Origin of the sequence: Rhizobium sp. WYJ-E13, assembly GCF_018987265.1 — a bacterium.
Taxonomy (GTDB): domain Bacteria; phylum Pseudomonadota; class Alphaproteobacteria; order Rhizobiales; family Rhizobiaceae; genus Rhizobium.
Window position 1 is genome coordinate 1 of record NZ_CP076853.1, and the last position, 56805, is coordinate 56805.

At 60.2% G+C, this 56805-nt stretch carries 53 protein-coding genes and 1 pseudogene (1 of these 54 only partly in view); 17 read left to right on the forward strand and 37 right to left on the reverse strand.

The window, feature by feature from the left end:
- Window positions 1–15 precede the first annotated feature (15 nt).
- Together dnaA and KQ933_RS00010 are read left to right on the forward strand one after the other, a co-directional pair.
- Window positions 16–1569, forward strand: a complete 1554-nt coding sequence (gene dnaA, locus KQ933_RS00005; RefSeq protein WP_216756807.1) for a chromosomal replication initiator protein DnaA — start codon at window positions 16–18, stop codon at window positions 1567–1569.
- A 133-nt stretch (window positions 1570–1702) separates the two neighbouring features.
- Window positions 1703–2785, forward strand: coding sequence for a saccharopine dehydrogenase family protein (locus tag KQ933_RS00010; protein WP_216756808.1), 1083 nt, complete (start codon window positions 1703–1705; stop codon window positions 2783–2785).
- Window positions 2786–2880: 95 nt separating this feature from the next.
- On the opposite strand, the gene gcvA is transcribed toward KQ933_RS00010, so the two are convergent.
- Window positions 2881–3765 (reverse strand): transcriptional regulator GcvA, encoded by an 885-nt coding sequence (gene gcvA, locus KQ933_RS00015; protein WP_216756809.1) that lies wholly within the window; start codon window positions 3763–3765, stop codon window positions 2881–2883.
- A 142-nt stretch (window positions 3766–3907) separates the two neighbouring features.
- On the opposite strand from gcvA, the gene KQ933_RS00020 reads away from it, so the two are divergent.
- On the forward strand, window positions 3908–4828 hold the full coding sequence (locus KQ933_RS00020; RefSeq protein ID WP_216756810.1) for a DMT family transporter: 921 nt from the start codon (window positions 3908–3910) through the stop codon (window positions 4826–4828).
- 4 nt (window positions 4829–4832) lie between these two features.
- On the opposite strand, the gene hemW is transcribed toward KQ933_RS00020, so the two are convergent.
- From hemW to rph, 4 genes are all read right to left on the reverse strand, one after another.
- Complete coding sequence (gene hemW, locus KQ933_RS00025) at window positions 4833–6035, reverse strand: radical SAM family heme chaperone HemW (protein WP_216756811.1); 1203 nt, start codon at window positions 6033–6035, stop codon at window positions 4833–4835.
- Window positions 6036–6044: 9 nt separating this feature from the next.
- A complete protein-coding gene (gene rdgB / locus KQ933_RS00030) occupies window positions 6045–6689 on the reverse strand; it encodes an RdgB/HAM1 family non-canonical purine NTP pyrophosphatase (protein ID WP_216756812.1) in 645 nt (214 codons plus the stop codon).
- A 9-nt stretch (window positions 6690–6698) separates the two neighbouring features.
- Window positions 6699–7115: a VOC family protein gene (locus tag KQ933_RS00035; protein WP_216756813.1), complete on the reverse strand. Its 417-nt coding sequence runs from the start codon at window positions 7113–7115 to the stop codon at window positions 6699–6701.
- 73 nt (window positions 7116–7188) lie between these two features.
- A complete protein-coding gene (rph, locus tag KQ933_RS00040) occupies window positions 7189–7905 on the reverse strand; it encodes a ribonuclease PH (protein WP_216756814.1) in 717 nt (238 codons plus the stop codon).
- 177 nt (window positions 7906–8082) lie between these two features.
- On the opposite strand from rph, the gene hrcA reads away from it, so the two are divergent.
- Together hrcA and grpE are read left to right on the forward strand one after the other, a co-directional pair.
- Window positions 8083–9171, forward strand: coding sequence for a heat-inducible transcriptional repressor HrcA (gene hrcA / locus KQ933_RS00045; RefSeq protein WP_216756815.1), 1089 nt, complete (start codon window positions 8083–8085; stop codon window positions 9169–9171).
- A 111-nt stretch (window positions 9172–9282) separates the two neighbouring features.
- Complete coding sequence (gene grpE, locus KQ933_RS00050; RefSeq protein ID WP_216756816.1) at window positions 9283–9918, forward strand: nucleotide exchange factor GrpE; 636 nt, start codon at window positions 9283–9285, stop codon at window positions 9916–9918.
- A 73-nt stretch (window positions 9919–9991) separates the two neighbouring features.
- Here grpE and KQ933_RS00055 read toward each other — a convergent pair whose 3' ends face one another.
- Window positions 9992–10936, reverse strand: coding sequence for a nucleoside hydrolase (locus tag KQ933_RS00055; RefSeq protein WP_216756817.1), 945 nt, complete (start codon window positions 10934–10936; stop codon window positions 9992–9994).
- A gap of 282 nt (window positions 10937–11218) precedes the next feature.
- Here KQ933_RS00055 and KQ933_RS00060 point away from each other — a divergent pair, with 282 nt between their 5' ends.
- Together KQ933_RS00060 and KQ933_RS00065 are read left to right on the forward strand one after the other, a co-directional pair.
- Window positions 11219–11644 carry an Hsp20 family protein gene (locus KQ933_RS00060; RefSeq protein WP_216756818.1) on the forward strand — a complete coding sequence of 142 codons (426 nt, stop codon included), beginning with the start codon at window positions 11219–11221 and terminating at the stop codon, window positions 11642–11644.
- A 47-nt stretch (window positions 11645–11691) separates the two neighbouring features.
- Window positions 11692–11949 (forward strand): DUF1150 family protein, encoded by a 258-nt coding sequence (locus tag KQ933_RS00065; protein ID WP_007814896.1) that lies wholly within the window; start codon window positions 11692–11694, stop codon window positions 11947–11949.
- Window positions 11950–12100: 151 nt separating this feature from the next.
- Here the strand turns inward: KQ933_RS00065 and KQ933_RS00070 are convergent, their stop codons facing one another.
- From KQ933_RS00070 to KQ933_RS00150, 17 genes and pseudogenes are all read right to left on the reverse strand, one after another.
- Window positions 12101–12802, reverse strand: coding sequence for a tRNA (guanosine(46)-N(7))-methyltransferase TrmB (locus KQ933_RS00070; protein WP_216756819.1), 702 nt, complete (start codon window positions 12800–12802; stop codon window positions 12101–12103).
- A complete protein-coding gene (metK, locus tag KQ933_RS00075; protein ID WP_216756820.1) occupies window positions 12799–14052 on the reverse strand; it encodes a methionine adenosyltransferase in 1254 nt (417 codons plus the stop codon). Before metK ends, KQ933_RS00070 begins: the two co-directional genes overlap by 4 nt.
- Before the next feature lie 265 nt (window positions 14053–14317).
- Window positions 14318–15688: an IS1182 family transposase gene (locus tag KQ933_RS00080; RefSeq protein WP_216755122.1), complete on the reverse strand. Its 1371-nt coding sequence runs from the start codon at window positions 15686–15688 to the stop codon at window positions 14318–14320.
- A 100-nt stretch (window positions 15689–15788) separates the two neighbouring features.
- The gene (locus tag KQ933_RS00085) at window positions 15789–16208 is read right to left on the reverse strand and encodes a helix-turn-helix domain-containing protein (protein ID WP_183727916.1); all 420 of its coding nucleotides are present in this window, start codon (window positions 16206–16208) and stop codon (window positions 15789–15791) included.
- A 153-nt stretch (window positions 16209–16361) separates the two neighbouring features.
- On the reverse strand, window positions 16362–17966 hold the full coding sequence (gene lnt, locus KQ933_RS00090; protein WP_216756821.1) for an apolipoprotein N-acyltransferase: 1605 nt from the start codon (window positions 17964–17966) through the stop codon (window positions 16362–16364).
- 78 nt (window positions 17967–18044) lie between these two features.
- Complete coding sequence (locus KQ933_RS00095) at window positions 18045–19181, reverse strand: hemolysin family protein (protein WP_216756822.1); 1137 nt, start codon at window positions 19179–19181, stop codon at window positions 18045–18047.
- Window positions 19178–19693 carry an rRNA maturation RNase YbeY gene (ybeY, locus tag KQ933_RS00100; RefSeq protein WP_216756823.1) on the reverse strand — a complete coding sequence of 172 codons (516 nt, stop codon included), beginning with the start codon at window positions 19691–19693 and terminating at the stop codon, window positions 19178–19180. The genes KQ933_RS00095 and ybeY overlap by 4 nt, the downstream gene beginning before the upstream one ends.
- Window positions 19693–20745, reverse strand: coding sequence for a PhoH family protein (locus KQ933_RS00105; protein WP_183801502.1), 1053 nt, complete (start codon window positions 20743–20745; stop codon window positions 19693–19695). Before KQ933_RS00105 ends, ybeY begins: the two co-directional genes overlap by 1 nt.
- A gap of 18 nt (window positions 20746–20763) precedes the next feature.
- Window positions 20764–22173, reverse strand: a complete 1410-nt coding sequence (gene miaB, locus KQ933_RS00110) for a tRNA (N6-isopentenyl adenosine(37)-C2)-methylthiotransferase MiaB (RefSeq protein ID WP_216756824.1) — start codon at window positions 22171–22173, stop codon at window positions 20764–20766.
- Window positions 22174–22511: 338 nt separating this feature from the next.
- Complete coding sequence (locus KQ933_RS00115) at window positions 22512–23309, reverse strand: 1-acyl-sn-glycerol-3-phosphate acyltransferase (protein WP_216756825.1); 798 nt, start codon at window positions 23307–23309, stop codon at window positions 22512–22514.
- 27 nt (window positions 23310–23336) lie between these two features.
- Entirely contained in the window at window positions 23337–23765 is a 429-nt protein-coding gene (locus KQ933_RS00120) for a Fur family transcriptional regulator (RefSeq protein WP_183727935.1), read from the reverse strand.
- Between the two features lie 34 nt (window positions 23766–23799).
- Window positions 23800–24300 (reverse strand): N-acetyltransferase, encoded by a 501-nt coding sequence (locus KQ933_RS00125; protein WP_216756826.1) that lies wholly within the window; start codon window positions 24298–24300, stop codon window positions 23800–23802.
- Window positions 24297–24956 (reverse strand): tRNA (adenosine(37)-N6)-threonylcarbamoyltransferase complex dimerization subunit type 1 TsaB, encoded by a 660-nt coding sequence (gene tsaB, locus KQ933_RS00130; RefSeq protein WP_216756827.1) that lies wholly within the window; start codon window positions 24954–24956, stop codon window positions 24297–24299. The genes KQ933_RS00125 and tsaB overlap by 4 nt, the downstream gene beginning before the upstream one ends.
- An 88-nt stretch (window positions 24957–25044) precedes the next feature.
- Window positions 25045–25611 carry a NifU family protein gene (locus KQ933_RS00135; RefSeq protein ID WP_216756828.1) on the reverse strand — a complete coding sequence of 189 codons (567 nt, stop codon included), beginning with the start codon at window positions 25609–25611 and terminating at the stop codon, window positions 25045–25047.
- Window positions 25612–25718: 107 nt separating this feature from the next.
- Entirely contained in the window at window positions 25719–26210 is a 492-nt protein-coding gene (locus KQ933_RS00140; protein WP_007814929.1) for a universal stress protein, read from the reverse strand.
- 368 nt (window positions 26211–26578) lie between these two features.
- Entirely contained in the window at window positions 26579–27643 is a 1065-nt protein-coding gene (gene trpS / locus KQ933_RS00145) for a tryptophan--tRNA ligase (RefSeq protein ID WP_216756829.1), read from the reverse strand.
- Between the two features lie 91 nt (window positions 27644–27734).
- Window positions 27735–28138: pseudogene (locus tag KQ933_RS00150) on the reverse strand (VOC family protein).
- Window positions 28139–28325: 187 nt separating this feature from the next.
- Between KQ933_RS00150 and KQ933_RS00155 the strand changes: the two are divergent.
- Window positions 28326–28754 (forward strand): D-Ala-D-Ala carboxypeptidase family metallohydrolase, encoded by a 429-nt coding sequence (locus KQ933_RS00155; protein WP_216756830.1) that lies wholly within the window; start codon window positions 28326–28328, stop codon window positions 28752–28754.
- A gap of 57 nt (window positions 28755–28811) precedes the next feature.
- Here KQ933_RS00155 and murJ read toward each other — a convergent pair whose 3' ends face one another.
- From murJ to mutS, 4 genes are all read right to left on the reverse strand, one after another.
- Window positions 28812–30392 carry a murein biosynthesis integral membrane protein MurJ gene (murJ, locus tag KQ933_RS00160; protein ID WP_216756831.1) on the reverse strand — a complete coding sequence of 527 codons (1581 nt, stop codon included), beginning with the start codon at window positions 30390–30392 and terminating at the stop codon, window positions 28812–28814.
- Complete coding sequence (locus KQ933_RS00165) at window positions 30389–33280, reverse strand: [protein-PII] uridylyltransferase (RefSeq protein WP_216756832.1); 2892 nt, start codon at window positions 33278–33280, stop codon at window positions 30389–30391. Before KQ933_RS00165 ends, murJ begins: the two co-directional genes overlap by 4 nt.
- Window positions 33281–33394: 114 nt before the next feature.
- The gene (locus KQ933_RS00170; protein ID WP_183727955.1) at window positions 33395–33670 is read right to left on the reverse strand and encodes a hypothetical protein; all 276 of its coding nucleotides are present in this window, start codon (window positions 33668–33670) and stop codon (window positions 33395–33397) included.
- An 11-nt stretch (window positions 33671–33681) separates the two neighbouring features.
- Window positions 33682–36408, reverse strand: a complete 2727-nt coding sequence (mutS, locus tag KQ933_RS00175; RefSeq protein WP_216756833.1) for a DNA mismatch repair protein MutS — start codon at window positions 36406–36408, stop codon at window positions 33682–33684.
- 113 nt (window positions 36409–36521) lie between these two features.
- Here mutS and KQ933_RS00180 point away from each other — a divergent pair, with 113 nt between their 5' ends.
- Window positions 36522–38807, forward strand: a complete 2286-nt coding sequence (locus KQ933_RS00180) for an NADP-dependent malic enzyme (RefSeq protein WP_216756834.1) — start codon at window positions 36522–36524, stop codon at window positions 38805–38807.
- Window positions 38808–39209: 402 nt separating this feature from the next.
- On the opposite strand, the gene KQ933_RS00185 is transcribed toward KQ933_RS00180, so the two are convergent.
- The 5 genes from KQ933_RS00185 to KQ933_RS00205 all read right to left on the reverse strand — a co-directional run bounded on the left by KQ933_RS00185 (window position 39210) and on the right by KQ933_RS00205 (window position 44936).
- The gene (locus KQ933_RS00185; RefSeq protein ID WP_216756835.1) at window positions 39210–40085 is read right to left on the reverse strand and encodes a GNAT family N-acetyltransferase; all 876 of its coding nucleotides are present in this window, start codon (window positions 40083–40085) and stop codon (window positions 39210–39212) included.
- Window positions 40086–40194: 109 nt separating this feature from the next.
- Window positions 40195–42426, reverse strand: a complete 2232-nt coding sequence (locus KQ933_RS00190; RefSeq protein ID WP_216756836.1) for a hybrid sensor histidine kinase/response regulator — start codon at window positions 42424–42426, stop codon at window positions 40195–40197.
- Window positions 42427–42481: 55 nt separating this feature from the next.
- On the reverse strand, window positions 42482–42988 hold the full coding sequence (gene lspA / locus KQ933_RS00195; protein WP_216756837.1) for a signal peptidase II: 507 nt from the start codon (window positions 42986–42988) through the stop codon (window positions 42482–42484).
- Entirely contained in the window at window positions 42985–43842 is an 858-nt protein-coding gene (locus KQ933_RS00200; RefSeq protein WP_216756838.1) for an RNA methyltransferase, read from the reverse strand. Before KQ933_RS00200 ends, lspA begins: the two co-directional genes overlap by 4 nt.
- Window positions 43839–44936, reverse strand: a complete 1098-nt coding sequence (locus KQ933_RS00205; protein WP_216756839.1) for a class I SAM-dependent methyltransferase — start codon at window positions 44934–44936, stop codon at window positions 43839–43841. The genes KQ933_RS00200 and KQ933_RS00205 overlap by 4 nt, the downstream gene beginning before the upstream one ends.
- Window positions 44937–45051: 115 nt before the next feature.
- On the opposite strand from KQ933_RS00205, the gene KQ933_RS00210 reads away from it, so the two are divergent.
- Together KQ933_RS00210 and KQ933_RS00215 are read left to right on the forward strand one after the other, a co-directional pair.
- A complete protein-coding gene (locus KQ933_RS00210) occupies window positions 45052–45504 on the forward strand; it encodes a CoxG family protein (protein ID WP_216756840.1) in 453 nt (150 codons plus the stop codon).
- A 147-nt stretch (window positions 45505–45651) separates the two neighbouring features.
- Window positions 45652–46095: a GNAT family N-acetyltransferase gene (locus KQ933_RS00215; protein WP_216756841.1), complete on the forward strand. Its 444-nt coding sequence runs from the start codon at window positions 45652–45654 to the stop codon at window positions 46093–46095.
- A 6-nt stretch (window positions 46096–46101) separates the two neighbouring features.
- Here KQ933_RS00215 and KQ933_RS00220 read toward each other — a convergent pair whose 3' ends face one another.
- The 3 genes from KQ933_RS00220 to sppA form a co-directional block, all read right to left on the reverse strand.
- Window positions 46102–46434 carry a LapA family protein gene (locus tag KQ933_RS00220; RefSeq protein ID WP_216756842.1) on the reverse strand — a complete coding sequence of 111 codons (333 nt, stop codon included), beginning with the start codon at window positions 46432–46434 and terminating at the stop codon, window positions 46102–46104.
- Window positions 46435–46534: 100 nt separating this feature from the next.
- Window positions 46535–46834: an integration host factor subunit beta gene (locus KQ933_RS00225; protein ID WP_003544934.1), complete on the reverse strand. Its 300-nt coding sequence runs from the start codon at window positions 46832–46834 to the stop codon at window positions 46535–46537.
- A gap of 30 nt (window positions 46835–46864) precedes the next feature.
- Window positions 46865–47815, reverse strand: a complete 951-nt coding sequence (sppA, locus tag KQ933_RS00230) for a signal peptide peptidase SppA (protein WP_216756843.1) — start codon at window positions 47813–47815, stop codon at window positions 46865–46867.
- Window positions 47816–48037: 222 nt separating this feature from the next.
- Between sppA and lptC the strand changes: the two genes are divergently transcribed.
- From lptC to ptsN, 6 genes are all read left to right on the forward strand, one after another.
- Window positions 48038–48703, forward strand: coding sequence for an LPS export ABC transporter periplasmic protein LptC (gene lptC / locus KQ933_RS00235; RefSeq protein WP_216756844.1), 666 nt, complete (start codon window positions 48038–48040; stop codon window positions 48701–48703).
- 13 nt (window positions 48704–48716) lie between these two features.
- The gene (locus KQ933_RS00240) at window positions 48717–49367 is read left to right on the forward strand and encodes an LptA/OstA family protein (protein WP_216756845.1); all 651 of its coding nucleotides are present in this window, start codon (window positions 48717–48719) and stop codon (window positions 49365–49367) included.
- A gap of 16 nt (window positions 49368–49383) precedes the next feature.
- A complete protein-coding gene (lptB, locus tag KQ933_RS00245; RefSeq protein WP_183801544.1) occupies window positions 49384–50187 on the forward strand; it encodes an LPS export ABC transporter ATP-binding protein in 804 nt (267 codons plus the stop codon).
- Between the two features lie 156 nt (window positions 50188–50343).
- Window positions 50344–51891, forward strand: coding sequence for an RNA polymerase factor sigma-54 (gene rpoN, locus KQ933_RS00250; RefSeq protein ID WP_216756846.1), 1548 nt, complete (start codon window positions 50344–50346; stop codon window positions 51889–51891).
- A gap of 323 nt (window positions 51892–52214) precedes the next feature.
- On the forward strand, window positions 52215–52796 hold the full coding sequence (gene raiA, locus KQ933_RS00255) for a ribosome-associated translation inhibitor RaiA (protein WP_183729185.1): 582 nt from the start codon (window positions 52215–52217) through the stop codon (window positions 52794–52796).
- A 72-nt stretch (window positions 52797–52868) separates the two neighbouring features.
- Entirely contained in the window at window positions 52869–53333 is a 465-nt protein-coding gene (ptsN, locus tag KQ933_RS00260; RefSeq protein ID WP_216756847.1) for a PTS IIA-like nitrogen regulatory protein PtsN, read from the forward strand.
- Between the two features lie 73 nt (window positions 53334–53406).
- On the opposite strand, the gene KQ933_RS00265 is transcribed toward ptsN, so the two are convergent.
- Both KQ933_RS00265 and KQ933_RS00270 read right to left on the reverse strand, forming a co-directional pair.
- Complete coding sequence (locus KQ933_RS00265) at window positions 53407–55746, reverse strand: methyl-accepting chemotaxis protein (RefSeq protein ID WP_216756848.1); 2340 nt, start codon at window positions 55744–55746, stop codon at window positions 53407–53409.
- A gap of 241 nt (window positions 55747–55987) precedes the next feature.
- On the reverse strand, window positions 55988–56805 hold the 3' portion of the coding sequence (locus tag KQ933_RS00270) for a ribokinase (protein ID WP_216756849.1). The gene runs 82 nt beyond the window's last position; only the last 818 of its 900 coding nucleotides appear in the window; its start codon lies off the right edge, out of view — the gene reads right to left on this strand; the stop codon is at window positions 55988–55990.

The window sequence follows — 56805 nt, forward strand, 5'->3', positions numbered from 1 at the left end:
ATGAAAGGCGGCATTATGCAGATGAATTCGATGACGACGGGTGCACTGGATAACGGGGAAGCTGCACAGCAGTCTTTCGGTTCTATTCACCTGAGCGCAACGGAAGAAAAGGGCGAGATGAAGCATGGCGTTCTCTTTGAACGCGTCAGCGCGCGTCTGAAGGCACAAGTCGGTCCTGACGTCTATGCAAGTTGGTTTGCACGGCTCAAGCTTCATTCAGTTTCCAAGAGTGTCGTCCGTCTCACCGTTCCCACGACCTTTCTGAAGTCGTGGATCAACAACCGGTATCTCGATCTCATTGTCGGCCTGTTCCAGGCTGAAGATCCCGAAATCCTGAAAGTCGAGATCCTTGTGCGCACGGCAACGCGCGCCGGCACTAAGGCGCTGGACGATGCAGTCTCGGCCGAGCCGGTGGCGCAGCCGACCCAGCTTCGCCGTCCGGTTTCTGCTCAGCCGGCGGGGCAGATCGTCCAGCAGGCCGTTTCGGCGGCTGCCGCGGCCCGTCCGGCGAGCGCCGGTTCGCCACTCTTCGGCTCCCCACTGGATTCCCGCTTCACTTTCGACACCTTCGTCGAGGGCAGCTCCAACCGCGTGGCGCTCGCCGCCGCAAAGACCATTGCGGAAGCAGGTCAGGGCGCCGTGCGCTTCAACCCGCTCTTCGTACATGCGACCGTCGGCCTCGGCAAAACCCATCTGCTGCAGGCGATCGCCAATGCCGCCGTGCAGAACCCGCGTGGCCTGCGCGTCGTCTATCTGACGGCGGAATACTTCATGTGGCGTTTTGCGACCGCAATCCGCGACAATGACGCGCTGACGCTGAAGGACTCGCTGCGCAACATCGACCTTCTGATCATCGACGACATGCAGTTCCTGCAGGGCAAGATGATCCAGCATGAGTTCTGCCATCTGCTGAACATGCTGCTCGACAGCGCCAAGCAGGTCGTCGTCGCCGGCGATCGAGCGCCTTGGGAGCTGGAATCGCTCGACCCGCGCGTCCGTTCGCGTCTGCAGGGCGGTGTGGCGATTGAGCTCGACGCCCCGGATTACGAGATGCGTCTCGAAATCCTGAAGCGTCGTCTGATGGTGGCCCGTTTGGAAGATCCGTCACTGGAAATCCCGGCCGAGCTGCTGCAGCATGTCGCCCGCAACATCACTGCGAGCGGCCGCGAACTGGAAGGCGCCTTCAACCAGTTGATCTTCCGCCGCTCCTTCGAGCCGAACCTGTCGATCGAACGTGTGGATGAGCTTCTCGCCCATCTCGTCGGTTCCGGCGAGCCGCGCCGTGTGCGTATCGAGGATATTCAGCGTATCGTCGCGCGTCACTACAACGTCTCGCGCCAGGAACTGGTTTCGAACCGCCGCACGCGCGTCATTGTCAAGCCGCGCCAGATCGCAATGTATCTGGCGAAGACACTGACGCCGCGCTCCTTCCCGGAGATCGGCCGCCGCTTCGGTGGACGCGACCATACGACGGTTCTGCACGCCGTGCGCAAGATCGAGGAACTGATCTCGGGAGACACGAAGCTTTCGCATGAGATCGAGCTCTTGAAGCGCCTCATCAACGAATAATCGGTGCATTGCCACCGTGAACCGGCAGCCGGGAGTGATCCCGGCTGTTTTCTTTTATAAGCGTTTTATTCTATACAGCCTCCACGTGAGAAAATTGCGTCGGTGACGAATGTCGGCGCTCGGGAGGACATCAATGAGTTTTGAACGGATTGCCGTGATCGGCCTGGGCAAGGTCGGGCGGCTGGCGGCAACGCTTTTGCATGAGGGCGGCTTCGAGGTTATCGGCGTTGATGCGCAACCGCCCGTGGGCGACCCGCCCTTCAAATGCCGGGCCGGCGATATCACCGACGTCTCCGTCATCGGTGAGCTGCTGTCGAGCGTCGAGGCGGTCCTGTCCTGCCTGCCCTATCATCTGAATATCGAGCTGGCGCGCGCCGCTCATCTTGCCGGCATCCATTATTTCGATCTGACCGAGGATGTGCCGACCACCAATTTCATTATCGAGCTTTCCAAGACCGCTCGCGGGCTGATGGCGCCGCAATGCGGCCTGGCGCCGGGCTTCGTCGGCATCGTCGGCGCAAGTCTTGCCGATGGCTTCGACCGCTGCCGCTCGATCCGCATGCGCGTCGGCGCTCTGCCACAGAACCCGACCGGACTTCTGGGTTATGCCTTCAACTGGTCGCCGGAAGGCGTGGTCAATGAATATCTGAATGACTGTGAGGTCATCGAGGGCGGCGTGCGCAAGCTCGTCTCGCCGATGGAATGGCATGAGACGATTTATGTCGGTGGCGTCAAGCTGGAGGCTTTCACGACCTCTGGCGGTCTCGGCACCATGTGTGACACCATGCTCGGCAAGGTCGATAACCTAGATTACAAGACGATGCGTTATCCGGGCCATATGGAGCTGATGAATTTCTTCTTCCATGAGCTTCTGATGCGCGACAGGCGACAGCTCGCCGGCGAAATCCTGACCAATGCAAAGCCACCGGTCGATGACGACGTCGTCTATGTGCATGTCGCGGCCGAAGGCACGATCAATGGCACCCTGCGCCGCAAGGAGTTCGTGCGCGCCTATTATCCGATCGAGATTGCCGGCGCGCGGCGCACCGCGATCGCCTGGACGACATCGGCGTCGGTGGTTGCCGTCATCGAGATGGTCCGCGACGGCTTGCTGCCGACCAGCGGTTTCCTGCATCAGGAGCATATTCCACTGGAGATGTTCCTGAAGACGCCGACGGGTAGTCTCTTCAAGGCAGGGGCGACGAGCAGGGACTAAAGCAATTCCCGCAAACGTGCGCAGCGGTCTTGCGTCCGGAATTGCTTAAAGACAAAAGCAGAGCATTTCCGTGTTTCGAAGTAAACGGGACTGCTCTAAGCCGTCGCTTCCGAAAGTAGCCAGCGTCGAAACGCAGCGACCGCCGGGCGCTCCAGCGCTGTGCCCGGATAGACCAGATGGTAGGCGAGCTTGCTTGTGAGCCCTAACGGAAACGGCGCCACAAGCCGGCTTTCGGCAAGCTCCTTCTCGATGAAGGAGCGGCGCATCAGCGCCACGCCGAAGCCTGACTTCATCGCTTCGAAAGCGCCATTGCCGTCGCTGAAGATAGGACCGCGGGAGGCATCGACTTTCGTTGCGCCCGCGGCCGCCAGCCAGAGCTGCCAGTCGCGGCGGTAGACGTCGTGGATGAGCTGATATCCGGCGAGATCGTCGGGCGAAGGATCTGCGCCAAGCGCTGCGGCAATCGTCGGTATACAGACCGGTACCAACTCGTCATCGACCAGCCGTTCGCTGATCAGCCCTTCGTAGCCGCCAAGTCCATGGCGGATGGCGAGATCGATCCCGTCGCGTTCGAAATCGAACATGCGGTGGGAGGCGCTGATGCGCACATCGATATCAGGATGCATGTCCTCGAACCGCTGAAGCCGCGGCAGCAGCCAGTGCGTCGCAAAACCCGCCGTACAGGTGAGCGCCAGCGCATTGCCGCGCCGTCGTGCGGTCAGCGATGCCGTTGCCTCGCGCACGAGCTGGAAGGCGGTGCGCAGCGTCGCGAAATAGTCCCGGCCTTCCGCCGTCAGCAGAATTTGCCGGGTCCGCCGCTCGAAAAGCGAGACGCCGAGCGAAGCCTCGAGATCACGGATCTGCAGGCTGACAGCGCCGGGCGTGACATGCAGCTCATGCGCCGCCTGTGTCATGCTCAGGTGACGCGCTGCCGCCTCAAATGCGCGTAGGGCCGATAGCGGGGGCAATGTATCATTCATGCTTTAGCTCAGCTCAATCATAAAGGAAGAAATGCTCGTTTGTCAGACGATAAGGAATACTAATAAAAATGGATATTTCTGGCAAATCTTCGTGGATGCGCCGCGAAGGACGATTTAGCAGAACTCGATAAAGGAGATTGTCATGGCACTGCAGAAATCCATGGGCGCCGTAGAATGGGCTATGCTGATCGTCTTGTCGCTTCTCTGGGGCGGCTCCTTCTTCTTCAACGGCATTCTCGTGAAAACACTGCCGCCCTTCACCATCGTGACCGGACGCGTGCTGCTTGCCGCTATCGCGCTCAATCTGATCGTGCATGCCATGGGCCACGCCATGCCGCGCGACAGGCAGAGCTGGATCGCTTTCTTCGGCATGGGGCTCTTGAATAACATGATCCCCTTCTGCCTGATCGTCTGGGGCCAGACACATATTGCAAGCGGCCTTGCCTCGATCCTCAATGCCACGACGCCGCTCTTCGCCGTGATCGTTGCTCATGTGCTGACGGCAGACGAAAAGTTGACGATAAACCGTCTTTTCGGCGTGATCGTCGGATTTGCCGGCGTTGCCTACATGATCGGCTTCGACGCTTTGAAGGATCTCGGCTCGAACGTGCTTGCCCAACTTGCGGTCCTCGGTGCGGCCTTCTCCTATTCGCTGGCTGGCATATGGGGACGGCGATTCCGCCGGATGGGCCTTGCGCCGCTTATTCCAGCCGCCGGACAGGTGACGGCTTCGACGGTACTGATGCTGCCGATCGCCCTGGTCGTCGACCAGCCTTGGACGCTCGCCATGCCCTCCACCGAGACTTGGCTGGCGCTATCAGGCCTTGCGATCCTCTCGACTGCCGTAGCATATGTGCTCTTCTTCCGAATCCTGGCCACGGCAGGTGCCACTAACCTGATGCTGGTGACCTTCTTGATCCCCGTGAGCGCGATTCTGCTCGGCGCGGCGGCTCTCGGCGAGCAGTTGCAGCTCAAGCATCTGCTCGGCATGGCCCTGATCGCGGTCGGCCTTGCGGCGATCGATGGAAGGCTCGTCAATCTGGGGAGGAGACGCGTCGCCTGACGCTTCAGCAGGCGAGGTCTGCGACGACGGAATCAAGGATGAGCATGCCTGCCGGCGTACAGCGCAGGCGGGAATTGCCGATCCGCTCGATGAAGCCGTGCTCCAGTAAAAACTCTTCGCGTTTCGGATCGGGATCGCGGCCAGAAAGCTGCTGCCAGCGGGCAAGGTCGACGCCTTCCTTCAGACGCAGCCCCATCAGCAGCAATTCATCGGCCTGCTCATCGAAACCGAGACGCTCTTGCTCGATGATACCGTGCCCGTCGCGTTCGACGAGCTCCAGCCAGGCTTCCGGCTTGCGTTCCGTAGCAGTCGCGATCTTTTCTGCGCCGCGCGTCAGGCGCCCATGCGCGCCGGGGCCGATGCCGGCATAGTCACCATAGCGCCAGTAGGTGAGGTTGTGGCGGCTCTCCGCGCCGGGCCGGGCGTGGTTGGACACTTCATAAGCCGGCATACCTTCGCGCTCGGTAATCTCTTGCGTGGCTTCGTAGAGCGCGGCCGACTGATCTCCGTCAGGTACGACCAGTTTTCCGGCCTTGTGCAGGCCATAGAACGGCGTGCCTTCCTCGATGGTGAGCTGATAGAGCGAGAGATGGTCGACAGCGTAGGAAATGGCTTCTTTGAGTTCCCGCTCCCATTCTTCCACCGTCTGGTTTGGGCGGGCATAGATCAGGTCGAAAGACATGCGCGGGAAGATGTCGCGCGCGAGCTTGATCGCCTTCAGCGCATCGGCGACATCATGCAGCCGACCGAGGAATCTAAGATCGCGATCGTTCAGCGCCTGCACGCCGAGCGAGACACGATTGACACCGGCGGCGCGATAGCCGCGGAAGCGTTCCGCTTCGACGCTGGAAGGATTGGCCTCCATCGTGATCTCGATACCGTCAGGAACGTGCCAGTGCCGCGAGATGCCATCAAGGATCGCGTCGACCGTTTCCGGCTTCATCAGCGACGGCGTGCCGCCGCCGAGAAAGATGCTGGTCACCGTCTTCGGCCCGCTCATCTGACGAGCCGTTGCGATCTCCTTCAGGAAGGCCGCGACGTAGCGTTCCTGATCGACCGGCTGATGCCGGACATGGCTGTTGAAATCGCAATAGGGACACTTCGCCGCGCAGAAAGGCCAATGCACATAGATCCCGAAACCGGGCTCACCGGTATCGGGCAGAAGTTTTGCATCGCGCATCAGTGCAGGCGACTCGATCATGTTCAAAGCTTGGCCTTATGCTTCCAGGCAGGTTTCGACAAAGAGCTTGAAGGCGCGAGCGCGGTGCGACAGGGCCTGCGGCTTGCCGATGCTCCATCCGTGCTTTTCTTCCGCGCTCATCTCGCCGAAGGTCACATCATAGCCTTCCGGCTGGAAAACCGGATCATAGCCGAAACCCTGTGTTCCGCGTGGCGGCCAGGCGACCGTGCCTTCCACTTCGCCGCGGAAAAGCTCGGTATGGCCATCCGGCCAGGCAAGGCAGAGCACGCTGACGAAACGGGCAGTGCGTTGCTCGGGCTTGGTGGCGCCGGCCTTTTCCAGTGCTCTCTCGACCTTCTCCATGGCCATGTTGAAATCGCGGCTGCCATTGCCGGTTTCCGCCCAATCGGCGGTATAGACGCCGGGATCACCGCCGAGCGCATCGACGACGAGGCCTGAATCATCAGACAGGGCCGGCATGCCGGAGGCTTGCGCCGAGGCGAGCGCCTTGATCGTCGCATTTTCCTCGAAGGTCGTCCCGGTTTCTTTGGGTTCGATGAAATTGAGCTCGGCAGCTGATTTGGCAGTAAAGCCCAGCGGCCCGATCAGATCCTGGATCTCACGGATCTTGCCCTGGTTATGGCTGGCAACGACAATGGTCTTGGTTTCGAGCTTGCGCATAAAATATCCTTATTCCATGCCCCAGATTTTCGCTTCCGCGCATTCCAGACTGTTGCCGCTGGGATCGCGGAAATAAATGGATCGGCCGCCCTGCGGCCAGTGAACCTCGGATTCGATAGCGGTGCCGGCAGCCTTCAGCTTCCTGGCCATCGCATCGAGATCATCTCCCGAAACCCTGAAGCAGGCATGGCCCTTTCCGGTCGTGCCGTGCGGCGGAACCTGCAGGCTGTCAGGTGCCGGCGGCTTCACCGTTTCCTCCGGGTTGAAGATCAGGAGCACGCCCGGCCCGCAGCGGAAGAATACATGGCGGTTGCCCGAACGCGTAATCTTCTCAAGGCCCAGAATATTCCCGTAAAAAGCTTCGGCCGCATCGAGATCGGTTGCATAAAGCGCTGTTTCGAGAATGCCTTTGATGGGTTGCGCCATTGCCCGCCCCTTGTCCGGCCTTGCCCCGGAAGCAGGGACAAGGAAATTCACTGGCTAGGCTTGAATGGAAGCCTCAGGCGATCGCCTGCTTTTGCAAGTCGACCAGTTCGGCAATGCCTGCCTTGGCAAGGCCCATCAGCGAAGAGAATTCCTCCTCGGTGAAAGGCGTGCCTTCTGCCGTACCCTGGATCTCGACGATGCCGCCGGCGCCCGTCATGACGAAATTGGCATCGGTCTCGGCTGAGGAATCTTCGAGATAGTCGAGGTCGATGACCGACTGGTTGGCGAAGATGCCACAGGAAATCGCCGCGACATGATCCTTCAGCACGCGGTCGGCCTTGATCATGTTGCGGGTTTCCATCCAGCGCAGGCAGTCGTAAAGCGCAATCCAGCCACCGGTGATCGAGGCCGTGCGCGTGCCGCCATCTGCCTGGATGACATCGCAGTCGAGCGTGATCTGGCGTTCGCCGAGCGCAGTCAGATCGACCACGGCGCGCAGCGAGCGGCCGATGAGGCGCTGGATTTCCTGCGTGCGGCCGCCCTGCTTGCCGGCAGCGGCTTCGCGCTTCATGCGTTCGCCGGTTGCGCGCGGCAGCATGCCGTATTCGGCCGTGACCCAGCCCTTTCCGGTGTTGCGCAGCCACGGCGGCGTCTTGTCTTCCAGGCTTGCGGTGCAGAGCACATGCGTATCGCCGAACTTCACCAGGCAGGATCCCTCGGCATGCTTGGAAAAATTGCGCTCGAAGGAGACCTTGCGCATCTGGTCGGTTTTTCTGCCTGAAGGCCGCATTCTCTTCTCCTGAAACATGATGCCGAAAAGCGGAAGCGCTGCCCGGCAATTCCATGCATGCATTGTATCGTCGCCCGCTTCTACGATTGGCCGCGCGCATTTGCAAATTCCCTTTTGCCACGGGGGGCAGATTGGCTATATTTCCCTGATATCATTCAGTGCGGGTGCGAAAAGTTCATGAGCTACAGGTCGACATCAATTTCAGATGCCGTGGCCGCGCTGGATGAACGATCCAAGGAAATCTTCCGGCGCATCGTCGAAGGCTATCTGGAGCATGGCGAGCCCCTGGGCTCCCGCAATCTCTCGCGTCTTCTGCCTATGTCACTGTCGCCCGCCTCCGTGCGCAACGTCATGAGCGACCTGGAGGAATTGGGGCTCATCTATTCGCCGCATGTCAGCGCCGGGCGCCTGCCCACGCAGGTGGGCTTACGTTTCTTTGTCGATGCCTTCATGCAGGTTGGCGATCTCTCGGCGGAGGAGCGGGCCAGTATCGACCGCCAGGTGCGGGCTGGAAATCGCGACAATCCTGTGGAATCGATGATGAACGAGGCAAGCCGCATGCTCTCGGGCATTTCGCGCGGCGCTGGCCTCGTCATTACCTCCAAGAGCGATTCGGTGCTGAAACATGTCGAGTTCATCCGCCTGGAGCCCACCAAGGCACTGGCGGTGCTTGTCGGCGATCACGATCAGGTGGAAAACCGCATCATCGAGTTGCCCGCGGGCGTCACCTCTTCGCAGCTCACCGAAGCCGCCAATTTCCTCAATGCGCACATGACCGGCCAGACGCTGCCGGAACTGCGCCTGCAATTGAGCCGGCTGAAAGATGAAGTTCGCCATGAGCTCGATGCGCTATCGCAGGATCTCGTGGAGCGCGGTATCGCCGTCTGGGCCGGCAGTTCGGACGAGTCCAAGCCGGCACAGCTGATCATTCGCGGCCGCGCAAACCTGCTGGAAGGTGTAGGCGGCACGGAAGATCTCGACCGGCTGCGCCTACTGTTCGACGATCTCGAGAAGAAGGATAGCTTGATCGAGCTCCTGAATCTCGCCGAAAGCGGACCCGGTGTGCGTATCTTCATCGGTTCGGAAAACAAGCTCTTCTCGCTTTCCGGCTCTTCATTGATCGTTGCGCCCTATCGCGATGATGATGACCGCATTGTTGGTGCAGTTGGTGTCATAGGCCCGACCCGACTCAATTATTCGCGTATCGTCCCGATGGTCGATTATACCGCCCAGCTCGTTTCACGCCTTTCACGCGGCTCTCTTTGAAATATTTCGCAGAACCGTTCGAATTTTCGCTTCTTCGTCACGTAGACTTGATTTTTTCCGGCCAAACATCGATATCGGGCGCATCTGAGAATATATGAACCGGAGACCGTCATGACTGATGAAACGACGCAAAACGGACCTGACGCAGCTACGGCGGAAGCCGCAGCCGACGATGCCGCAAACGTCGAGAATGAAGCCGTGAAGGAAGCAGATGCAGGCGAACCGGATGCGCTTGAGCTTCTGAAGGCCGAAAATACCGAACTGCGCGACCGCTATCTGCGGCTCGCTGCCGAAATGGACAATCTGCGCCGCCGCACCGAGCGCGAGGTCAAGGACGCCAAATCCTACTCCGTTGCAGGCTTCGCTCGCGATATGCTGGCCGTTTCGGACAATCTGCGCCGGGCGCTCGACGCCATTCCTGCCGAAGCAAAGGCCGCTGCCGATGCCGGCCTGACGACGCTGATTGAAGGTGTTGAGATGACCGAGCGTTCCATGCTCTCGGCACTCGAGCGCCACGGGGTTCGCAAACTGGAGCCGGTCGGCCAGAAGTTCGACCCGAACTTCCATCAGGCGATGTTCGAGGTGCCGAATACAGAAGTGCCGAACAATACGGTCGTGCAGGTGGTGCAGGCCGGTTTTTCCATCGGCGAGCGCGTGCTGCGCCCGGCCATGGTCGGCGTCGCCAAGGGCGGTCCGAAACTCGTGGAAGCTGAGGCCAACTCGGTGCTGGACGAGAAGGACGCCTAAGGCGACAGGAATACCTGAAAATGAAGAAAGGCCGCGTTAGCGGCCTTTCTTGTTCCTGTCTAATCTTGGCGGATCATATCCGCGCAAAACGCTCGACCAGCAGATCGAAAAAGCCGTCGGCATCGACGTAGCGCATGACCTTCGCATTGCGCTTGCGCTCGGTCACATGCCACCAGTCGACGACGGTCATCCCGACGGTCAGTTCGGATTTGACCTCGATCTCGACATTGCAGTCCCGGCCCTTGAAGAGTTCGGGTTTCAGCAGATAGGCCACCGTCGTCGGGTCGTGCAGCGGGCCGCCGTCCGAGCCGTATTTTTCTATGTCGAAGCGCTCGAAGAATTCCAGCATCTCCACCATCGCCTTGGCCGGCGCGGTGCCGATCGCGGCCATGCGCTTCACGCGATCCTTGCGGGTCAGAAGCTGGTGCGTCACGTCGAGCGGCATCATGACGATGGGCACGCCCGAGCGGAACACGATATCGGCGGCTTCCGGATCGACATAGATGTTGAATTCGGCGGCCGGCGTGATGTTTCCGCCTTCAAAGAAACCGCCGCCCATCATCACCAGTTCCCGGATACGCATGATGATATCGGGCGCCTTCTGGAAGGCCATGCCGATATTGGTCAGCGGTCCGAGCGTACAGAGCGTGACGGTGCCTTCCGGTTCGCGTCGCAGCGTTTCGATGATGAAGTCGACGGAAGGCTGCCCCTGCAGCGGCATCGTCGGTTCGGGAAGTGTCGGGCCATCGAGACCTGTCTTGCCATGCACGTGCTCGGCAGTGACCAGCTTGCGCGCGATCGGCCGGTCGGCGCCGGCAAAGACCTTGATGTCGGTCCGCTTGCAAAGCTCGCAGATGATGCGCGCGTTGCGGCTTGTCAGAGACAGTGGCACGTTGCCGGCGACGGTGGTGATGCCCAGCACATCGAGCTCTTCCGGGCTGCCGAAGGCCAGCATGATCGCGGCGGCATCATCCTGGCCGGGGTCGGTGTCGATAATGATCTTTCTCGGTTCTGCCATCCGAATCGTTCCATCCTGTGGTGCGCGTCGTTGTGGCATGCACCTTCTCATTGTCTTCACGCTCCCGTCGCAAATCAGCACATCGCGCCGGGGCGTGTTTTGATGCGGGGCGCTGCGTCCTTTGTCAAGGAAACGGTCTTATGAGACTTTGCCTTAAATTGTGAGAGGCCTGACCGGCGGCTATCACGCCTTGCAGCGGGCAACCATCGTTCCCATATGAGCGGGTACCCGGATGCTGCATGTGAGGTCCGGAGAGGTCGCTTGCATCAAGGACTTTGGAAGATGAGCCGCATCACCCCTTTCGCCAGCCCGCTGCTTCTGGGCTTCGATGCCATGGAAAAGACGCTTGAGCGGATTTCCAAGGCGAGCGACGGATATCCACCCTATAATATAGAGCGCATCGCCGCAGGTGACGACGCGCCCGAACGACTACGAATTACGCTTGCCGTCGCCGGTTTCAGTGAAGAAGAGCTCGATGTGTCCACTGAGGAAAACCAGCTTCTGATCCGTGGCCGTCAGCTCGATCAGGGCGAGCGCGATTACCTCTACCGCGGTATTGCGGCGAGACAGTTCCAGCGCACCTTCGTTCTCGCCGATGGCATGCAGGTTTTAGGCGCATGCCTCAAGAACGGTCTGCTCTCTGTCGATCTAATTCGACCGGAACCGGCGCGCATGGTCAAGAAAATTAACATTTCGGTTTCACAGTAGCACAACGGTTTGTTGAACCGTTGGTCCCTTCTCCCGGAGGAACAGGAATGTTGATGAAAGAAGCCACGTCGCGTCTGACCAAGTCGGAACTTGCCGGCATCGGCAATGGCGAGGTCGCCTATATTCGCAAAATACGCAATGAAGAGGTCGCCAAGTGCTTCCCCGAGGCGCCGGATATCGATCCGAGCGTTGATCTTTGGGCATTGTTCGGCGCCGATGGTACCCCGATCCTGCTGACGGACAACCGCTCGAGCACCTTCTTCAAGGCTGCCGAAGACGAGCTGAAGACAGTCAGCCTGCATTGATCACGACCGGTCTGCCGCAGGGCTGGCCGTCAGAATGCATGTGTGAAGAATGATAATGGGCGATGCGAGGCGCCCGACGGCTCTGTGATAGACAAGGCCGTCGAGGATGTCGTGATGGCCGATTTGCCCTGAAAGCTCCCATTTAAGCAGGTCAGACACGCTTGAAGGTGAGATAGGCCGAGGAGCGGCCTTCACGGCGGGCCTTGGCTTCATAGCGGGTGCTCGGCCAGCCTTCATAGGGCGTCAGCCAGTCGGCGGCATTCTGGGCCATCCATTCGAAGCCGCCATGGTCGCGGCATTTCAACAGAGTCCAGTTCACATAGGTGTCGATATCGGAGGCGAAGCAGAAGTGCCCGCCCGGCTTCAGCACGCGGTGAAAACGGTCGAGATTGGTCTTCGAGACGAAGCGCCGCTTCCAGTGCTTCCGCTTCGGCCAGGGATCTGGATAGAGCAGGTCGATCTGGTCGAGGCAGCTATCGGGAAGCCAGTCGAGAAGTTGCGTCGCATCGTCGTTGTAGACACGCACGTTGCGCGCACCGGTTTCATCGACGCGCGCCAGCAGTTTCTGCATGGAATTGATGAAGGGCTCGACGCCGATAAAGCCCGTCGAAGGCGTTTCCAGCGCGCGGTGGATGAGATGCTCCCCGCCGCCAAAGCCGATCTCCAGCCGCATCTTTTCGACCTCGACGGGATATAGCTTCTTCAGCGGCTCCGGGGGAGCCGCTGAGAGATCGACAATGAATGCCGGGAGCAGGGTAGCGAGCCTTTCGGCCTGCTGTTCACGCAGAGCCTTGCCCTTGCGGCGACCAAAGAAGGCTTCGGTCGCCCGGCCCCGGCGCTCCATGTCCGTCATGCAGCAGCCTTAGTCCTGACGGCATCCTTGAGCGCCTTCACGAGGTCCGTGCGCTCCCAGGAGAACGAGCCGTCTCGGCCGGCCTTGCGGCCGAAATGGCCGTAAGCCGAGGTCTTGGCATAGATCGGCTTGTTGAGGTCAAGGTGACGGCGGATGCCCGACGGCGACAGGTCCATGTTCTGACGGATGGCGGCTTCGACCTGATCCTCGGAAACACCCTTGCCGGTGCCGTGCAGGTCGACATAGATCGACAGCGGCTGCGCGACGCCGATGGCGTAGGAGAGCTGGATCGTGCAACGGTCGGAAAGGCCGGCAGCGACGACGTTCTTGGCGAGGTAACGGGCAGCATAGGCGGCAGAACGATCGACCTTCGTCGTGTCCTTGCCGGAGAATGCGCCGCCGCCATGCGGAGCAGCACCGCCGTAGGTGTCGACGATGATCTTGCGGCCCGTGAGGCCGGCATCACCATCCGGGCCGCCGATGACGAACTTGCCGGTGGGATTGATGTACCACTTGCAATCGTCGGCAATCTTCAGGTCGCCGAGGGCTTCGCGGATATAGGGCTCGACGACGCTGCGAACCTTCTTCGAATCCCAGCTTTCATCGAGATGCTGGGTGGAAAGAACGATCGAGGTGGCTTCCGCCGGCTTGCCATCGACATAGCGTACGGTCACCTGGCTCTTGGCGTCGGGGCCGAGCTTTGCGACTTCGCCTTCGCCCTTCTTGCGGGCAGTGGCGAGCAGCTGCAGGATCTTGTGGGAATAGTAGATCGGCGCCGGCATGAGGTCAGGGGTTTCCTTGCAGGCGTAGCCGAACATGATGCCCTGGTCGCCGGCACCTTCGTCGCCCTGCTGGTCGGCTGCGCTGTCCACGCCCTGGGCGATGTCGGCCGACTGCGAGTGCAAGAGCACGTCGATCTTGGCCTTCTTCCAGTGGAAGCCGTCCTGCTCGTAGCCGATGTCCTTGATGGCGCGGCGGGCCGCAGCCTTGAACTTCGACGGGTTGATGACGTCGTTGCCGTCCTTGTCCTTCTTCATCAGGCTCGGCGGCAGGCGAACTTCGCCGGCGATGACGACGCGGTTGGTCGTTGCGAGAGTTTCGCAGGCAATGCGCACGCCCCACGGATTGACGCCCGTCTTTGCCGCTTCGCGGTAGACCAGATCGACGATCTCGTCGGAGATGCGGTCACACACCTTGTCCGGGTGACCTTCGGCAACAGATTCGCTGGTAAAGAGATAGTTCGCGCGCATTCCGGGATTCCCCTCAAAGAATAAAAGCAGCCTAGTAGGTACTCAGTTCGGGCCTGAATGACAAGCACAGAAGGACATAAATATATCTTTATATCTGCGGCGAAATGACAAATTTTGCCTTAAAAACGCAAAAAGGCGGCCTTTTGGGCCGCCTTCAGACCGCTGACAAACCCGTCGATTTTGTCGGCGGTTTTTTGTCGGAACGCCCGGTGAAGTGACGTTTTGCCGATGAGGTTGGTCTGATGAGAATTACGGCTGTCTGGCCTTATCCCCAGGCTGGCTTTGGGGTCTTGGTCAGCGCTATGGTGATCTTCTTGATGTTCTGGGCGGCAGCGGCCAGCAGGCATTGGCAGCGGACTCTGACGAGGCCTCGGAAGCGGGCGTAGCGGTGGCCGTGAAGTTGTTTGGCGTCGGCAAAGGAACGTTCGACGGTCTCTTTTCGCCGCTTATAGATTGCCTTGCCCCAGGGTGTCTTTCTGTTGGCATCTGTTCGTTCTCGGGCGTCTTGCCAGACATGGCGGGTGATGGTGCGCTCAGCCTTGGCATTGGACGTGCAGGAGGCAAGCAGCGGGCAGTTTCGGCAGATGGCAGGATCGGAGCGGTAGTGCTTGTAGCCGTTGCGGTCGGTGGTGGCATAGGTCAGCAACTGGCCCTCGGGGCAGCGATAGCCGTCCGTCTCGGGCTCGAACACGAACTTCGATTTGCGCATCATCCCGTCCTTGGGTGGGGTGGGATTGCGATAGCCGGTGACGCCGAGGATTTTTCTGTCCTCCAGTCCCTTGGCGATGCCTGATGTCGCATAGCCCGCATCGAGCCCGACCGCGCCGACATGCAAGTCGAAGCGGTCGCGCTGCCGGTCCAGCCGCTCCAGGTAGACGATCGAGTCATGCACATTGGCCGGCGTCACATGCGTGTCGGTGATGATGGCATGGCGACCATCGACGGTCCGATGATCGAGATAAAAGAAGCCCTTGGGCTTGCCGTCGCGCACCATGTAGCCGCTTTCAGGGTCGGTGCGGCTGACCTTGGTTTCCTTCACCTCGGGCTCGCGCGCCTTCTCCTTCAGCGGCTTCTGGCCATGCGCGGCCCGTTCGGCCTCGATCGCCCGGTCAAGATCGGCCCAGTAATCGGCCCGCGATTTCTGGAGCATCTCAAGATCATATTTGCCCTTGTTGGCATTGGCCTTCAGATGCGTGGAATCCGTATACAGTACCGTGCCGTCGACCAGGCCGTGCCGGATCGCCTGCTTCACGATCGCATCGAAGATGTCCTGGACCACGGACGTATCGTTGAAGCGGCGGCGACGGTTTTGCGACAGCGTCGAGGCATCGAAGACCGGCTCAGTCAGCTTCATCCGAAGGAACCAGCGATAGGCGACATTGACCTCGATCTCGCGCACCAACTGCCGCTCCGAGCGAACCCCGAACAGGTAGCCGATGAACAGAGCCTTGAACATTAAGGTAGGATCGAGCGGCGGACGCCCGTTGTCGGCGCAGTAGAGCCCGGCAACACGATCATGGATGAAGGAAAAGTCGATCACCGCATCGATCTTGCGAAGCAGGTGATCCTTCGGCACCAGGCTGTCGAGCGTCACCATCTCGAGAGCCGTTTGTTCGGGAGCAGGTTTCTTCAACATGTCCCAGTGAATCACAAACCCCTGGCTGTGGCCAGGGGTTTGTCAGCAGTCTGAAGGCGGCCTTTTGGGCCGCCTTGAGTTTTTCCGAGCGTGGGGACGCTCAGTCGGAGTCGGCTTCCGCCGCCAGTGCTTTCACCAGTTCGACGACCTTGCGACGAACCTTGGGATCGGTGATCTTCACAAATGCGCGGTTGAGCTGGAGTCCCTCCGAAGAGGAGAGGAAATCGACGACGTAGTTCGAGCTCGAGGCTTCCGACATGCCGGTCACGGCACCGGAATGTTCTCCGGGAGCGTCTTCGAAAAAGAAGGAAACGGGAACGTTGAGGATGCTCGAAATATTCTGAAGGCGGCTGGCGCCAACGCGGTTGGTGCCCTTTTCGTATTTCTGGATTTGCTGAAAGGTGATGCCGAGGCTTTCCCCGAGCTTCTCCTGACTCATGCCCAACATGGTACGGCGAAGTCGAATGCGGCTACCGACATGGATGTCGATAGGATTCGGCTTCTTCTTATTTTCAATCATGGTCGTGCCCTAGCAAAGAAAAATTCAACCTTGTTCTAACCGGCATGCCCTGACCTCATTCCGTAACGCCACGTTGCAAGTCGCAATAACCCACCCTGAAGCATACGTTACTAACGCCGATTGCTGCCACTATGCAATTTTAGGGGTTTTTGGTCAATTCAACCTGAAAATAAAACCCCTGCGTGAAATTAGCGCAATGCCTATCAGTAACGTTTCAGTCAACCAGAAGTACGTTTGGCGGGGGTAGGGGCTTCCTCTGTTTTTTTTGTATCCATCGAGAGTTGCATCAATAAAGCCAATTTCGTCCAATTTAAGACCTGAAACGATTTCGCCACGCGCGTCTACAACCGCCGAAATTCCGTTATTCGCATCGCGAATCAGCGGCAAACCGGTTTCGACCGCCCGTACGCGTGCCTGCTGAAAATGCTGGTAGGGACCCGGTGTTGAACCGAACCAGCTATCGTTCGTGATGTTCAGAATGGCGTTCGCTTGGTCGATGTCGCCGGTCATTTCGTCCGGGAAGATGATTTCGTAGCAGACGAGTGGATAGAATTTCAGTCCGCTCGGAAGCTCGAGCAGATGCCGGCTGGCGGCCGCCGAAAAACCGCCCGGCATCTCCACAACATTCTGGATACCGAGTTCGTTGAGCATGTCCTCGAAGGGAAGATATTCGCCGAAGGGAACGAGATGCACCTTGTCGGAGGCGGCGACGATCTGCCCCCGGCCGTCGATCACATAGATCGAATTGTAGTAGCGGGTGGGATAGCCGGGGCCGAGTTCTTCGGCGCGAACGGCGCCCGCAATCAGGATCTGGTCATCGTCGAGCGTATCGGCAATCCGCGTCAGTGCATCCTTGTTATCGGTGAGGATGAAGGGAATCGAGGTTTCCGGCCAGACGATGATGTCGGGCCTCCTGCCGCCTTCCTTGGGAGCTTCCGTCGAAAGCTTGAGATGTGTCTCGAAGATCGCCTCGCGATCCGCATCGTTGTCCATCTTGACCGATTGATCGATTGCCGGCTGGACCAGGCGAACGACCGGCCGCTTGTCCTCGGGTAACGCCTCGGGCTTCGGGGTGAGATAAAGGATATAGGCGCCGTAACCGAGATGCGCTGCAAAGAGGATGGCCGCGAGGCTGATGCCGAGTTTCGCTCCCTGCCGGGTTCCGATGAGGGCAGGAGCGGCAAAGACGAAGACCGAGAGAGCCGTCACCCCCATGGTGCCGATCACATGCGCAGACTGCATCATGAGAGGCATGGGCATCATGGCATAGCCGATGGCGTTCCACGGAAAACCGGTGAAGATGAAACTGCGTACCCACTCAAGCAGGCCGAAGCTGGCAGCAAGTGCTGCAATCCGCCCCATGCCGTCGGACCACAAGATACGCGCAAGTGCTGCAGCCAACCCATAAAAGATCGCAAGGCAGGATGGAAGCCCGAGGACTGCGAGCGGCAAGGCCCAGGCAAACTCGTCTGAATCGATCAACAGCGCATGCCCAAGCCACCAGAGCCCGGCGACGAAATAACCGAAGCCGAACAGCCAGCCCGTGGCAAAGGCCGGCCAGAGCCTGCCGAGAAGGCTGCTTTCCGGTGAGGTGGCCGCTCCGTCGATCAGCCAGACGAGCAGCGTGAAGGAAACGAACATCGCAGCGAAGAAGCCGACGGGGGGCAGTGCCAGGACGCCAAAGGCACCCGCTGCGATCGCAAGCAATGACCGTTTGAAACCCCAGACGAGGATAATCCTGTCCGCAAGCCGCTCCATGCGCACTCCCATCAAAGCCGCGAATCAATTCAGTCGCAGTCTTTCAAAAAAGCGCGCGCTTGTCGTCTTACGGAAAGGTCAGTTTGCGGTCGATTCCGCCGGCCGGTCGTCATTTCCATCGCCAATGGGCGGCCCGTCACCATCCGCCTTGGCGCGGCGGCGGATTGCCTGGCGCTTGCGCGTGATGCGCACCCGCTTGATGCGGCGCGGATCGGCATCGAGGATGTGGAACTCGAAGTCGGGCAGGGCCTGGACGACTTCACCGCGCACCGGGATGCGCCCGAGTGCCGAGAAGATCAGACCGCCCAGCGTATCGACCTCGTCGATCTGTTCGCTGATGTCGAAATCCGGGCCGATGGCTTCGGCAATGTCCTCTAGTTCGACACGGGCGTCGGCAACGAAGACATCTTCAGAAACGCGCTTGAACATGACTTCTTCATCATCATGTTCGTCGTCGATATCGCCGATCACCATCTCCACGATGTCTTCGTGCGAGGCAAGGCCATCAGTACCGCCATATTCGTCAATGACCAGCGCCATCTGCGTGCGGTTTACCTGCATGCGACGCAGCAGATCGGAGGCCAGCATCGAGGGCGGCACGAAGAGGATCTGTCTGATAATGCCGGTTTCGGCGAGCGTCTTCTGCAGGTCGACGCGTCCGAGGTCGAAGTTCGGCTTGGCCGAGCGCGGCGCCTTCTGGATATTTTCCGGAGAGACCTCGATCGCCGGCGCGCCTGCCGCAGGCTTCGTGCCGCTACGGCGCTTGTTGCGCGCCTGCTTGGCGATATAGGAAAGAAGGTCGCGGATATGCACCATGCCGCGCGGATCGTCGAGCGTTTCGGCATAGACCGGCATGCGCGAGCGGCCGCTTTCCTCGAAGAGGATCATCAATTCGCCGATGGTGATGGTCTGGTCGACCGCCTCGATATCGGCACGCGGCACCATGACGTCGGCGACGCGCACTTCGCGGAAGCGCAGGATATTGTGGAGCATCGCCCGCTCGTCGGGCGAAAAGGCATCGGCCGCTGCCGGGTCGGTCATCAGCGCATCGGCGATATCTTCGCGCAGGCGCGAACCCTGTTGTGGTCTTAAGATTCGCGCCGCGCGCGACCAGAAGGATTGCGGTCGGTGTCGACTACTGCCACCCTCGTCGGAAGAGGAGGATTGGTCGGAGTCCTTGGCGTCTGACGCCGGCTTCGTTGAAAAGTCGCTCATGGTTCCATTTTAAGGTCTTGACCCTCGTAGGGGTCAGATAGGCCGAGTACTGCCAAAATGCGAGTCTCCAGCCTCTCCATAATTTCGGCTTCGTCATTATTCATATGGTCGTAGCCGAGCAGGTGCAAGAAACCATGCACCATAAGATGAGTGAGATGATCGTCAAAGCTCTTTTCGAGCTCTCGCGCCTCGCGCTCTACTGTTTCTAGGGCGATGATGATATCGCCGAGCATCGGCCCGGGCATTTTGCCGGGTTTGACCGGGAAGGCCGGAAATGACAGCACGTTGGTCGGCTTGTCCTTACCGCGCCATTCCGCATTGATGTCCTGGATGGAAGCATCGTCGGTAAAGACGAGCGAAACTTCCGGCGGCATCTTCGGGAAGGGCTGCTTTTCCTCTTCCCGCAAATAGGTGGCCGCCGCACCCAGTACGCGTTCGCCAAGGGCATGCAACACGTCTTCGGTGGGCCAGCCCATGTCCTCGATGCTGATCTGTATGTCGAGTTCGGCCATCAGTCCTGCCGGCTGGCCTCTTCGTTTGCCGCTATATAGGTTGCGTCATAGGCCTTGACGATACGACCGACCAGCGGATGGCGCACGACGTCGACGTCCTTGAAGCGCACCATCGAAATGCCCTCGACATCGTTCAGCAGATGCAGCGCTTCCACGAGGCCGGATTTGACGCCGCGCGGCAGGTCGATCTGGCTCGGGTCGCCGGTGATGATCATCCGCGAATTCTCGCCAAGACGCGTCAGGAACATCTTCATCTGCATCGCCGTGGTGTTCTGCGCCTCATCGAGGATGATTGCAGCGTTGGCGAGCGTGCGTCCGCGCATGAAGGCGAGCGGCGCAATTTCGATGACGCCGGCGGTGATCGCGCGCTCGACCTTGTCGCCGGGGATCATGTCGTAAAGCGCGTCGTAGAGCGGACGCAGATAAGGATCGACCTTCTCTTTCATGTCGCCCGGCAGGAAGCCCAGACGCTCGCCGGCTTCGACCGCCGGTCGCGACAGGATGATCTTCTCGACGGCGCCGCGCTCCAAAAGCTGGGCTGCGTGGGCGACGGCGAGATAGGTCTTGCCGGTGCCGGCGGGGCCGACGCCGAACACCATCTCCGAGCGCTCGAGCGCCCGCATATAGGCATCCTGTGTCGGCGTGCGCGCGATGATCGTCTTCTTGCGCGTCGAAATCTGCGCCATCGTCAATTTGGCTTTTTTCTCCATCGTCGGCAGCGTGAGCTGGTCGTCGGCGGCAACCGCCATGCGAATTGCGCCTTCCACATCCGAATGCTCCACACTGCCGCCTTTCTGGAGTTTTTCATAGAGGTAATCCAGTGTGCGCCGCGCCTGATTGGTCGCCAGCACATCGCCGGTGATGACAACGGAATTACCGCGCGCCCGCGCATCGATATTGAGCCGCTGTTCCAAGAGCTTCAGATTCTGATCGAACTGTCCGAAAAGTTCGCTGGCGAACCGATTGTTCTCGAACGTCAGGACGAAGTGATTGGCGTCGCTCGCAATGCGTGGGTGGCGCGGTGAAGTAGAAACCAATTCCTGTCCGTTCAAGCGGTCGGGCTCCCTGGGTTAGACCTCAGCCTCTGCGCGTTCGGCAAACAGGCTGTTGGTTCCGGTTCCTGTGATTCGCACTTTAATAATGTCACCGATTTGCGATGCTTTTGCATCAACATTCACGGACTGCAGCCACGGTGAGCGTCCGATGAGCTGTCCAGGCATACGGCCCGGCTTTTCGAGGAGAAGATCGATTTCCTTGCCGATGCAGGACTCGTTGAATTCCTGCGTCTGCCTGAGAAGCAGCGCCTGCAGGCGTTCCAGCCGTTCTGCCTTGATATCTTCCGGCACCTGGTCCTTCAATTCCGCACCGGGGGTACCCGGCCGCGTCGAATATTTGAACGAGAAGGCTTGCGCGTAACGCACCTCCTCAACGAGCTTTAGTGTATCCTCAAATTCCGCATCTGTCTCCCCCGGAAAGCCGGTAATGAAGTCGCCGGAGAGGGCTATGTCGGGACGCGCCTTGCGGATGCGCTCGATGAGGGAGAGGTATTCTGCTGCCGTGTGCCGGCGGTTCATGGCTTTGAGAATACGGTCAGAACCCGCCTGGACCGGCAGGTGTAGATAAGGCATCAGCGTGCGAAGGTCGCGATGCGCCTCGATCAGCCGGTCGTCCATGTCGCGTGGATGGCTGGTCGTGTAGCGAAGCCGCGCAAGGCCGGGGATATCGGCAAGCCGGTAGAGCAGGTCGCCAAGGCTCCACTCCTCGCCCTTCGGGCCGAGGCCATGCCAGGCATTGACGTTCTGTCCGAGAAGGGTGATTTCGCGCACGCCGCCATCGACGAGCCGCATTGCCTCTTCGACGATCTGAGAGACCGGTCGCGAGACCTCGGAACCGCGCGTATAGGGCACGACGCAGAAGGTGCAGAATTTGTCGCAGCCTTCCTGCACGGTCAGGAAGGAAGTCACGCCGCGGGCACGGATCTTCGGCGCCTCGGCAATCGGCAGGTGCTCGAACTTGTCCTCGATCGCATATTCCGTATCTACGACGCGGTGGCCTTCCTTGGCGCGGCGCAGCGCTTCGGGCAGGCGGTGATATGTCTGCGGGCCGATAACGACATCGACAGCCGGTGCGCGACGCAGGATTTCTTCGCCTTCAGCCTGAGCGACGCAACCAGTGACACCGATCATCATCTCGTGGCCGTCGGCAGCCTTGCGTTTCTTCATCTCGCGCAGGCGCCCGAGCGCGGAATAGACCTTCTCGGCGGCCTTCTCGCGGATATGACAGGTGTTGAGCAGGACGAGGTCTGCCTCTTCCATGTCCTCGGTCGGCTCATAGCCGTCGCGCGCAAGAGCATCGCTCATGCGCGTCGAGTCATAGACGTTCATCTGGCAGCCATAGGTTTTGATGAAAACTTTGCGGCTGTTGGAGCCATCGCGAAGAGAAGTCTCCGGGGCCTGAAGAAGGGCGCTGTCCTGGGTCATGGCGCGCTATTTAGTAGTTTTTGACGCGCGAGAAAAGGGACTCTCGCCTTAGAGCTTTCCTGGTTAGATTGAAGCATTCTGCCGGAGCAGGTTTTCGTCAGGGCAAAGGCGATTGGCGAAGGGCATACCCCAAGGTACGTCCGAGCCGATCGCCTTTGATCCTGGCGCAAAGATGCCCGGCCCTAGCTGGTTTGCAAGCAAACCAGCGGGTTGGCTGAAACGGGCCGTCTGATCGACCGGCCGGCTTGGCCGTAGATCTGGCTACGACGCGCGCCGGCCGGTCGACCATCCGACTCCGTTTGAGCCAACAGAATGCTTCAATCTAACCAGGAAAGGCTCTAACCGATGTCGCGGCCGCGCAGACTGCTGTTCAACAGGTTGCGGATGCGGGCGGAGATCATTGTGCTGACCGCCTTCCTATTGGTCTTCTCGCCATATTCGACCGCCTCGCCAAAGGAAACTTCGACGTCGATCGCCCCGCATTTCAGGATGTCGCTGAGATGTGGCAGAAGCTCGATATCGCCGGGCCAGGCCGCAAGCGGACGATGGTAGCGGCCCATGGCGATACCATGGACCTGCGTATAGGCGATGGACACCGGCTGGACCATAACCATGCCGGTCGGGGAATGGGGCACCGCCATGGCAGCCGCGCCGAAGAGCGACGATTTGACTTCCAGCAGGCGATTTCCGTCGGAGGTCGTTCCCTCGGGAAACAGCACGACGATTTCGCCGTCTGCCATGCGGCCGGCGATCTCGCTCGCCTGATCGCCGGTGCGGCGTTTTTCCTCGCGCACCACGAAGACGCTCTTCTGCAGCTTGGCGAGCGTGCCGAAGATCGGCCAGTCGCGCACCTCGATCTTGGCGATGAAAGCGACGTCGGCAATGGCCGACATGACCATGATGTCCATCCACGAGGAGTGGTTCGAGCAAAGCATCAGCGGACGGCGGCTTTCAAGCGTGCCGCCCACGCGAATCCGGATGCCGAGACAATAGCAGACGATCCGATGCCAGAGCCGGGGCAGTGTGCGGCGCAGCTTCCAGTCGAAATAAAGCGCCAGAACCTGCAGCGGCATGAGCAGGATGCTCGCGACAATGATGACGGTAAGCGCGAAGGTAATGCGCAGCCAGACGATCAAATGCGGCGCTCCCGGACTGCCATCCTATCAGATTTCGTCTTTCTTCAGCGGGATGCCGTAGAGTTCCAGCCGATGATCCACGAGCTTGAAGCCGTGTTCGCGCGCGATGCGTTCCTGCAATGCCTCGATTTCCGGTGAGCGGAATTCGATGACGACGCCGGTCTTCAGGTCGATCAGGTGATCGTGATGTTCTTCGGGGACAGTCTCGTAGCGGGAGCGGCCGTCACGGAAGTCGTGGCGGGCGATGATGCCGGCATCTTCGAACAGCTTCACCGTACGATAGACCGTCGAGATCGAAATCTTGGCGTCGACCTTGACGGAGCGGCGGTAAAGCTCTTCGACGTCAGGATGATCTTCGGAGTCTTCGAGAATGCGCGCGATCACGCGGCGCTGCTCCGTCATGCGCATGCCGCGTTCAGCGCAAAGCTCCTCAAGGGTCTTGGCTTCGTCAGTCATGGCTGCTTTCTCGTTATTCCTGTCGAGAAGGGAACTACCGAAGAACGCGCTTCATGACAAGCGCCGTGGAGGTAGCCCCATTGGCGTCCTTATAATAGCCCTTGCGTTCGCCCGCCTGCTCGAATCCGAGCTTGCGATAGAGGCCAAGGGCGGCGGTATTGCCGTCGTCGACTTCCAGGAACATGCTCTCGCCGCCGCGAAGACGCGCCTCGCGCATGGCGGCCTGCATCAGCCGCCAGCCGAGGCCGCAGCGAGCAACCTTCGCCTGTACGGCAACGGTCAGGATTTCGGCCTCGCCCGCCGCCTGGCGCGCAAGGACGAAGCCCGGCAGAGTCTTCTTCAGGATGGCATTGGTCTGGCGGGCGACGAAGCCGAAGACGGTGTTCTGCGAAAGCAGGCTGTGGAATTCGCCGTCACCCCAAGGGCGCGCAAAGCGCTCGCGATGCAGCACGGAAACATCGAGGCAATCCTCCGGCCCCATCGCGACGATTTCGAATTCCGGCTTCAGCGTCAGATAGGCTTCCAGCATTGTCATACTCTTGCAATCGCGTACCCGGCCTGCGGTTTGGCATCGGGTCCGCGCAGATAAAGGGGTTTCGGCTTTCCGGAATTCGGGCTCGCGGCCGCACCGAGGCGCGCCACGATGGAGATCGGGAAGGAGTTGGCCTGCTCGCCTGCCACATCGGGCTTCAGGAGTGGTGTCGCTGAACCGGTGATCTCACCGTCGAAACCGGCGGCAAAAGCCTTGGCCTCCGATACGCTCGCCGCACGCGCCTCGTCGAGCGGCGTGCCGTCGGCTGCGAAGGACTGGAGGTAGATTTCGTCCCGCTTGGCATCCATTGCCGCAAGCACGGGCCGGCCCGGCATCTTTTCGCGCTGGGCAGCCGCCATGACTTCGAGTGTCGTGATACCGACGGCTGGCACATTGAGGGAAAGCGCAAAACCGCGGGCTGCAGCAACGCCGACGCGGATACCGGTGAAGGAGCCTGGTCCGATGGTGACGGCGAGGCGGTCGACATCCGAGAGCGTGACGCCCGCCTGATCCAGCGCGCGGTCGACGATACCCATCAGATGTTCAGCATGTCCCTTGCCGATCATGTCCGATGCCTCCCCCAGCACCGTATTCCTGCCGCTGTCATAAATAGCGGCAGCGCAATCTACACCTGCCGTGTCGAGCGCCAGAACGATCATGCCATCAATTTCCGAATAAACTATTGTCGCCTATCCATAAATCCGTCTGGCCGAACCGAATATGAACGGCCGGACGCATCAGAGATTTTTAAGCGGCAATCACTTCCTGCACTTCCGGAACGAAATGGCGCAGCAGGTTCTGGACACCGTGTTTCAGCGTTGCCGTCGAAGACGGGCAGCCGGAGCAGGAGCCCTTCATGTTCAGATAAACCTTGCCGTCCTTGAAGCCACGGAAGGTGATGTCGCCACCATCCTGGGCAACGGCCGGACGCACACGGGTCTCAAGCAGTTCCTTGATGGTCAGCACGATCGATTCATCGCCTTCGTCGAAGAATTCATCGCCCGAATCGACATCTTCCGAAAGGATGGAAGCGTCGCCCATGACCGGTTTGCCGGACATGAAATGCTCCATGATCGAGCCGAGAATAGCCGGCTTCAGGTGCTGCCACTCGGCATTGTCCTTGGAGACGGAGATGAAATCGTAGCCGAAATAGACGCCTGTGACGCCCGGAATTTCAAAGAGACGGGCAGCGAGCGGTGAAGCCTGGGCCTCATCGGCATTGCGGAATTCGGCCGTGCCGTTTTCCATCACCACCTTGCCGGGGAGGAACTTCTGCGTGGCTGGGTTCGGCGTGGCTTCGGTCTGAATGAACATCTCGCTCTCCATGCGGCGGGCTGTGACCTCTGCCGTCTTTAGAATTCTTCAAAAGAAAATAAGCCTATTGTCCGGCCGATTCAAGAGACTGATACTCAAGAAATGGCTTAACAGAGGGCGTCGATTTCCTCGTTGGTCAGTGTGTCGGGCAGCACGGTGACCGGAATGGGAAAGGCCGCTCCACGCCCTGCGACGGAGGATACCAGCGGTCCCGGTCCTTCTTTGGCGGAGCCTGCGGCAAGCACGAGGATGGCGACGTCCCGGTCTTCCTCTATCACCGCATTGATCTGCTCGGCCGAATTGCCCTCGCGGATCACGATCTCAGGCTCGATGCCGATCGTCTCGCGCACGATCTGTGCGATCTTTGCGACGGTGGCTTCCGCCTCCTCGCGGGCTTCCGCCCGCATGATCTCCTCGACGCCGAGCCATTGCTGGAAATCGCCTTCGGGGATCACGTAGAGAAGGACGAGGCCGCCATTGGAATTCTTGGCGCGCCGCCCGGCATAATGGACGGCGCGTTGGCATTCGGGTGTCCCGTCGATCACCGCCATGAATTTGCGGCGATGACCTTCGAGCCGTGAGAGTCGCTTTGATACCATGGTGCGGACTCTGACACCTGTGACCGAAAATTTGCAAGCCCCCGTTTTGCACGGGAGCTCTGCATGTCGATGGGATTAGAGCCTTTCCTGGCTAGCTTGCAGCATTCTGCCGGAGCAGGTTTTCGTCAGGATCAAAGGCGATTGGCGAATGGCATGCCCTTGTTACGTCCGAGCCGATCGCCTTTGATCCTGGCGGAAAGATGCCCGGCCCTAGCTGGTTTGCAAGCAAACCACCGGGGTTGGCTGAAACGGGCCGCCTGATCGACCGGCCGGCTTGGCCGTAGATCTGGGCTACGACGCGCACCGGCCGGTCGACCATCCGACTCCGTTTGAGCCAACAGAATGCTGCAATCTAGCCAGGAAAGGCTCTAATAGAGGAAGCCGATGATCTCGCGAAGTTCGCGCATCGTCACGTCGGCGCGTGCCCTCGCACGTTCATTGCCGTTGCGCAGGATCGCATCGATATGGCTCGTATCGTTCATCAGGCGGCGCATTTCGCCTGTTATCGGCGATAGCACCTGAACGGCGAGATCGATCAGTGCCGGCTTGAAGACGGAGAATTGCTGGCCGCCGAATTCGGCAAGCACCTGCTCCTTCGTCTTGTCGGCAAGTGCGGCATAGATCGAGACGAGGTTTTCGGCTTCCGGTCGGCTTTCGAGGCCGGCCACTTCGCTCGGCAAGCCGTCCGGATCGGTCTTGGCCTTGCGGATCTTCTTGGAGATCGCGTCCTCGTCGTCCATCAGGTTGATGCGCGACAGGTCCGACGGATCGGACTTCGACATCTTCTTCGTGCCGTCGCGTAGCGACATGACGCGCGGCGCTGGCCCGCCGATCAACGGTTCGACCATCGGGAAATAGGCATGCACCGGCTCGTCGCCGACGGTGATGTCGATCCCGTAATTCGTCTTGCGGATATGCGAGGCGTAATCGAGATTGAACTTCATCGCGATGTCACGCGTCAGCTCAAGGTGCTGCTTCTGGTCCTCGCCGACGGGCACATGCGTGGCGCGGTAGACGAGAATGTCGGCGGCCATCAGGCTCGGATAGGCGTAGAGACCGAGCGAGGCCTGCTCTCGGTCCTTGCCGGCCTTGTCCTTGAACTGCGTCATGCGGTTCATCCAGCCGAGGCGGGCGACACAATTGAAGATCCAGGCGAGTTCGGCGTGCTGCGGTACGGCGGACTGATTGAAGACGATATGCTTTTCAGCGTCGATGCCGGAGGCGATGAAGGCGGCTGCGATCGAGCGCGTCTGTGACAGCATGTCCTCGTGGACGAGCTGCGCAGTCAGCGCATGCAGATCGACGACGCAATAGATGCAGTCGTTGCCGTCCTGGAGCTGCACGAAGCGGCGGATCGCGCCGAGATAATTGCCGAGATGCAGATTGCCCGTGGGCTGAACGCCGGAGAATACGAGCTTCTTGAATTCGCCCATGATGTTGTCCTCGATTAGGCTGGTGGAGGGCCCCAGGGCCAAAGGCCCATGTTGCTAACGCGGGCGCTTATGCACGCGCTCCCGGTCGCAATCAAGAGGCGGTGGGCGCAGCGTGTTGAATGAGGTCGAAGGTGTTGCCGTAAGGATCCGAAAAGACCGCAACGGTGCCGTAAACCTCATGTCGGGGTTCCTCCAGAAAGTGAACGCCGGAACCAAGCATCGCTGCGTGATCGCGCGCAAAATCGTCGGTTTTGAGGAAGAAGCCGACACGCCCGCCGGTCTGATTTCCGACGGCGGCTCGCTGAGCCTCATTTGCCGCCTGCGCCAGCAGAAAGGCCGCGCCATCCCCGCCCTTGGCTTGACGACGACCCAGCGCTTGCCTTCCGGCTGTACTTCATCTTGAAGGCATTCGAAGCCGAGGGCCTCACAATAGAAGGCTTTGGCGCGGTCATAATCGTCGACGACGAGGGTGACGAGAAACAGGGATTGGGTCATGGGATCTCCAGATTGGGAAGTTTATTCCATTTCGATGTGATAAAATGCCCGATTTTACGCCAAATTGATCAGTCATCTTAGCTAAAATTGAGTATAAAATTTCACAGAAAAGCTTTCTTTGAACTGAAAATCCTCTCGCCGGGCTGGCGGCCCAAAGGGGCCGTCGGGATAACCGATCGGAGGGACCATGCAGAACGCCAGTTTGCTCGCCATGGCAGGCCTTTTCGCCCTACAATCAGCAACCACAGCCGTCGGTCAAGATCATCGACGGCAGACCAGCCAACTTCCCAAACACGAGACGCGCATTGCTTACACGATGCAGACCGTCAGCGTTCGCGCCAGCTGTTTTCCGGCGCGATTGCGGGCGGTTTTATCGCATATCGCGGCAAAGACCGGACGACGGCCGATGATAACTTCGGGCTTCCGGCCACACCCCCGCCGCCACGGTTCCATGCACGGGAAATGCCTTGCGGCTGATATCCGGATTCCCGGCGTGTCGGAGCGCACGATCATCGCCGCTGCGAAAACCGCACCCGGCATCGGAGGGATCGGCACCTATTGCAATGGCATCGTCCACGTCGATGTCGGGCCGCAGCGACGATGGGTGGATTGCTAAAGCAATTCCGGCAAAAATGTGCAGCGGTTTCGCGTCCGGAATTGCGTAAAAAGGACGTTAGGCATCTTTCGCCGGTGCCGGTTTGCGATTGAGGTTGCGCCGGATCATGCCGAGGTCTGCTCCGCCGATCAGGAAGGCGGTCGCGAAATAGACGACCATGGAAATCGCGATCAGCAGGCCAAGCGTGCCGACCTTGGTCAAAAGCGGCGCGCCCGAAGCAAGCCAGGGCGCCCAGTGCTGCTTGAGGTAGATGATGACTGTGCCCATGACAGCCGCGGCGACGACCAGCAGCGCTGCGCGTTTGGCCAGTGCCCATTCCCATGTCAGATGACCGCGGCGCAGAAGCGTGGTGAAGAGCAGTACGGTGCTGATCCAGCCGGCAGTGGCTTCAGCGACTGCGATGCCCGGCGCGCCCATATAGGGGAACAGCGTCAGCGCCGCGGCACAGTTGGTCGCCACCGCGATTGCTGAAAAACGCATCGGCGTCTTGGTATCTTCGCGGGCATAAAAGCCCGGCTGCAGCGCCTTGATCAGCACGAAAGCCGGCAAGCCTATGCCGTAGATCGCCAGGATCGATCCGACGAGCAGGGTGTTGTCCTGATGGAAGGCTCCACGCTCATAGAGCACGCGAATAATCTCGTCGGAGAGGATCCACAGCGCGAATGCAGCTGGGATCGTCAGGAACAGCACGAATTCGATCGAGCGATTCTGCAGAAAGGCGGCCTCGCGCAACGCTCCGCCCTTGAGCGAACGGGCAAGCTCGGGCAGCAGTACCACACCGACGGCGACACCGACGACACCGAGCGGAAGCTGGTAGATGCGATCGGCATATTGCAGGGCGGCAATCGCGCCTTCGCGGGAGGAGGCGATTGCCTGGCCGATGAGCTGGTTGATCTGCGTGATGCCACCGGTCACGGCCGCCGGAACCGCAAGGATCAGCAACCGCTTCACGTTCGGCGTTATCTTTGGGAAGCGGAAGCCGATGCTCATGCCGGCATGCAGCACGCCGACATAGACGACGACAAGCTGCAGGATGCCGGCGACCAGCACACCCCAGGAGAGATACCAGGCCGTCGCCAGCGGTTCGGCGCCGGTATAAAGTGTATAAAAGAGCGCGCCGATCATCACGACGTTGAGGAAGATAGGCGCGACGGCAGCGGCGAAGAAGTGATGCAGCGAATTCAGCATGCCGCTCATCATCGCCGTCAGCGACATACACATGAGATAGGGAAACATCACAGCGGCCATGCGGATGGTGATACCGAACTTCTCGGGATCATCAGCAAAGCCCGGCGCGATGACGAAGCGCACAAGCAGCGGCATGGAAAGCTCCATCACGATGGTGATGAGCAGCAGCACGGAAAAGAGAACGCCGAAGACTTCTTCCGAAAAGCGCTTGGCACCGTCAGTGCCGTTCGCTTCGATCTCCTTGGCAAAGAGCGGCACGAAGGCAGCGTTGAAGGCGCCTTCGGCAAACAGCCGGCGGAAGAGATTCGGGAAACGGAAGGCGGCATAGAAGACGTCGGCCATCGGCCCGGTGCCAAGGGCTGCGGCCATCAGCGTTTCGCGGGCAAAACCAAAGATGCGGCTGCCGAGTGTGGCGCCGCCGACCGTGGCGAATTTCTTGACGAGGCTCATGCGGGGGGACCGGCTTTCTTTTCGGCTGATGTAGCGGGTGGCGCGATGATGCCGGAAGGCATACGCTCGCGCAGTTCGTCCTGCTCCTCGGCCATGACCGCTTTCATACGGGCAGTGATATTCGCGCGTTTGCTGTCGCCGGAAATCTTCTGACCGACGAGATCGGTGACGTAGAATGTATCGATGACCTTTTCACCGAAGGTGGTGATGCGCGCAGATTGAATATCGAGCGAAAGATCGGACAGCACCGCTGTCATTTCCGAGAGCAGGCCCGGCCGGTCGAGACATTCCACTTCGATGACCGTAAACTTGTTCGACAGGCTGTTGGTGATCGTCACCGACGGCGGAATGATGAAGGCCTTGCTCTTCTTGCGGTTCTTCGCGCGGGTCGCGATCACCTCGGGCAGGCGCTTGCGGCCGGAAAGCACGTCTTCGATCATCCTGCCGATCGTGGCGGCACGACGAAGCTCGTCCTCGTCGTTCGGAAACTCGCGACTGACATGGATCGTATCGAGCGCGCGGCCATCCGAAGTCGTGAAGATTTGCGCGTCGACGATGTTGGCGCCGGCTGCCGCGCAAGCACCGGCAATGACGGCAAGCAGGCGGGGATGGTCGGGCGAAAGAACGGTGATCTCGGTAATGGCATGGAAACTGTCGGTGCGCACCGAGGTCGCCAGCGCCTGGCCGGCCTTGTCCGCCTGGCGGATGAAATGCGCGTGGCGGATCTGGTCTTCCAGCGGCACGGAGAGCAGGTAGGGCTGGTAGTGCAGCTTGGCATAGGTGCGGCGGTCCTTCTGGCTCCAGTCGGACAGTGCCGCATAGAGCGCCTCGGCGGCAGCCTGGGCACGCTCCTTGCGCGACACCTCGGAGAAGCCGCCGGCAAGCAGCAGTTCCGTCTCGTAGTAGAGCGTGCGCAGCAACTGGCCCTTCCAGCCGTTCCAGACGCCCGGACCGACGGCGCGGATGTCGCAGATCGTCAGGATCATCAGCATCTTCAGCCGATCCAGGGACTGAACGCGATCGGCGAAGTCGGTGATCGTCTTGCGGTCCGTCAGGTCGCGCGTCTGGGCGACCATCGACATGGTCAGATGTTCCTCGATCAGCCAGACGACGATCTCGGTCTGCTTCTGCGACAGGCCGAAACGGGCGCAGAGCTTGCGGGCGACGCGGGCGCCGGCAATCGAATGGTCCTCCTGCCGGCCCTTGGCGATATCGTGCAGCAAGACCGCGACATAGAGCGCCTCGCGGTCCTCGATATGCGGCATGAGCTTGTTGGCGAGCGGATGCAGTTCCTCCGCCTTGCCCTTGTCGATTTCCGAGAGGACATCGATGGCGCGGATCAGGTGCTCGTCGACCGTATAGTGGTGATACATATTGAACTGCATCATCGCGACGATCTTGCCGAATTCGGGAATGAAGCGGCCGAGCACGCCGGCCTCGTTCATGCGCCGCAGGATCAGCGCCGGATCGCGCTTGGACGTCAGGATCGACAGGAACAGCCGGTTGGCCTCGTCGTTCTCGCGCAGATCGTTGTTGACGAGACCGAGTGAACGCGTGACGCGCTTCAGCGCATCGGGATGGAATTCGAGCCCGTTGATATCGGCGACATGGAACAGCCTGATAATGCTGACCGGATCGCGCTTGAAGACATCGGGATTGGCGAGCGCGATACGGCCGCGATCTTCCACGAACTCGACGCTGCCGGGGATCTTGCGGTTACGGTGGGTAAAGCGGCTGATGACGCCGGTCAGGCCGGGGATCGACTTTGCCTGCTGGTCTTCAAGTGCTGCACAAAGGATGCGGGTCAGATCGCCCACGTCTTTGGCGATCAGGAAATAGTGCTTCATGAAGCGCTCGACGGCCGAGAGGCCGGGGCGCGAATGATAGCCGAGAGCCTCGGCGATCTCGCGCTGGATATCGAAGGAAAGACGCTCCTCGGCCTTTCCGGTGAGGAAGTGCATGTGGCAGCGCACAGCCCAGAGAAAATCGTCGGCCTTTTCCAAGAGCCGGTATTCCTGCTTCGACAGCACGCCGAGCGGCACAAGATCCGCCGGGTCGCGGACGTGATAATAATATTTCGAAATCCAGAAGAGCGTGTGCAGGTCGCGAAGGCCGCCTTTGCCCTCCTTGACGTTCGGCTCGACGAGGTATCGCGTGTCGCCCGCTTTGCGGTGGCGCTCGTCGCGTTCAGCGAGCTTGGCGGCGATGAATTCCGGTCCGGTGCCGGTGACGATTTCCTTGTCGAAGCGGGCTTCCAGCTCGGTCTCCAGCGACTTCAGCCCGCAGATGTAGCGCATCTCCAGAATAGCGGTGCGGATCGTCATGTCGGATTTGGAAAGCGCGATGCATTCCTCGACCGTGCGGGTCGCATGCCCGACCTTGAAGCCCATGTCCCACAGCATGTAGAGCATGAACTCGACGGCCTTGTGCGTCTCTTCCGCCGGCTTCGGCAGGAAGAGGAAGAGCAGGTCGATATCGGAGCCCGGCGCCAGCGTGTCGCGGCCATAGCCACCGACAGCGGTCACCGCAAACTTGTCCTTCTGCTTCGGGAAGACATGCTCGGTGGCGAAATTATAGAGAACGGCAATGATCTGGTCCTGCAGCCAGGAAATGCGGTGGGCGCAATCAAGTCCGCCACCTTGGGCATCGAGCAGGTCACGCGCCTTCCTGCGGCCTTCGACGCTCGCCTTCTTCAAAACGGCAAGAAGATCGTTGCGCAGCACGTCGGGACGGTTGCGGTTGGCTTCGGCAATGGCGTCGCTTTGCCCCTGCAGCAGTTCCACATCGAGGATTTCTGAGAAATCGATGTCGTACATCCCCATCGGCCGAGCGGTTGCCTCTTCGGTCCGGGCCGCGTGCTCGTGGCGTGCCTCTGATTTCGTCTGCATGCGCTATTGCCTCTTTGCCCGCCTGATGACACAGGCGTTCATATTGCATGAACCCTTAAATTTGGCGAAATGGTGTTGGCAAGCCGTTGGCGAGGGATGCTTTGCCGCAAGTTCTCAGGCTGAGCCCTGTGCCAGCAGCGTATTGAGAACTTGCCGAGTCTCGCTCATGATGCCGTTAAGCGTCGCCTTGTCACATTCGCGGTATCCAGCGTCAATGATCGCACCGCTCAGTTCGCCGATGACAAGGCAGGAACCGGTGATCTTCGCCATGCCGATCGGCGTGTTCCAGCCGCGCGCCTCAAGATTACCATCCGATTGTTTCATGATTTCGAGCATCGAGACGATGACGGAGAGGCGCTGCGTTTCCTGAAGCAGTTTTTCCATGAACACGGGGGCTGCTCCTACTTCATCTTCTTTTTGAGGTCGTAAAGCGCATCGAGCGCCTCGCGCGGTGTCATGTCGTCGAGGCTCATCGTCTTCAGCGCTTCCTCCACCTTGGAAGGCCCGCGGGATGTCTCTTCCCGGCGCACGGCCACCTGGAAGAGCGGCAGATCATCGATCAGCTGGCTCGCCGGATTCTTCCGATCGGCATCTTCCAGGCGCGTCAATACATCGCGTGCTCGGGCGACGACAGAAGCCGGCAGGCCGGCAAGCCGCGCGACCTGAATGCCGTAGGATCGGTCGGCCGCACCTGGACCGACTTCATGCAGGAAGATGACGTCGCCGTCCCATTCCTTCACCCGCATTGTCGCGTTCGATAGCCGGGCAAGCTTTTCGGAGAGCACTGTCAGCTCGTGGAAATGCGTGGCAAAGAGCCCACGGCAGCGATTGGCCTCGTGCAGATGCTCGACGGCGGCCCAGGCGATGGAAAGGCCGTCGAAGGTCGCAGTACCGCGGCCGATCTCGTCGAGAATGACGAGGGAACGATCGGTTGCCTGGTTGAGGATTGCAGCCGTCTCGACCATTTCCACCATGAAGGTGGAACGCCCGCGCGCCAGATCGTCGGAGGCGCCGACGCGCGAAAACAGCCGGTCGACGATACCGATATGCGCTGACGTTGCCGGCACGAAGGAGCCCATCTGGGCGAGAATCGAGATCAGCGCGTTCTGCCGCAGGAAGGTCGACTTACCGCCCATATTCGGGCCGGTCAGCAGCCAGATCGCCCCATCCTTGCCGTCGGAGACCGGCGACAGATCGCAATTATTGGCGACGAAAGGGCCGATGGACTGACGCCGCAGGGCCTGTTCGACAACAGGGTGACGCCCGCCCTCGATGGCAAACATCTTCGATCCGTCGACCAGTGGCCGGCAATAAGCCTGCTCTTCGGCAAGCAATGCCAGCCCTGCCGCAACATCGATGACGGCCAGCGCCCGGGCGCCGGCTTTGATCGCTTCGGCTTCGGCGACAGTCGCTTCGGTCATCCGATCGAAGGCCTCAAGCTCGATCTGCAGTGCGCGGTCGGCGGCATTGGCGATGCGGCTCTCGAGATCGGCGAGTTCCGTCGTCGTGAACCGCATGGCATTCGCCATCGTCTGGCGATGGATGAAGCGGGCCTTCGCCTCGGCCGTATCTGTCATCGGTCCGGCATTGCTGGCGGTGACCTCGATGAAATAACCGAGGATATTGTTGTGTTTGATCTTCAGCGATTTGATGCCGGTCTCGTCGGCATATTGCAGTTGCAGACCGGCAATGACCCGGCGCGACTGATCACGCAGCGCCCGAACCTCGTCAAGATCGGCATTCGCGCCGTCGCGCAGGAAGCCGCCATCGCGTTTCAGGAGCGGCAGTTCCTCGGCAAGGTTTTCCGCAAGCAAGGTTTCGAGGCCTGATGGTAGTGCCTGCAGTCCCTTGCGCGCCTGCTCCAGTTCTTCCGGCAGCATCGCGCTTACCAGCAGACTGGCGATATGCGCGGCAGCGCCAAGCCCCTGGCGAATCGCCCAGAGATCACGCGGACCGCCACGGTCGAGTGCCAGGCGGGAGAGCGCCCGCGGCATATCGGGCACATGTTTCAGCGCATCGCGCAGCTCGCCGCAGAGCGACGGCTCCTGCATCAGGAAGCCGATCGAATCCAGCCGCTCATTGACGCGGATGGGGTCTGTCAGCGGCGACATCAGCCGTTCGGCGAGCAGTCGCGCCCCGCCGCCGGTCGTCGTGCGGTCGATCGCCTTCAGCAGCGCGCCGTTGCGGTCGCCGGACAGCGTGCGCACAAGCTCGAGATTGGCGCGCGTGGCCGGATCGATGAACAGCGTCGAGGCGCCGCTTTCCCGTTCCGGCCTGCCAAGCGGCGGCCGCTCGGCGATCTGCGTCTTCTCGACATACGCGACGGCAGCTGCTGCAGCCGCAAGCTCGGCGCGCGAAAAACTTCCGAAACCGTCGAGCGTCGAAACATCGAAATAGCGCGCTATGCGGGTCTCCGCCGTCGCGCTATCGAAAAGCACAGCCGGCTGTGGAACGGCCGTGCGGCCAAGCACGTCGAAGACTGATTTCAGCTCGCCGTCATAAAAGATCGTATCCGGCACGATGAGCTCGCGCGGATCGATACGCAGGATATCGGCAAGCAGCCGCGAAGCATCCGTCTCCGCCACCCGAAAAACGCCGGTGGAAATATCGATCCAGGCGAGCGCCAGCACAGGCTCGGTAGAGCCGCGAATGCGCGACAGCGCCATCAGATAATTTGATTCCGAGGGAGAAAGCAGCTTTTCCTCGGTAATGGTACCCGGTGTGACCAAGCGAATGACGTCGCGCTTGACGACCGATTTCGAGCCGCGTTTCTTGGCTTCCGCCGGGTCTTCCACCTGCTCGCAGACAGCGACGCGAAAGCCGAGCGCGATCAATTTCTGCAGGTAATCGTCGGCCGCATGCACAGGCACGCCGCACATCGGAATGTCCTGCCCCATATGCTGGCCGCGCTTGGTCAGCGTGATTCCGAGCGCGCGCGAAGCCTCGAGCGCATCCTCGAAGAACAGCTCGTAAAAATCGCCCATGCGATAGAAGAGCAGCGAATCCGGATTATTCGCCTTGATCTCGATAAATTGTTCCATCATCGGCGTAGCCGAGGCGCGGCTTTCCTCAGTCGCGAGCTCGGCTGCCGAGAAGGCTTCGTTTCTGCTGTCTATTCGTGCGTTCACGGAGGTGCAGTTTTTCCCAAAAAAACAGGTGCCAACCCTATCCGCGCGCCGCTATAGATGACAACAGCAATTGGGAAAGAGGAAAACGTCACCCACAGACGTTTGGAGGAGGCATGTCGCAGATGGAGAAGAAAGAACGGCCGGTGACCTCTGTTACCGACAAGGAAGCGCTCGAATTTCACGCGATGGGTCGGCCAGGAAAGCTGGAGATCAACCCGACCAAGCCGATGGCGACACAGCGCGACCTCTCGCTTGCCTATTCTCCCGGCGTCGCGGTGCCCGTCAAAGCCATCGCCACCGATCCCGCCACCGCCTACGACTATACGACCCGAGGCAATATGGTCGCCGTCATCTCCAACGGAACCGCCATCCTTGGCCTCGGCAATCTCGGAGCATTGGCTTCCAAGCCGGTCATGGAAGGCAAGTCCGTCCTCTTCAAGCGTTTCGCCGATGTCGATTCGATCGACCTTGAAGTCGACACGGAAAATGTCGACGAGTTTATCAACTGCGTGCGCTTCCTCGGCCCGTCCTTCGGCGGCATCAATCTGGAAGACATCAAGGCGCCGGACTGTTTCGTCATCGAAAGCCGCCTGCGCGAGCTGATGGATATTCCCGTATTCCATGACGACCAGCACGGCACGGCAATCATTGCCGCTGCCGGCCTCATCAATGCGCTGGAGCTGACAGGCCGCGATCTCAAGACCACCAAGCTCGTCTGCAACGGCGCCGGTGCTGCCGCCATCGCCTGTGTCGAGCTCATCAAGTCGATGGGTTTTGCGCCCGAGAACATCATCCTTTGTGATACCAAGGGTGTCATTTATCAGGGCCGCACTGAAGGCATGAACCAGTGGAAATCGGCCCATGCGGCAAAGACCGATACCCGCACGCTGGAAGAGGCCATGAAGGGTGCGGACGTCGTTCTTGGCCTGTCACAGAAGGGGGCCTTCTCCGAGGAAATGATCCGCTCCATGGCCGACCGGCCGATCATCTTCGCTATGGCCAATCCCGATCCGGAAATCACGCCAGAGGAAGTCTCCCGTATCCGTGACGACGCCATTATGGCGACTGGTCGTTCGGATTATCCGAACCAGGTCAACAACGTGCTGGGCTTTCCGTATATCTTCCGCGGCGCCCTCGACGTCCGCGCCACGACCATCAATGACGCGATGAAGATCGCTGCCGTGAAGGCGCTCGCAAGCCTCGCCCGTGAGGACGTGCCCGATGATGTCGCGGCCGCCTATCAGGGCAACCGTCCGCGCTTCGGCGCTCAATATATCATCCCGGTTCCCTTCGATCCGCGCTTGATCTCCGCCATTCCGGCAGCCGTTGCCGAAGCGGCGATCGAAAGTGGCGTCGCCCGCAAGATCATCAGCGATATGGCCGGCTACAAGCGAGAGCTGTCGGCCCGCCGTGATCCGATCGCCTCCACGCTCGCCAGCCTCTATGAGCGTGTCCGCCGTCATCCGAAACGCGTGGTCTTCGCCGAGGCCGAAGAGGAGCAGGTGCTGCGCGCCGCTATGTCCTACGCCAACCAGCAGCTCGGCACCGCCATTCTGCTCGGCCGTGAGGATTTGATCCGGGCGACTGCCGAGCGTGCCGGCATCGATCTCAATCGTCCGGGCCTGGAGATCGTCAATGCCCGTATCTCGACACGGGTCGACGCCTATATCGACTATCTCTATGCCCGCCTGCAGCGCAAAGGCTACCTGCACCGCGACGTGCAGCGCCTCATCCATAATGACCGCAACCATTTTGCGGCGACCATGGTGGCGCTTGGCGATGCCGACGGCATGGTGACCGGTATTACCCGCAACTATTCGACCGCGCTTGAGGACGTGCGCCGCTGCATCGACCAGAAGCCGGGCCATCGTGTGATCGGCGTGTCGATCGCGCTTTGCCGCGGCCGTACGGTCTTCGTTGCCGATACCGCGGTTCACGATATGCCGACGGCTGAGGAACTGGCCGATATTGCCGAGGAGGCCGCCGGCCTCGCGCGCCGCATGGGCTACCAGCCGCGCATCGCAATGCTTGCCTATTCCACCTTCGGCCATCCCTCGGGCGAACGTTCCGAGCGCGTCCGCGAGGCCGTGAAGATCCTCGACAAGCGCCGCGTCGATTTCGAATATGATGGCGAAATGTCCGCCGACGTTGCCCTGAATCGCAAGGCGATGGAGCAATATCCCTTCTGCCGTCTTTCCGGTCCGGCCAACGTCCTCGTCATGCCGGCATTCCACTCGGCTTCAATTTCGACGAAGATGCTGCAGGAACTCGGCGGCTCGACGGTCATCGGCCCGATCCTCGTTGGTCTCGACAAGGCGGTGCAGATCACCTCGATGGGTGCCAAGGACAGCGATATCGTCAACATGGCTGCGATCGCGGCCTATGGCGCCGGTTCCTGATTGATGGAGAGGGCGAAGCGCGCATCCGGTTCGCCCTCGAATGACCTAGCCGGCAAAGGCAATCAGGTTCTCATCCGGATCGCAGACGATGCACCCTATGGCTCCAGTCTCAATGGTTGATGAAACGGAACATTCTTTGCTGTGTATTCAAGAAACAACGTCTTCACGTCATCTAGCGGTATCGTCGCTGAAAGGATATCCTTATCCCGTTGGTGAAGTTCCGGATCGAAAACCGGAACTGCTTGGCCTTCTTCTTGAGGTTTTCCAGATTCGGCATGGCGCGAGGTTTGATCTTGTAGGCGGGCATAGCCCAGCCGGCACCAATGCCGATGCGCCCTACTGACGACGCCATGAGAGAATGAATGGATCGCCGTTAGCCGTCAAGCGATGGCTATGCTGCGACTAGCTGGCGAAACGGCCGGCATCTGCGCCGTAATAGTTCAAATAGCGATCGGAAATGCTGGATATAGGCAGCACGATCAGCACGTCGGTCGTGTTGAAGGCCTGGTCGACCACTGCGCTGGAACCAACCATGGCGCCGAGGCGCAGGTAACCCTTGATGAGCGGCGGCAGCGCCATCAATGCCCTTTTCGGATTGACGCCTTCAGCCGGCATCAGGTCCATATCGCGGGCCAGATGCGGCAGCGCGCCGACGGCCCATTCATCCTTGGCAAGCACATTGTGAAAAAGGAACGAAAGAGCCAGCGCGTGGCCTTCCGGGTAAATTCCCGGGAAGGAGGCGCAGCCGAACATGGCGCTCATGCCGTGCTTCAGCGCATAGGCCCAATTGCCCTGCCAGAGCAGTTCGACCGTGCGTTTGGTGCGGTATTCCGGCAGCACGCAGGAGCGCCCGAGTTCCATGAAGCGCTTGTCGGGATGACGGGAAATCAGTTCGTCGATCGCAAACTCGGAAGCCGAGTAAAAACCGCCATTGGCCATGGCGATTTCCTGCCTGAGCAGGCGGTAGGTACCGACGATCTGGTCTTCGGCATCGCCATCGATCGAGCGGTCGAGAACCAGAAGATGGTCGCAGAAAGCGTCATAGGCATCGAAGTCGCGCTCGCGGCGCATGGCGTCCGCCGGCAGCTGAGCTTTCATTTCCTCGACGAAAACGCGGTAGCGCACGGCCTGTGCGGCATCGATTTCGCGTGCACTGCGGGCAAGGCGGGTCTCGAGGTTGCCGATGCGGCCGAGAACATCGTCTTCCTTCGGGGCGGCAGCCGTCGACGGCCGGGAGGCCTCGGCGGTAGCGTCACAATTGAGGATGTCAACAGACATGGCGATTCTCCCGTTGCCGGCTTATCACACGCCATAAAACACTTATATGCGACAGGAAAGTGACATACCGAATTTTGTGCACGCAAGAAACGTGCCGATTTCTCCAGCTTCAGCGCGCCTCAGCGCGGCGGGCTGAAAGAGCAACAACCGCCTGTACTTCGGTGAGCAGCCTGACCGGATCTACCGGTTTTACCATGACGCGATTGGCGCCGTTGAGCAAGACCTGTCGCCGCGATTCGTCGCTCTTGTCCGCAGTCAGAACGATGACCGGAACCGGTTGAAGATCGAGCCGCCGCTCGTGTCCGCGAAGGCGTCCGAGCATGTCGATACCGTTGCCGCCGGGCATGGAAAGATCGCTGATGATGATGTCGGGTCGATCGTCACCGAGCGCGCTGTCCAGCAGAGATTCGAAATCCTCGACATGCCGGACCGAATGGCCGCCCTTTTCCAGCATGACACGCACCAGCATGGCGTTGATCGGGTCGTCCTCGCCGAGCAGGATGGATAGCCCGTCGCCTGTCGTCGTGCGTTCTGCAACCGAGAGGCCGATGCCCGGTTGGTTGTCGTTCAGCGCGTCGCGCTTTTCCATGCCGCGCATGCGCCCGCGCAGGACGTCGATCAGCGACTGTTCGCGCAGCGGCCGGATCAGCCACGCATCGAAGAGGTCGAGCGAATGCGAGTTGCGCTCTTCCGGATTGACGAGCAGCACCTTGCGCAGGCCGAGTGCTGCAATCTCCGTGCGATCGGCGATATGCAGCGAGAACTCCTCGGACATGCGGTGGTCGACGATGATATCGGTGGGCCGGTCGCCGCTTCGGGCAAGCGACAGCAGGCTTTCGCGCGCCGCCTCGCCGCCGGCGACCAGATGACAGCGCCCCCCGAGCGTCGTGATCGTCTCGGCGATCGCCGTGCGAGCCGCACCCGCCGGGGCGAGCAGCACGATGCTGTTTCCTGCCAGCAATGTATTCCGGCTCGTGGTATCTTCCTCGGAGAGTTCGGCCGGGAAGCGGATGGTGAACTGGCTGCCCTTGCCCCTTTCGCTTGCAACTGCCAGCGAGCCGCCGAACTCGCGCAGGATGCGGGCGGAGATCGCAAGGCCGAGACCCGTGCCATTGCTCTTCTGGACAAGGCTGCCGCCCTGCTCGAATTCACCGAATATGCGCGCCTGCTCCTCCGCTGTCATACCAGGCCCGGTATCGGTCACCGATATCAGCAATTCGTTGGCCGCTCTTGAGACACGGATGAAGACGCCGCCGGCCTGCGTGAACTTCACCGCATTGCCGATGACGTTAAAAAGTACCTGCCGCAGGCGCGCCGGATCGAAGCTCATCAGCTCCGGCACGTCGGAAGAGACGGTCGCACCGATCTCGATGCCTTTCTCATGAGCGCGATGAGCCAGCATCTCCACAACGCTCTCGACGAGTTTACGCAAGGATTCCGATCGTGGGCGGAGCTGGAAACGGCCGACCTCTATAGTCGAGAAGTCGAGCAGATCCTCGACGAGCTGGGTCAGCGCATGGCCGGACTGACGGATACTGGTGAGATAATTCTGCTGTTCCTGTGTCAGCTTCGTTTCGGAAATCAGATGCGCCATGCCGAGAATGCCTGATAGAGGCGTGCGGATTTCATGGCTGACGGTGGCGAGCAGCCGCGATTTGGCGGCGCTGTTATATTCGGCCTTCTGCCGGGCTTCCTCGCGGCCTTCGGCAGCAAGCCGCTCTTCGGTCACATCGCGCGCGATGCTCTGCAGAAGCAGGCGCCCGTTTGCCGGGTCGCGGGTCACGACATCGTGCCAGAGAAAGATGCGCTGTCCGGCGGGCGTTGAAATCTCCACGTCGTAACGATGCGGCTGCGGACCGGGGCGGAAGGCAAGGCCGATCTCTTCGCAGGTCTGGCCTTCGGGTTTTGCGCGCCCCGTGAGGCGGCGGAACGTCTCGTTGGCGCCAATGATGCGCCGGTCCATCATGCGGGTGACGACGATATCGTCGAGCACGTCATGGACCGTGCCGAGCAGGCCGGTCGCATCGACGCGTTCCGGCGTCTCCGGGCTGCGGCCGCCGTGCCTGTTTCCGGTCCTGAAAAGAAGAGCAAGATAACCTGCAATGGCAGCAATCAGGATGAGGCCGAGGCCAGCCATGAGCGGGCCGCCCCAGTGAGAAAGCAGGAGCAGCAGGATCGCCGAAAGAAGACCCGATCCGCCGAGCCAGTGGAAGATCAATGGATGCCGGGAGCGAAAAAGAGCCGGCGACAATTCACCCGCCGTGCGGCCGTGATAGGCCCTAGCGGCGGCTCCGCCGAATGCGGCGGACAATCGTTCCTGTAGCTGCGCCATATTCTGCATGCAATACAGCTAACATATCGCCCGTTCCGAATGTTTTCAGGAATCCGCTAAAAATTTAGCGATCCGCCTTTTTCGGCTTTTGCAGCATTTCGTCGAGGATGACGCAGCCGGCGCCGACGGTGATGAAGCTGTCGGCGAGATTGAAGACGGCGAAAGACCAGGTTTCCGTATGGAAGAGGATGTAGTCGATCACATGCCCATAGGCGAAACGGTCGACGAGATTGCCGATCGCCCCCGCGATGATGAGCGCATAGCCGAGATGCGCCAGCCAGCGATCCTTGGAGGTGCGATGCCAGAGATAAAGCACGAAGGCGACGATGATCAGGCGCATGCCGACGATGAACCAGCCATCCATGCCTGACAGCATCGAGAAGGCGACGCCGAGATTATAGGTGCGGTAGAGCGCCAGCATCGGAATGACGGGCACGGCTTCTTGCAGCGGCAGATAGAGGTCGACGGCAATCTTGACGATCTGGTCGAGGATAACGGCGACCAAGATGAAGATCAGGATTGGCAGGGGCCGCGAGAAGAGTGCCGGGCGTACGGTCGTCTGGTCGGTCATTTGCCCTCGGACAGTGAGAGGAGATGGCGGCGTGCCTCGAAGAGCATGACGGCGGTGGCAACGGCCAGATTCAGGGAATCGGCGCGGCCCTGCTGCGGAATGCGGGCAAGTGCATCCGCCTCCTTGGCGAGCTGATCCGGCAGGCCAGATTGTTCGTTGCCCATCAGCAGTACGACGGGCTTCTTCTTGTAATCGATCGTGCGGTAGTCGACCGAGCCGGCAAGGTGGGTCGCAACGACCGAGACGCCGGCCTGCTTCTTCCAGGCGATGAATTCCTCTGCGGTGGCGTGAGCGACCGGAACGGCGAAAACCGAGCCCATCGTGGCGCGCACCGTTTCCAGAGAGAAAGGATCGGTCGTCTCGCCAACAAGGATGACGCCGGACGCACCGGCGGCATCGGCGGTGCGGATGATCGTTCCGAGATTGCCGGGATCGCGCACGCGGTCGAGAGCCACCCAGGTCTCGCCTTCCTTCGGTCGGATATGCTTCAGCGCCTTCCAGCGGTTTTCGAAGATACCGACCACCATCTGCGGATTGTCGCGCCGGGTGATCGAGGAGAGCACCTTTTCGCTGACTTCGAGCACGAGGCCGCCGGAAGCCACCGTCTTTGCTGCCATCTGCTCGACCAGCGGCTTGCCCTTGGCAGCCTTCGCATAGACGAGCGTGCGGATGGTCCAGCCAAGCTCGATCGCATCGATGACGAGTTTCAGGCCTTCGGCCATGAAAGTGCCGCTCTCCTCGCGCGACTTCTTGTTCGTCAGCGCCTTGATATCCTTGATGATCGGATTGGCAAGCGAGGTGACTTCCTTCACCTGTCCGACCTTGCGGGGGCCGCGATCGTGGAGTTCGTTCATTTCGGCACCCAGCGGGAAAAGAGAGAGGTGGAAAGCGCGCGGCCCGGCGTCTTGCCGTCGAGGCCTGCCTCGCGGATGACGAGTTCGCCGGATTCGACCACCCCGCCGGCGCCGCGCATCGTCTCGCGCATCAACTCGTGGATGGAATAGAAGCTCGCTCGGATCGAATAGGCCGTCAGCACCAGCCCGAGCGCCCTCGGCGACAGGATTTCCCGGCAGATATCCAGCATCAGCGGCAGATGTTCGAACAGATGCCAGACTTCGCCGTTCGGCCCGCGGCCGAATTTCGGCGGATCGGTGAGGATGATGTCGTACTGACTGCCGCGGCGCTCCTCGCGCAGGATGAACTTCATCGCATCCTCGCAGATCCAGCGGATCGGCAGCTTCTCCATGCGCCCCAGCGCCTGGTTTTCGCGTGCCCAGCCGATCGCCTTCTTCGAGGCATCGACATGGGTGACCTCTGCGCCGGCCGCAGCGGCAACCAGCGAGGCGACGCCCGTATAACCGAAGAGGTTCAATACCTTCAGCGGACGGCCGGCGCTTTCCACTTGGTTTTTCATCCAGCTCCAGTGAACGATCTGCTCGGGAAAGACGCCGACGTGACGGAAAGACGTGAAGCGGCCAAAGAAATCGACACCGAGCAGGTTGAGCGGCCAGGTTTCGCCAAGCGCCTCCTTGGGAAAGCGCCAGCGTCCCGTGCCCTCTTCATCCGTATCTCCGGTGAAGACGGCATCGACCTTTTCCCAGACATGAGCAGGCTGCGACGGCTGCCACAACGCCTGACCTTCGGGCCGGACGATCCGGTAGGGGCCGTATTGCTCGAGCTTCTGGCCGTTGCCGCTGTCAATCAGATGGAAATCGCCCGCACCCGTCGATTCCAAGATGACAGGCACGCGCTCGGCCGGCCGGTCGCCAGTACGGACTGTCAACGGACGTTCGATTGCGGCCGGAACCGCTGCCGGCGGGCGCTTATCCCGCGCGGGAGCGGCCTTTGCGGTCGGCTTTTCCGATCTTGCCGGCCGCGCATCGGCGCGGCGACCGCCCGAAGGGCCTGCCGTCGTCTTCGCGCCGGGCCGGCGTTCTCTTTGTTTCAACGTGGTCTTCCGCGTCTTAAATTCGATTGAGCCAGTGCAAATAGCATCCCGTCCGACCTTGGCAAAGCGCTTTCCCATCATGATATGGTCCAGCTATGGAAATGGGGAATTGCTGATGGACCTGATCGGGGAGGAACGCATCGCCGCGCCGCGGGATGTCGTGTGGGCGGCTATGAACGATCCCGATATCATCAGGCAATGCATCCCTGGCTGCCAGAGTGTGGAAAAACTGTCGCCGACGCAATTCCTGGCAACTGTCAAAGTCGGCTTCGGCCTGTTTTCAGTGACCTTCAACGGCGAGATCAGACTTTCGAACGTCGATGCGCCGCGCAGTTACACGATCGCCGCGGAAGGGCGGGGCGGCATTGCCGGCTTCGCCAAAGGTGAAGCCGATGTTACCTTGGTCGATGAGGGGCTGCATACTCTTCTGCGCTATGAAGCCGACGGCGATACCGGAGGCCGGATTGCCGAGATCGGCAGCCGGTTGATCCGTGCCACGCTGGAAAAGCTTGCTCGTCGCTTCTGGGGAAATTTCAATGCTGCCGTCGTCGAAAAGGCTGCAGGCTAGAGCTCTGTGCGGCCATTCGGACGCCCAAAGGACGCTCTATCTCTTTGAATCTACGCATCAGGCTTTCCGAAAATCGATTCCGATTTTCAGGCCGATGCTGTAGCTCGAAGACCTGGCATCCCCGAAAATCCCTTTTACGCAAGACCGATGACCTGGAAAATCCGACCAAACCGCCCCGAAGATGTGATGCAGCTTGCCGACATCTACCTGTCCGTCCGGCGCCAGACCTTTACCTGGGTCGATCCCGGAAATTTTTATCAGGAAGATTTTGCCGCCCATACGAATGGCGAGGTCGTTTCCGTCTGCGAGGGAGAAGATGGGAGAATAGCCGGTTTCATCTCGATCTGGGCGGCGGATGATTTCATCCACATGCTCTACATTCTGCCCGAATTTCAGGGCAAAGGCGCGGGAACCGCCTTGCTGCAATCGCTTCCCGCCTGGCCAAAGCACCCGTATAGGCTGAAATGCCTCGTCAATAACCGCCACGCCAAGGCTTTCTATCTGGCACATGGCTTTCAGGTCACCGGCAGGGGCGCCTCGACCGAAGGCGACTATGAAGAGCTGAGTTTTGTTCCGGCGTCAGGCGAATAGAAGCAATCACCGCGAGGGCAACTGCCCGGCGATCTGTTCCGCACGCGTCTTGTGGCGGTCTGCTTCGCCTTGCCAGCGGATTGCTTCCCTGGCCTCGAGGCGGGCGCGCTTGCGGTGTTTGCTCTGGTTGAACCACGTTGCGGCCGAGCCCACCAGCATGCCGAGGATGAAGGCAATCAGCAGGAAAACGAAGAAGGGCGCGGCGAGGGAAAGAACCTGATCTTCCGGCCGGAACGGGTTGAAGGCGAGCGTCACACTCTGCCGGTTGGCAACGCAGAAGACGATCAGAATGACGCCAAGTGGCAGTAAAATCAAAAGGTTGACGATCTTCTTGGTCATGTCGTTCTCCGCGCCGATTCGGCGAAGGCAAGCTTCATGGACGCCAGAATAGACGCGCGGCGACGAAGTTCAAGTGCGGCTTGATGCCCGTTTCAGGGGATCAATCCTCTTCGTCGGCTTGTCCGGGATTCAGGCGCTCGCGCAGTTCCTTGCCGGTCTTGAAGAAAGGAACCCACTTCTCCTCGACGAAGACAGTATCACCGGTGCGCGGGTTACGGCCGGAGCGGGAAGGGCGGTTTTTGACCGAGAACGCGCCGAAGCCGCGCAGTTCGACACGGTTGCCGGCAGCAAGCGCATCAGTGATCTCGTCGAGGACCGCATTGACGATATTTTCCACATCGCGATGGTAGAGGTGCGGATTGCGTGCCGCAACAATCTGCACCAATTCGGACTTGATCACGGTCGCCCCCTTAAATTATTGATTTCTTATTCAATCCTGGTCAACCTGCCAAACTGAAAGCAGCCCGTCAAGGAGCAACTTTGGGGGCAGGATGCCGTTGAGATCCTGGCCTTTGACAAGATCACCATAACCAAGGATCGTAATCAGCCGCGAAACAGCCCCTGCGAGCAGGAAGGGCGTGCTGCTCTTCTTGTCCCAGTCGACGACCGGTAGTTTGTCGCTGACGTTCCGGGAGGTCAGATAGGCGCGGATTTCAGGCTCCCCACCAACCGCATCGATGAGTTTCACCTTCAGCGCCTGCCTGCCCGTATAGATCGTGCCGTCTGCAAGCTTCAGCACTTCGTCGTGCGGCAATTTGCGCCTGTCGGCAACGAGATTGACGAACCAGTCGTAGCTGTCGAGAACCATGTTGCGGATCATGGTCTTTGCTTCCTCGCTGGTGTCGTGGAACGGCGAGGGCTCGGCCTTGAGCGGGGAGGATTTGATCTCCTGCAGCGAGACGCCGAGCTTGTCGAGCAGCGGTCGCACCTGAGGATACTGGAAAATGACGCCGATCGAGCCGGTGATCGAGCTTTCGCCGGCAATGATCGTATCGCCGGCCGTTGCGATCATGTACCCCGCAGAGGCTGCAAGCGTTCTGACGTCGGAGACGACGGGCTTTTTCTCCGCAATCGCCCGGATCGCCTTGAATATCTTCTCACCGCCATAGGTCGTTCCGCCGGGCGAAGAGATCGAGATCACGACTGCTTTGGCCTGGTCGTTGTCCTTGATCTTTTCTAGCCGCTCGAGCAGCTCGTCGTCATCGGTGATCAGGCCGGAGATCGTCACATGGGCGATATGAGGTCGCGCGGTGCTGCTTTCGCCGAAGGCAAAACTGTAAAGCGCAAAACCGAGCGCAACGAGCAGCACGACCGCGACAAGGCGCCAGAAGCCAAGCCTGCGGCGCAGCAGCCGGCGGTCTGCGATGATCGAGCTGTCCATTCCAACCTCCAGAGACGAAACCCAACGGCGGTATTCCGCCGCTGGGGAGATAAGGCGCAAGCTTCCCCGGGAAAATGCCCGGAAACCTGCTATTTTCGGTTTAGTTGCTTGTTGCAGAAAAAAATCCATATTGGCAAGCCAATGTAATAATGCGAAACGAACTGTGATTGGCGCCCGGCATTGCTATATAAGCGGCACGATCATCACAAACGGACCAGGCATATGCTCGATACCCTCAGGAACAACGGGAAGCCCGCATATGCAGGGCCAAAGGACAGCCCCTATGGCCTTGCCCGGTTCCATTCCGTGCGTGTCCGCCGCCTCAAGTTTTTGCTGCCCGTCGCAGCCCTCATCATTTCCCTCATCTTCGTCGCCGTCTCGGTGATCCGCACTTACCTGCCGGAAACCATCAAGATCGAGGGTGCCAAGATCGAGAACGGCAAGGTCGTGATGGAAAAGCCGGCCATTGCCGGCCGCAACTCCGACGGTATCAACTATTCGATGCTCGCTGAGCGCGCACTGCAGGACATCCGCAATCCAGACCTCATTACGCTGGAGACGATCAAAGCTGCGGTGCCGATGAATGACGGCCTGATGGCCCGTGTCACGGCGACGACTGCGGATTTCAACCGCGCCACCGACAACCTGCACATGACGGCGCCGTTCACGCTCGTTTTGAGCAGCGGTCTCGTAGCGAATTTCCAATCCGCACACCTTGATATCAAGGGCGGAAACATGTCGACGGACGATCCCGTCAGAATTACCAAGGACAATGCTTCGATTGTTGCGCGGTCGATGAATATAACCGATAAGGGGCGCGTGATCACATTCGAGGGGAATGTTCGCATGAATGTTGAATCATCCACCATCCACAAACAGGGCACCTAAAGAGCCGGGTCAAATGACAAAAGATTGTCGCATTTCAACTCGTAAGACTGGCGTAGCTTTCATCACCGGCGCACTTGCCTTCGTCCTTTCGGTCGCGGGGGCGGCCGCTCAGTCGACGACGATGCCTGGGATGAAACTTTCCAGCGACCAGCCGATCCAGATTGAAAGCAACAAGCTGGAAATCCATGATCAGGAACACACGGCGCTCTTCACCGGCGACGTCAAGGTCGTTCAGGGGACGACGACCCTGCAGGCCGGCAAGATGACGGTCTACTACAAGGACAAGTCGAAGCAGCCGGCAGCGGGTGATGCTGCCACCAAGCCGGCACCAGCTGCCGAGACGGCTCCGGCCGCGGCGGGACAATCGGACTCGCTTGCCTCAGGTAGTGCCGATATCGACAAGATCCTGGTGACCGATAAGGTTTACCTGACCTCGGGCACGCAGACGGCAACCGCCGATGACGGCAATTTCGATATGACCTCGCAGGTCTTCATCCTTACGGGTAAGAAAGTCGTTCTGACCGATGGCCCGAACGTCTTTACCGGTTGCCAGCTCACCGTTCACATGGCGACCGGTCAGGCAGAGCTTGAAAGCTGCGGTGGTCGCGTTCAGATTCAGCTCGATCCAAAATCGCAGCCGAGTCAGCAGCCAAAGCAGAATTGAGAAGTCGGCCTTTCACGTGAAGTTATTCTCGTTATCCACCAAGTCCGGTAGCGCCGCGTCGGAAGCCGCGGCCGCTCCTGTCGATAAGGCCCGTTATCAGGGCACGCTGATCGCGCGCGGTCTGACCAAGACCTACGCGACGAGGCGCGTCGTCAATGGCGTTTCACTCGTGGTGCGGCGTGGTGAGGCGGTCGGTCTCTTGGGGCCGAACGGCGCCGGCAAGACGACCTGTTTCTACATGATCACCGGCCTCGTGCCGGTCGATGAGGGGACGATCGAAATCGACGGTAACGATGTGACGACGATGCCGATGTATCGCCGCTCACGCCTCGGCGTCGGCTACCTGCCTCAGGAAGCCTCGATCTTTCGTGGACTCACGGTGGAGGAGAATATCCGCGCCGTCCTCGAGGTCCATGAAAAGGACAAGGCGGCGCGCGAGCGTAAGCTCGACGAACTGCTTGAGGAGTTTCACATCGCAAAGCTCCGCAAGAGTGCGGCCGTGGCTCTCTCGGGCGGTGAGCGCCGACGCCTGGAAATTGCTCGTGCGCTTGCGACCGACCCGACTTTCATGCTGCTCGACGAGCCCTTTGCCGGTGTCGACCCGATCTCGGTTGCCGATATTCAGAACCTCGTGCACCATTTGACGGCACGCGGTATCGGTGTTTTGATCACCGACCACAATGTGCGTGAGACGCTGGGGCTGATCGACCGGGCCTATATCATTCATGCCGGCGAAGTGCTGACGCATGGACGTGCGAACGACATCGTCAACAATCCGGAAGTGCGCCGGCTTTACCTCGGCGACAATTTCAGTCTCTGAACCAGCCCTCGGCGACAGAAAATTACGGCCGCGGTATAGGTTCCGCTTGACCAAATAGGATAAAAAAGCAATTTTTGGGCCAACTTGGATTTCCGTGGCCTGAAGACTTGATCGGACGCGGTTTCCTGGAGGAGTCGAGGGAGTTTCGCGTCCGCCATGGCCCTGTCTGCCAATCTTTTCCTGCGACAGAACCAGTCCCTGGTGATGACACCGCAACTGATGCAGTCCATCCAGTTGCTGCAGATGACGCATGTCGAACTCACGCAATTTATCGCCCAGGAAGTGGAGAAGAATCCGCTCCTTGAATTCCCGTCGGGCGAAGGTGAGCCCGGCGAACGTGGCGAAGCTGCCGACGAACCCCACCCCCCGCAATCGGAGGATGCGGGCGACGGCGATTATGAAGGCCGCGACGAAACGCTTTCCGCTGACTGGTACGACAATGGCAGCCCGAGCCGGCTGAGCGATGAGCTGGACGCCAATTACACCAATGTCTTCCCGGATGACGGGGCGCCGCAGCGGCTTGATGCCCCGGAACTCGTCAGCCAGTGGAAGTCGATGCCAGGCAGCGCCGAAGCTGCTGACAATTACGATCTTGATGATTTTGTCGCCGGCCAAGTATCCCTGCGCGATCATCTTGCCCAGCAGATACCCTTTGTGTTGCCCGATATGGCTGATCGCCTCGTCGCCCAGAATTTGGTCGATCGGCTTGATGATGCGGGCTATCTGCAGGCCGATGTCGCCGAAGCCGGCGAGCGTCTCGGCGCTGGTGCAGAAGATATCGAACGTGTGCTCTTGGCACTGCAGACGCTCGATCCTCCCGGCGTCTTCGCCCGCAATCTTGCCGAATGCCTAGCGATTCAGCTCCGCCAGAAGGATCGCTACGATCCCGCCATGCAGGCGCTTGTCGAAAATCTCGAACTGCTGGCACGGCGTGACTTCGCCACCCTGAAACGCCTCTGCGGTGTCGATGAGGAAGACCTGCTCGACATGCTCGCAGAAATCCGCCAGCTCAATCCGAAGCCCGGCAGCAGTTTCGAGGCCGGCGTTTCGGAGGCGATCGTGCCCGATGTTGTGGTCCGTCCCTCCTCAGATGGTGGCTGGCTGGTCGAGCTCAATCCGGATACGCTACCACGGGTCCTCGTCAATCAGTCCTATTTTTCGCACGTAGCGAAGAACGGCGAGGATCACGCCTTCCTCTCCGAATGCCTGCAGAGCGCCAACTGGCTGACGCGCAGCCTCGACCAGCGCGCCAAGACCATCATGAAGGTGGCGAGCGAGATCGTGCGCCAGCAGGATGCCTTCCTGTTGCACGGCGTCGATCATCTGCGGCCGCTGAACCTGAAGACAGTGGCCGAGGCGATCAAGATGCATGAATCGACGGTCAGCCGCGTCACCTCGAATAAGTACATGCTGACGCCGCGCGGGCTCTTCGAGCTCAAATATTTCTTCACGGTTTCGATCAGCGCCGTCGAGGGCGGTGACAGCCATTCGGCTGAAGCAGTCCGCCACAAGATTCGCACGCTGATCCTGCAGGAAAACCCCGATGCGGTGCTTTCCGACGACGACATCGTCGATATGCTCAAGAAGGGTGGGATCGATCTCGCCCGCCGTACGGTCGCCAAATACCGCGAGGCGATGAACATCGCCTCTTCTGTCCAACGCCGCAGGGAAAAGCGAGCGCTGGCCAAGGTCGCCGGTTTCTGATTTGCAATGCTTGGGCGAGTCATTGATCGCCGCCTGGAGCGGCTGATGGCGGAGGCATCCCCATTTTATGGGATTTTCACTGCACGTTTTCCGCGTATACTAGACATCGCTTTGGCGGGCTATTGACTTTCCGGGAGGCCGTCGATAGAAGCCCGCCGCAATCGGAGCAGCAAAGGGCATCCGGGCATTATCCCCATCATCCTCAAGGCACCAGGGACACGCAGACTTGAGCTCATCTTGCTTGAGATTGCGCGAAGTGCTTGGATGAGGTTGAGGCTTGGCGTAAACTGATACTCGCAAACGACCATAAGAAGGGAAACTCCATGAGTGTGCGTGTATCCGGTAAACATATGGAAATTGGTGACTCCTTCCGTCAAAAGATCGAGGACCAAATTGGTTTGGCCGTCACGAAATACTTCGACGGGGGATATTCCGGTCAGGTGATCGTGGAAAAGTCGAACTCTCGTTTTTCCGCCGATTGCAAGCTTCATCTCGATAGCGGCGTCGTGCTGCATGCAGCAGGCGAGGCCATGGATCCGCAGATTGCCTTTGATGCGGCATCCGAGCGTATCGAGAAGCGCTTGCGCCGCTACAAGCGGAAGCTCAAGGATCACCACTCCGGAAATCATCTGAACGGCAGCGGCTTTGCAGAAGTCGCCTACACGGTCATGGACGCGGTTCCCGATCATGAAGACGAGGTCCCGGACGATTTCGCTCCGGCTATCGTCGCCGAAAGTACGAAGCAGCTGAAGACGATGTCCGTCGCAACCGCCGTCATGGCGCTCGACATGACTGACGAGCCGCTTCTCCTGTTCCGCAGCCCCGGCAAAGAACAGCTCAACATCGTTTACCGTCGTCACGACGGAAATATTGGCTGGATCGATTCGGCCAATATCAAAGGCTGAGATCAGGGCGAGGGAGTGGCGCAGGGCGCCGCTCCCTCGGAAGCTTGATCTTGGCGACAGAAGGAAAAAGAAATGGCATTGGCAGATTTGCTGCACCAGGATGCGATCATTCCCGCCCTCAGGGTAAATTCCAAGAAACAGTTGCTTCAGGAATTGGCAGCAAAAGCCTCCAGGACTACGGGGCTTTCCGAACGGGAAATCTTCGATGTGATCCTGCAACGCGAACGCCTGGGCTCGACCGGCGTCGGCAACGGCATCGCCATTCCCCACGGCAAGCTTGTCAATATCCACGCCATCGTCGGTATTTTCGCCCGGCTGGAACAGCCGGTCGATTTCGAAGCGCTGGACGACCAGCCGGTCGATCTGGTGTTCCTGCTGCTGGCGCCGGAAGGCGCCGGCGCCGATCATCTGAAGGCGCTTTCCCGCATCGCCCGCGTGCTGCGCGACCATGATCTGGTCGCCAAGCTGCGCGCGACCGACTCCGCCTCGGCGATTTATGCCTTCCTCAACGAAGAGCAGACGTCGAACGCTGCCTGAAGGCTGGCGATCTATCCGGAATGCAAAAAGGCGCCCGACCGATCAGGCGCCTGTTCTTGTCACGCGATCAGCATCAGAACTCTTCCCAATTGTCCTGGGCCACAGCGGCCGAGCCGCGGGACTGGGCAACGGCCCGGCGCGGTGCCGGAGCAGCGGCGCGTGGTGTCGGCGCAGCCGGTGCGCGCATCTGCTGTGCGGTGGAGCGCAGTGCTGCCGCGGCATTGCCCTGGCTGGAGACACGGAAGCGGGTGACCAGTGTTTTCAGCGTCTGAGCCTCGTCGTTCAGTGTCACGCTGGCTGCGGTCGTTTCTTCCACCATCGCGGCGTTCTGTTGCGTGACCTGGTCCATCTGGTTCACGGCTTGGTTGATCTCCTTCAGGCCGACGGCCTGTTCGCTGGCCGAAGCCGAGATCTGGCGGATGAGGCCATTGATGCCCATCACCTGCTCGGCAATCTTGTGCAGCGTCTCGCCGGCGCGCCCGACGAGGTCGACGCCTTCCTTGACCTGGACGGCTGAGGTGTTGATCAGCGTCTTGATCTCCTTGGCGGCATTCGCTGAACGCTGAGCGAGTTCCCGGACTTCCTGTGCGACGACTGCAAAGCCTTTGCCGGCTTCACCGGCGCGCGCAGCCTCGACACCAGCGTTCAGAGCCAAGAGGTTCGTCTGGAAGGCGATTTCGTCGATGACGCCGATGATGCGCGAAACTTCCGTCGACGACTGTTCGATACCGTGCATGGAGGCAATCGCCTTCTGCACCACTTCACCTGATTTCTCGGCGTCTTCACAGGCGAGATTGACGTTGTCAGCGGCCGTACGAGCGTTCTCGGCGCTGGAATTGACCTGGGCGGTCAGCTCGTTGAGCGCTGCTGCCGTCTCTTCCAGGCTTGCGGCCTGCTGTTCGGTACGCTTGGCAAGGTCGGAGGCGCTGTTGCTGATTTCACCCGTGCCGGAGCCGATATTGACGACGCTGAGGCTCATCGTGTTGATGGTTTCCTCAAGGCTAGCGAGCGCAGCGTTGAAGTCCTGCTTCAGCTTGCCGTATTCGCCGGGGAATTCCTCGGTGATGCGGTGGCCGAGATTGCCCTGCGAGAGTTCGGAAAGGCCTGCACCAACGATCGAGACGATGTGACGCTGCAGGCTGACTGATTGCTGGCGCTCCGATTCCGAGCGACCGCGTTCGGTTTCGGCGGCGAGGCGCTGGTTGTCGGCCTCGGCTTCGAGACGCCGCGTATCGGCAAGCGCGAAGCGGAAGCCTTCGAGAGCCTTGGCGACCGATCCGATTTCATCGGCGCGGGTCTGGCCGGCGACCGTTTCGTCGTATTTTCCGTCGCTCAGCGCCTTGACGCTGGAAACCAGGCCAGCGAGCGGACGCTGCACCAGCGACCGGACAGCGAAGTAGAGGGCGACTAGGACGGCGCCCAGCACAATGATGCCGTTGACAATCATCATGAAGGTCTGGTCCTGAACCGGCGCATTCATCGCCGTGTGCGGAACGTCGACCAGCACGACCCAGTTGGCGTTCAGGCCGGGGACGGCGAAGGGATAGACGACGCGGTCGAAGGGATCGAGGCCATCGAAGCTGAGGTTCTTGACGAGGCCGACCTTCATGGACGAAAGCGCAGCCGTCACGTCGGCAGAGCCAGGATTGTCGCCATAGGGCTTGGACATCAGATCGGGGAGTGGAGCAACGATCCAGTTGCCGTTCTGGGCGATCAGCGTCACACGGCCGGAGCCGAAGGGGCGCAGCGCCTGCACCTTGTCGGTGAGCGACTTCAGTGAAATATCGACGCCTTCCACGCCGATCATCTTGCCGCCGGACATGACCGGATAGGCAATCGAGGTCAGCAGCGTGGGAACGTCGGTGCCTTCGGCGAGGTAGGGCACGGTGATCGCGCCCTTGCCGCTATTGGCAGCAAGCTTCCACCATTCGGCGGCGTAATCGTTGTCGAAGGTCGAGAACTGGATGTCGCCGGTCCTGGTCTTCGACCAGTAGGGCGTGAAGGCCCCGACTTTGTTGGTGCCTTCATCGGTGTTGTTGGCGATCTCAGTGGTCTTGCCGTCGAAGGCGCCAAGCTGCTCGCAGAACCAGCTGCCGAAGGCGAAAGCGTTCTGTTCGAGATTGGCCTTCAGAATGCTGATGATGCCCTTGCGATCGAGGATCTTGCCTTCATGCCCGCGTCCGACGACGCCCGACATGGTGCGGGCAGCGCTCGCAAGCTCGCCGACATTGGCTGCAATCTCGTTGGCGATCGATTTGGCTTCGGAGTTGGCCTGATCCAGTGTCAGGGTCTGGACGCGGTTACGGGTCTGGTCGATGAGAAAGAGGTTCGAAACGACAAGCACCAGTGCAATGGCGGCACCGGTAATGACAATGAGCTTCGCCGCAAGCGATTTCATTCTGAAAATGAACATAGGTTCCTCGGGGCAAGGACGCACCGAAGGGCCATTCTCCGGCGCAGCGGGTAAGGCACGCTCTATCATGGAGCTGCCATGGGGAGTGACTGCCTCGAAGATGAACGAGGCGGCGATTACCCGAAGGATCGCCAGAAACCTCTTAAATTTGAATGAAATTCTATATGTCTCGGCGGCAAATCCTGCATGCTACACCAAAACTAGGGGTCGTGTTTGATGGCCAGTTCGCGGCTGGACTGGACTATATTCTGTCTGCGACTTCGGCTGCGAGCGGAATGGAGGGCTGAGCCCCCGGCTTCAGGCAGGCGAGCGAGCCGGCAACCGCTGCACGCCGCAGCGCCGAGTTGAAATCCAGTCCCTCATCGAGGCTTGCGGCGAAGTAGCCGCAGAACGTATCGCCTGCTCCGACCGTGTCGACAGGTTCGATGATCAGGCCTTGCGCGCGAGAAATCTCGCCACCCCGGATCGCGATGACCCCATCGCCGCCGAGCGTGACGATCAAGGTCTGGCCGGTTTCTGCATGCAGGCGCTCCAATGCCGCCTCGCGATCGTCGGCGCTCATGTTTTCCTGTCCCGCCAGCCGCTCGAACTCGGTCTCATTGGCAATGACGATATCGGCAAGCCGACCGAGGCGCGGGGCATCCGGAATGAGCGGCGCAAGATTGAGAATGCTGGTGACGCCCTTTGCGCGAGAGGCGGCAAGCGCACGCTCGACCGCCTCGACCGGGATTTCGAGCTGCAGCATCAGTATGTCGCCCTCATTCATGGCGCTGACGGCGGCCTCGGCGCTGTCGCCGTTGACCTTGCCGTTCGCACCGGGAATGACGGCGATCATGTTCTCGCCGTCGCCGCCGACGAGAATGAGGGCTGTGCCCGTCGGCCCCTCGACATGGCTGACGAGGGAAAGATCGGTGCCGGCGCCATCGAGCAGTTCGAGGGCGGCGTCGGCAAAGGCATCCTTGCCGACAGCGCCCGCCATATGGACATAGCGGCCTGCGCGTCGGGCAGCGAGCGCCTGATTGGCGCCCTTGCCGCCGGCTGCCGTCGCAAAGCTGTTGC

Excerpts from the sequence above, each read along its gene's own strand:
- dnaA (WP_216756807.1), top strand. The coding sequence starts at position 16 with ATGCAGATGAATTCGATGACGACGGGTGCACTGGATAACGGGGAAGCT.
- KQ933_RS00010 (WP_216756808.1), top strand. The coding sequence starts at position 1,703 with ATGAGTTTTGAACGGATTGCCGTGATCGGCCTGGGCAAGGTCGGGCGG.
- gcvA (WP_216756809.1), bottom strand. The coding sequence starts at position 3,765 with ATGAATGATACATTGCCCCCGCTATCGGCCCTACGCGCATTTGAGGCG.
- KQ933_RS00020 (WP_216756810.1), top strand. The coding sequence starts at position 3,908 with ATGGCACTGCAGAAATCCATGGGCGCCGTAGAATGGGCTATGCTGATC.
- rdgB (WP_216756812.1), bottom strand. The coding sequence starts at position 6,689 with ATGCGCAAGCTCGAAACCAAGACCATTGTCGTTGCCAGCCATAACCAG.
- KQ933_RS00035 (WP_216756813.1), bottom strand. The coding sequence starts at position 7,115 with ATGGCGCAACCCATCAAAGGCATTCTCGAAACAGCGCTTTATGCAACC.
- rph (WP_216756814.1), bottom strand. The coding sequence starts at position 7,905 with ATGCGGCCTTCAGGCAGAAAAACCGACCAGATGCGCAAGGTCTCCTTC.
- hrcA (WP_216756815.1), top strand. The coding sequence starts at position 8,083 with ATGAGCTACAGGTCGACATCAATTTCAGATGCCGTGGCCGCGCTGGAT.
- grpE (WP_216756816.1), top strand. The coding sequence starts at position 9,283 with ATGACTGATGAAACGACGCAAAACGGACCTGACGCAGCTACGGCGGAA.
- KQ933_RS00055 (WP_216756817.1), bottom strand. The coding sequence starts at position 10,936 with ATGGCAGAACCGAGAAAGATCATTATCGACACCGACCCCGGCCAGGAT.
- KQ933_RS00060 (WP_216756818.1), top strand. The coding sequence starts at position 11,219 with ATGAGCCGCATCACCCCTTTCGCCAGCCCGCTGCTTCTGGGCTTCGAT.
- KQ933_RS00065 (WP_007814896.1), top strand. The coding sequence starts at position 11,692 with ATGTTGATGAAAGAAGCCACGTCGCGTCTGACCAAGTCGGAACTTGCC.
- KQ933_RS00070 (WP_216756819.1), bottom strand. The coding sequence starts at position 12,802 with ATGACGGACATGGAGCGCCGGGGCCGGGCGACCGAAGCCTTCTTTGGT.
- metK (WP_216756820.1), bottom strand. The coding sequence starts at position 14,052 with ATGCGCGCGAACTATCTCTTTACCAGCGAATCTGTTGCCGAAGGTCAC.
- KQ933_RS00080 (WP_216755122.1), bottom strand. The coding sequence starts at position 15,688 with ATGTTGAAGAAACCTGCTCCCGAACAAACGGCTCTCGAGATGGTGACG.
- KQ933_RS00085 (WP_183727916.1), bottom strand. The coding sequence starts at position 16,208 with ATGATTGAAAATAAGAAGAAGCCGAATCCTATCGACATCCATGTCGGT.
- lnt (WP_216756821.1), bottom strand. The coding sequence starts at position 17,966 with ATGGAGCGGCTTGCGGACAGGATTATCCTCGTCTGGGGTTTCAAACGG.
- KQ933_RS00095 (WP_216756822.1), bottom strand. The coding sequence starts at position 19,181 with ATGAGCGACTTTTCAACGAAGCCGGCGTCAGACGCCAAGGACTCCGAC.
- ybeY (WP_216756823.1), bottom strand. The coding sequence starts at position 19,693 with ATGGCCGAACTCGACATACAGATCAGCATCGAGGACATGGGCTGGCCC.
- miaB (WP_216756824.1), bottom strand. The coding sequence starts at position 22,173 with ATGACCCAGGACAGCGCCCTTCTTCAGGCCCCGGAGACTTCTCTTCGC.
- KQ933_RS00120 (WP_183727935.1), bottom strand. The coding sequence starts at position 23,765 with ATGACTGACGAAGCCAAGACCCTTGAGGAGCTTTGCGCTGAACGCGGC.
- KQ933_RS00125 (WP_216756826.1), bottom strand. The coding sequence starts at position 24,300 with ATGACAATGCTGGAAGCCTATCTGACGCTGAAGCCGGAATTCGAAATC.
- tsaB (WP_216756827.1), bottom strand. The coding sequence starts at position 24,956 with ATGATCGTTCTGGCGCTCGACACGGCAGGTGTAGATTGCGCTGCCGCT.
- KQ933_RS00135 (WP_216756828.1), bottom strand. The coding sequence starts at position 25,611 with ATGTTCATTCAGACCGAAGCCACGCCGAACCCAGCCACGCAGAAGTTC.
- KQ933_RS00140 (WP_007814929.1), bottom strand. The coding sequence starts at position 26,210 with ATGGTATCAAAGCGACTCTCACGGCTCGAAGGTCATCGCCGCAAATTC.
- trpS (WP_216756829.1), bottom strand. The coding sequence starts at position 27,643 with ATGGGCGAATTCAAGAAGCTCGTATTCTCCGGCGTTCAGCCCACGGGC.
- KQ933_RS00155 (WP_216756830.1), top strand. The coding sequence starts at position 28,326 with ATGCAGAACGCCAGTTTGCTCGCCATGGCAGGCCTTTTCGCCCTACAA.
- murJ (WP_216756831.1), bottom strand. The coding sequence starts at position 30,392 with ATGAGCCTCGTCAAGAAATTCGCCACGGTCGGCGGCGCCACACTCGGC.
- KQ933_RS00165 (WP_216756832.1), bottom strand. The coding sequence starts at position 33,280 with ATGCAGACGAAATCAGAGGCACGCCACGAGCACGCGGCCCGGACCGAA.
- KQ933_RS00180 (WP_216756834.1), top strand. The coding sequence starts at position 36,522 with ATGTCGCAGATGGAGAAGAAAGAACGGCCGGTGACCTCTGTTACCGAC.
- KQ933_RS00185 (WP_216756835.1), bottom strand. The coding sequence starts at position 40,085 with ATGTCTGTTGACATCCTCAATTGTGACGCTACCGCCGAGGCCTCCCGG.
- KQ933_RS00190 (WP_216756836.1), bottom strand. The coding sequence starts at position 42,426 with ATGCAGAATATGGCGCAGCTACAGGAACGATTGTCCGCCGCATTCGGC.
- lspA (WP_216756837.1), bottom strand. The coding sequence starts at position 42,988 with ATGACCGACCAGACGACCGTACGCCCGGCACTCTTCTCGCGGCCCCTG.
- KQ933_RS00200 (WP_216756838.1), bottom strand. The coding sequence starts at position 43,842 with ATGAACGAACTCCACGATCGCGGCCCCCGCAAGGTCGGACAGGTGAAG.
- KQ933_RS00210 (WP_216756840.1), top strand. The coding sequence starts at position 45,052 with ATGGACCTGATCGGGGAGGAACGCATCGCCGCGCCGCGGGATGTCGTG.
- KQ933_RS00215 (WP_216756841.1), top strand. The coding sequence starts at position 45,652 with ATGACCTGGAAAATCCGACCAAACCGCCCCGAAGATGTGATGCAGCTT.
- KQ933_RS00220 (WP_216756842.1), bottom strand. The coding sequence starts at position 46,434 with ATGACCAAGAAGATCGTCAACCTTTTGATTTTACTGCCACTTGGCGTC.
- sppA (WP_216756843.1), bottom strand. The coding sequence starts at position 47,815 with ATGGACAGCTCGATCATCGCAGACCGCCGGCTGCTGCGCCGCAGGCTT.
- lptC (WP_216756844.1), top strand. The coding sequence starts at position 48,038 with ATGCTCGATACCCTCAGGAACAACGGGAAGCCCGCATATGCAGGGCCA.
- KQ933_RS00240 (WP_216756845.1), top strand. The coding sequence starts at position 48,717 with ATGACAAAAGATTGTCGCATTTCAACTCGTAAGACTGGCGTAGCTTTC.
- rpoN (WP_216756846.1), top strand. The coding sequence starts at position 50,344 with ATGGCCCTGTCTGCCAATCTTTTCCTGCGACAGAACCAGTCCCTGGTG.
- raiA (WP_183729185.1), top strand. The coding sequence starts at position 52,215 with ATGAGTGTGCGTGTATCCGGTAAACATATGGAAATTGGTGACTCCTTC.
- ptsN (WP_216756847.1), top strand. The coding sequence starts at position 52,869 with ATGGCATTGGCAGATTTGCTGCACCAGGATGCGATCATTCCCGCCCTC.
- KQ933_RS00265 (WP_216756848.1), bottom strand. The coding sequence starts at position 55,746 with ATGTTCATTTTCAGAATGAAATCGCTTGCGGCGAAGCTCATTGTCATT.